Below are 57,030 nucleotides of genomic sequence, written 5' to 3'. Positions count from 1 at the left end.
GGGCCGTCGTGGTGGTCTTGGTCGTGGTGGTCGTGGTGCCGTTCGCCGTCGGCTGCGGGGCCGGTTCGGCGGCGGGCCTGCGTACGGGCCAACGGGGTCGGCCCCGGCGGCCGCGGTCGGTGCGGTCGCCGTCGGTCCGGCCACCGCCCGCGCGCCCCCGCCGCGCGTGCCCCGCCCCGCTCGGGCGGACCTTGTCCACCACCGCCATCCCGATGCGGAACACCGCCGCCGGGACGACCAGGCACAGCAGGATCCAGAAGAGCGTGACGCCCCACGGGCGGCCCACCCCCCACGGCTGGGTGGCGAGCACCTTCTGCCCGTACCTCACGGAGACCTGGTAGTCGCCGTGCGCGCCCGCCGACAGCTCGAAGCCCAGCCTGACCTCGGCCTTGCCGCCGGGCGCGATGGTGCCCTTCCACTGCCGGTCCTCCCACTGCGGCGCGAACACGCCGTGCGAGGTGCCCACTTGGAAGACCGGGTCCTTGACCGGGGCCGAGCCGAGGTTGCCGACGGTGACGACGAGCGCGCGCGAGGGCGGCGCCCCGAACCAGGTGAGGATCCCGCTGCTCCCGTCGAGCCGCGGCGCGGTCAGGACTCTCAGGCGCCCGGTGCCCGACTGCTCGGGCAGCGGCGCCACCGGATGGCCGGTGATCTTCAACTCGGCGTCCACCACGGCCTGTTCACCCGTCACCGTGGCGACGTGCACCACACAGGGGCAGGGCTTGGGCGGTGCGGCCACCGGCAGCGGCTTGCTGAAGGCGCCCTTGGCGTCGGTGGTCACCGCGCGCCCGTCGGCGTTGGCGCAGGAGTTGGTGCCGCCGATCACGCCCTGGCCGGGGGTGGACCGGCCGCAGACCAGCAGCATCAGGAGCGTGCCGGGCCGCCAGCCGGTGCCACTGGCGGTGATCTCGGTCCCTTTGGCCGCCTCCGGCCTGGAGAGCGTCACGACGGGCTTCGCGTCGTCAGCGGCCGCGGGCGGCGCCCACGCGAGCGGGAGCATCAGCAGTACGGCCGCGACCAGCGCCGCCACCTTCGTGCGCGGCTTCACGATGCTGCTCCCGTCGTCGCCAACTCACTTACGGGTTCGGTGACTTCAGGGCCGCCAGGGTCGGACCGGCGCCGCCGCCTCCGTATCCACAGCGCCGCGCCCACACCCGCCACCGCGCATCCCGCGCCCGCCACCGGGCCCCACGGCACGAACACCGCCGAGGCCGTCGCCTCGCTCCGGGCGGCCCCGGCCGCCGTCACCGTCAGGCGCACCTCGACGCGGTCGAGGGCGGGCGGGTGCCGCCACGGCTCGGTCAGCTCGACGCGCTGCCCGGGCAGCAGCTCCACCGGCAGCGCCCGGGCCGGGCGCCGCAGCGGCTGCCCGAAGAGCCCGTCGGCGTACACCGCAAGGCTCGGGGCGAGCGTCGTGTTGCCCCGGTTGACCAGGGCGTAACGGATGAGGGAGCGGCCCTTGTCGACGGTCACGTCCTCGACGGTGAGCGCGGGCAGGACCGGGCCCGCGACCCGCACCTGGACCCGTACCCCCGTCTCCCGGCCGCCGCCGGACGCGACGAGCGCCGCCGGGTGGTCGCCGGGCGCGGCGCCCGCCGGGACGGTGACCGCGAACGGCACGTCGGCCCGGGTGCGCGGCGGGATCCGCACCTCGGCCGAGGCGAGCGCGAGCCACGGGTCGGCGCCGGGGCGCACCGCGAAGGCGCCGGTGGAGGTGTTGTAGGCGGTGGCTCCGCGCAGCCGCAGGGTCAGCGGGCGCGCGGTGGGGTTGGTGAGCGAGAGCCGGTCCTCCAGTACGGAGCCGGGCGCGCCCTCCAGGTAGAAGTACGGTCGGCCGTCGCCGCTGGGCCGCGAGCCGCCGCCGGACGCGGGCGCGGCGGTCCACTCCCCGTCGGCGGCGCGCGCGGCGGGGACGGACAGGGCGGTCAGGGCCAGGGCCGCGGCGAACACGGCCAGGCGGATCGGTCGTGGCGGCATCGGCGGCTCCCCGTCGGGCGGTGCGGCTTGCGGCTTGCGGCTGGACGACTTACGGCTCGGAGCGCGCCCCGCGCCCCCGCGCCCCGGTCAGCCGTGCGCCCGGGCGCCGCGCCGGGTCAGCCACAGCACCCCGGCGGCTCCCGTGAGCAGGACCGTGCCGCCGAGCGTGCCGAGGGCCACGGCCGAGTCGAGCGCGCCCGTCTTCGGCAGCGACTCGGGCGCGGAGGTGCCGGTGACGTCCAGCGCGAGGGAGGGGCCGGGGCTGTTGCCCGGGGTACAGGTCGTGGTGGTGCCCAGCGCCTTGATGGTGAGGATCGAGGCGGTGAAGGTGACCTTGCCGGACGCCTTCGGTGTGTACGTACCGCTCAAGTCACTGATCTTGATGGGGGTGTTGGCGGGGATCTCGGCCGAGTTGGCCGGTCCGGACACCGCCACCGTGCCCTTGTCGGGGCCGCCGAGCTTGATGACCGCGCTCGGGTTCATCGCCCCGGCGCCCAGCGCCACCGGGCTGGAGGAGACGCCCTTCTGGAACGACATGGTCAGCTTGTAGGCGCTGCCGCTCTTGACGGCCTTGATGTCGATGGGCGACACCGCGGCCTTCGGGCCGATCGGCGTCTCGCACTTGTAGTTGACGTCCACGACGTCGGCGTGGGCGGCCGGGGCGGCCATCAGCACCACCGGGCCCGCCAGGGCAGCCGCAAGGGCGAGTGCTGTCCGCTTCTGGTACGACACGTACGACACCTCGAATTTCCCTCGTTCCCGAGGCCGTTCACGTTACTGACGGCACATCAGATTGGGCGTCAAGGTACGCCGGGGACCTTGGAGAGGGAAGACACACAACGCAAGCGATGAAGGACGCGAGTGACACGAGTGCCCTGCGCGGCCGTCCGATGGGTGCGGGGGCGCCCTACGCGGGCGCGGCGAGCTCCGCCCAGACCGTCTTGCCGGGCACTCCGGGCGCACGGACGACCCCCCAGTCCAGACAGAGCCGCTGGACGATGAACATGCCGTGGCCGCCGGGGCGCCCGGCGCGGTGCGGGGTGCGGGGCGCGGGCTGGCCGGAGCCGCGGTCGGTGACCTCCAGGCGGAGCACCTTGGGGGTGCAGGCGACGCGCAGCTGCTCGGGGCCTTCGGCGTGCAGACAGGCGTTGGTGACCAGCTCGGAGACCACGAGCAGGACGTCCTCGGCGGCCGCGCGCCGGTCGGCGGTGGCGGCCGGGAGCCAGCCCCACTCGTGCAGTGCCTGGCGGGTGAAGTCGCGCGCCAGCGGGACGATGCCGCTGGCTCCGTACAGGGCGAGGACGCGCGAGGCCGCGGCCGGAGCTCCGTCCGGCTCGGGGCCGCGGTCGCCCGGCTGATGCTGCCGGGTGGTGCTCATCAGCGCTTCACCTCACCGATTCACCGAACGCCTGGTTCGCCAACGTCTTGAGTCTGGTCTCCTGCCCCGCCGGAGCGGGGTCAGTCGTCCAGTGCGGCTTCGAGCGAATCATGCACGGTGAAGACCGCTTCCGCTCCGGTGATCTCGAAGACGCGGGCCACCACGGGGAGCATCCCCGCCAGATGGACCCCGCCGCCGGCGGCCTCGGCCTTCAGCCGGGCGCCAAGCAGCACGTTCAGTCCGGTGGAATCACAGAACTCCAGTCGGGAGCAGTCGACGACCAGCCGGCTGCGGCCCGCCTCGACCGCGTTCTCCAGCGGTTCGCTGAGCAGGTCGGCCGTGTGGTGGTCCAGCTCGCCCACGGGCGTGAAGATCTCGCTGCGGCCGTGCGAGCGGACGCCGACCTTGAGCCGGCCCCGATTCGCGCTGCCGACCGTGCCGCGGTCCATGCCCGTCCCTCTTCGCCGTGATGTCGCCGTGCCGCACCGTGACCGCTGCGGCAGTGGTTCGCGTCGCCCGTTCCGGTGCGGAAACCGTGCTCCCCGTCACAAGTGATGCACCTCTCCGCATACGTCACCGAACACGGCTCCGTACACGCGGACTCCCCGAGAACACTACGCCTTCCCTACGCGCCCCGGAAGTCGAACACCGTCCCGAAACGGGCATATACGGACAATGCGACCTTGCGGCGGTACGACGAAAGCGGGTAGGGGTAGTAGGGACAGCTTTTCACCACGACCGGCCATGGAGGCGCCGCACACCGATTCGCCACGTATGGGCATCGGCAGCCATATGCCGAGAACGATGGAGGAGACCCCATGTCACCCCGGCTCGACGAATCCATGGATGCGTCGGCAACGCACGTACCGCACACCCCGATCGAGGGACTCGACGATCTCCCGGAGATCCCTCCCTACGAAGACATCGCGCCGCTGGACGCGCGGGCCCTGTCGAAGACGCTCTTCGCCCGGCTCGACTCCCTCGAAGAGGGCACCCACGCGTACTCCTACGTACGCAACACGCTCGTCGAACTGAACCTGGCGCTGGTCAAGTTCGCCGCCTCCCGCTTCCGCTCGCGCAGCGAGCCGATGGAGGACATCATCCAGGTCGGCACCATCGGCCTGATCAAGGCGATCGACCGGTTCGAGCACGACCGGGGCGTGGAGTTCCCGACCTTCGCCATGCCGACCATCGTCGGCGAGATCAAGCGCTTCTTCCGCGACACCTCCTGGTCGGTCCGGGTGCCCCGGCGCCTCCAGGAGCTCCGCCTCGACCTGGCCAAGGCGGGCGACGAACTCGCCCAGCAACTCGACCGCGCACCGACGGTGGGCGAGCTCGCCGAGCGCCTGGGCATCACCAAGGACGAGGTCGTCGAAGGGATGGCGGCGAGCAACGCGTACACCGCGAGCTCGCTGGACGCCCAGCCCGAGGAGGACGACACCGAGGGCGCGCTCTCGGACCGGATCGGCTACGAGGACCACGACCTCGAAGGCGTCGAGTACATCGAGTCGCTCAAGCCGCTGATCGCCGAACTCCCGCCCCGGGACCGGAAGATCCTGTCGCTGCGGTTCGTCGCCAACATGACGCAGTCCGAGATCGGCGAGGAGCTCGGCATCTCCCAGATGCACGTCTCCCGGCTGCTCGCGCGCACCCTGTCGCGGCTGCGCAAGGGGCTGACGCTCGAAGAGTGAGACACGCGGTGAGGCACGCCTGTGCGAGGGCCCGTTCCTTATGGGGACGGGCCCGCCGCGTTGTTGACGAACAGTGCGGTCTGGGTCACATTGAGCGCGGGGCAAACCGGGGGGTCTGGGGGGTAATCATGCCGTACGAGACCACGTCGTGCTCGACGCTCGAAGCGACCATGCGGGACCGGCTCGGGCGGGAGTGCCTTTACCTGCCGTCCTGCCGGCTCGCGCTGTACGTGGCGCTGCGCCACTGGTGCGCGCCCGGCGGCCGGGTCCTGATGTCACCCGTCAACGACGACGTCATCTTCTTCGTGGTGCTGGCTGCCGGGCTGCGGCCCGTGCAGGCGCCGCTCGACCCGCACGACGGCTCGATCGACCTCGCCGCCGTGCCCGAGGAGACCTGGTCCGGCCTGTCGGCGGTGCTCACCACCAATCTGTACGGGAACCCGGACCCGGCGCCCGAACTGCGCGCCAGGTGTGACCGTTTGGGCATCCCGCTCATCGAGGACGCGGCGCACGCCATCGGGAGCGAGGTGGCGGGGCAGGCGGTCGGCACGTTCGGCGACGCGGCCGTCTTCTCCCTCTCCAAGCACACCGCCGCCAAGGCGGGCGGCTTCCTCGCCGTCGCCGACCCGGGACTGCGCGAGGCCCTGGCCAAGGCCCGCGACGAACTCCTCGACCCGCCCCGGCGCACGGCCGAACTCGCCTACTGGGTCCGGCCGTACGCGGAGGCGACGGTGCGCGGACTGCGGCTCGCGCCCGCCGCCTGGGCGGTGCTGCGGATGCTCGGCCTCCAGGAGCGCGAGGACATCCGGATGGCGCTCAGACCCGACGAGCTGAGCCGGGCCGTCGCCGCCGCGCCCTCCCTGAGTGACTTCCACTCCTGGGTACGGGTGGACATGCACGACTACCGCACCGGCGCGGGCGGCCTCAGACGCGCCCGGATCGAGCGCAAGCTGGGCCGCCTGGACGCGGTGCTCGCCCGGCACCGGGCCGGGGCCGAGCGGCTGCTCGCCAGCGAGTGGGCGCGGCCGGGGCCCGGTCCCGTACAGCCGCTGTTCCGGGTGCCGCTGCTGGTCGAGGACCGGGACGCGGCCCGGGCGGCGCTCGCCGAGGCGCGGGTGAGCGTCGGCTACCTCTACGACCCGCCGCTCGACGACTACGCGGGCACCGGCTTCACCGACCCCTCGCCCGCCCCCGAGGCCGGGCGCTGGTTCGCGCGGCACGCCCTGCCCGTCGACCCGCTGAAGGCCGAGCTGTCGCTGCGGGTCCTCCAGGAGTCGGGGGCCCGGCCCGCGAGTGGCGGGCCCGCCGGTGTCTGACACCACGTCCGACGCGCGCAGGGCCGTCGACGGGGGCGAGGGGCCGGTCGCGGCCGGTTCCACGGGGGCGCCCGGCGGGCCCCAGGACGCCCCGCCGACGGCCGGTGACGGCGGCGGTGACTCGATGTTCCGCAACGCCTACGCCCTGATGCTCTCCACGGCCGTCTCCGCCTCACTCGGCCTGGGCTTCTGGCTGGTCGCGGCCCGCTACTACAGCGAGGAGGCGGTCGGCCAGGGCTCCGCCGCCATCGCCGCGATGCGGCTGCTCGCCTCGATCACCGCCACCACCATGATCGGCGCCGTGGTGCGCTACGTGCCGCGCGCGGGCCGGGCGACCGGGCCGCTGGTGGTGCGGGCGTACGTGGTGAGCACCGTGGTGGTGGCCGTGGCGAGCACCGGCTTCCTGTTCACGCTGCCGCTGTGGGGCGCCTCGTACGAACCGCTCGGCGGGCTCGCCTCCGGGGCGGTCTTCGTGCTCGCCTCGGTCGCCTGGGCGGTGCTGACCCTCCAGGACGGGGTGCTCACCGGGCTGCGCAAGGCGGTCTGGGTGCCGGTCGGCAACGCGGTGTTCTCCCTTGGCAAGCTGCTGCTTCTGGCCGGCTTCGCCGCCTTCACCCTGGGCGTCTTCCTCTCCTGGGCGGCGGCGATGGTCCTGTCGATCCTGCCGCTCGGCTGGCTGATCTTCCGCAGGCTGATCCCGGCCCAGGCGGCCGCCGACCGCGACCGGCCGGTGCCCCAGATGCGCGAGATCGGGCGCTTCCTGGCGGGCGACTCGGTCGGCGCGCTCTTCTCGCTGGCGATGATCAATCTGCTGCCGGTGATGGTCGCGGTCCGCTTCGACGCCGCGCAGAACGGATTCTTCTATATCGCGTACACGGTCGGCGGGACCATGGAGTTCATGGCCATCAACATGGCCTCCTCGCTCACCGCGCACGCCTCGCACAGCCCGGACCGGCTCGCCGACGGCGTACGGGGGGCGCTGCGCCGCATGGCGCTGCTGCTCGTCCCGGTCGTCCTGCTGCTGATCGTCTTCGCCCGGCAGATCCTCGCCCCGTTCGGCGCGGACTACGCCGAGCACGGCACGCTGGTCCTCCGGCTGCTCGCCGCCGCCGCGCTGCCCCGGGTCGCCGTCGAGCTCTACATCGGGGTGCTGCGCGTCCAGGGCCGCACCGGCGTCCTCGCCCTGCTCCAGGGCGCCATGTGCACCCTGGTCCTGGGCAGCGCGGCGGTGCTGCTCGGCACCGCTGGCATCGAGGGCGCGGGCTGGGCGGTGCTGGTGTCGATGTGCGGCATGGCGCTCGTCTCGGCGCCGGGGCTGCGCGCGGCCCTCGCCGGACGCGCCACCGTCCGTACGCCCCGCAGGCCCCGCAAGCGCGGCCCCGAGGAGTACGGCACGAGCTGGGCCCGCGACGCGGCGCTCGCCCGGGCCGAGGAGGCCAAGGGGTACGGGACGCGCTGGACCACCCAGACCGCGTACCTCAGCGGCGGCCTGGAGACCGGGACCCCGGCGCTCGGCATCCCGGTGTACGTGCCCGGTGGCGCGGCCGGGAGCGGGCCGGGCGGGGCGACCGCGACCACGCTGCACCTGCGGACCGTACGGCCGGGCGAGCCGGAGCCCGACGACGAGTCGCTGCTCACCGTCGTGCTGTGGCTGCTGCTCGGGCTGGCGGCGGGCCTGTTCTGGGTGCCGTTGTCGCGGGCCGAGGACGCCAGGAACGCGGCGTCGGACCACGTCGACGGCACCGGCCTCATCTCGGCGCTGCCGCCCGTCTCGCTCACCGCCGGGGTGCTCCTGATCGTGGTGTGCAGCGCGGCCGTCTCGCTCTACCGGGCCCGGCCCGCCCTGCTCGCCGCCGGGCTCGGGGTGACGGTGGCCGCCCTGCACACCGCGCCGCTGATCCTCGGGGTGAAGCCGGACCCGCTGGCGGGGCCGTGGCACGGCGCGCTGACGCGGATGCTGGCGGAGGTGGGCGGGCTGGGCTCGCCCGCCGGGGCCGAGCGCTCTCTGCCGATCGCCCTCCAGGTGCTCTGCCTGGCCCTGGTCGCGCTGACGCTGATCGCGCTGGGCACGCACTGGCGGCTGACGTCGGTGGTGGTGTGGGTGCTGGCGGTGGCCGGGTGGGCGTGGCAGTCCGCGTTCGCCCAGGCGGCGATGCCGGTTTTCGCGGGGCTGTGCTTGGCGGCGGGTGCAGCGCTGCTGCGACGGGCTGCCTGACTTCGACTGCGGACCGTCTGTGGCTGGTCGCGCAGTTCCCCGCGCCCCTTTTTGGCCCGGTGTTCGTCTGCGGGCCGGTGGGGGTTGCTCGCGCAGTTCCCCGCGCCCCTAGAAGCGGGGATGCCGCGCAGCGGCATTTTCAGGGGCGCGGGGAACTGCGCGACCGGCCACAGACGGTCCGCAGACGAACCCCGGGCCCAGAACGTCGTGGGCGTTCCGCCGCCCCCCGCGTCGCAGCCGGTAGCGGCAGGCCGGGGAACGCGGACGCCAGCGTCGCGAAGGCGGCCAGTGATACCAGGAACGCGGTCGCCGAGAAGCCCCTCACCAGGAACAGGCAGGTCGACACCAGCGCCCCCAGCGAGAGGCTGAGCGGTGCCGCGAGCGCCAGCGCCTCCAGGCGGGCGCCGGGGCGCAGCATGTCCGGCTGCGGGTAGAGCAGCGCGAAGCCGGGGCCGAAGCAGACGAACAGGAGCACCGGGATCCAGCGCGCCGGCGTGCCGTCCGGCAGCAGGGTCGCGGCCAGCGCCACCCAGCCGGAGAGCGCCAGGGCGACACGGATGCGGTTCTGGGCGAGGGTCACGGCGGGTTCACTCCGATCAGCGGAGGGGAGTAGTGGGCGGCTGGTAGCGCAGGACCGTTCCGTACGCGTTGCGGTCGATCACCCGGAACCGCGGCGACGCCGACAGCTTCGCCGTCAGCTCCGCGAACCCGCCGGCGGGCAGCAGCCCCTCGCCCGCGGTGTAGACGTCCTGCGTGTGCGTGAGCAGCACGAACGCCGGTCTGCCGTCCTTGGGCAACCCCGGCTCCAGGAAACCGGCCGGGTCCTTGAGCATCCTGATGTTGTCCGGCAGCGCCTGCTCCACGAAGAACCAGTGCTCCAGCTGGTCGTAGCGGTGCAGCGCCATCGGGAAGGAACCGGTGGCGGCGAGGATCAGCGAGTCGCGCGGGGCCCGGTCGATCACCTTGGTCACCAGCGCGGTCTCGGCGGGCGGGGTGTAGTACATCCGCTCCTTGCCGTAGTACGCGGGCAGGAACCCGGCGACGAGGGCGAGCAGCACCGCGGGCAGCGCCACCGCCGAGATCCGCCGCCGCACCACGGGTGCGACGCCGAAGTACCCCGGCTCCCTGGCCCCGCCCGGCGCGGGCACCAGCGCGGCCGCGGCGAAGAACGCGGCGCCCGGCAGCCCGAACAGATAGACCCGGAAGAGCATTTCGCCGCCGTAGTCGTTGATCGCGAACATCGGTACGGGCGCGATCGAGACGAGCAGCAGCGGCAGCGCGCTCCTGAGCAGCTTGCGCCGGGTCAGCACGGCGAAGGCGGCGAGCGCGGCCACCACCAGGACCATCACGATGTCCGCCCGGCCCTGGAGGACGGGCCCGGGCCCGGTGAGCTCGCCCGCGTACCCCGCCCGCGAGTTGTTGAGGAGGTTGCCCGCGGACTCCTTGAGCGAGTCCAGGGTCTCCACGAACAGCGGGCGGCCCATCGTGAGGTCCCAGACGAGCATGATCAGGCCGGTGACGACGAGCAGACCGGGGTTGCGGTAGCGGCGGGTGAGGTTGAGCGCGAACAGGGAGACGCAGAGCATCACCGGCGTGAGCTGGTGGGTGAAGTTGATGGCGGCGATCAGCGGGGCGAGGATCACCACGCAGACCGCGCGCTGGCGGGCCGTCGTCGGCGGCGGCACGGAGGCGGCCGCCGGATCCAGGTGGGCGCGCGAGCGCAGGTTCCCGGCCGAGCCCGGGCGCACGAAGTGGCGCAGCACCACGGCGAGCACGGACAGGTGCAGGATCAGCGCCAGGCCCTGCGGCGAGAAGTAGTCCTGGCCCACCCAGTTGGCGACCTCGAAGATCCAGACGCCGGTCCACACCAGCCGCCAGTCCTCGGCGAAGGTGCGGTAGACCAGCACCAGGACGGGGATGAGGACCATCCCGTAGAAGAGGGCCGCCCAGTTCAGGTACGACTGGGTGGTCTCCACGCCGAACGCGCGCACCAGCGCCGAGTTGAGGGTGAAGAAGCCGGGCCACTGGTCGTAGGCGGCCATGTTGCCCGAGAGCGGGGTGCCCGGCCGCAGCTCCTGGTTGGCCAGCAGGTGGGTGACGACGGCGTCGTGCTTGGAGGCCCACGGGTAGCGCACCGAGTCGTAGAGGATCGCGGTGGGCGCCTTGAGGGCGAAGAGCAGGGCGACGCTGTAGAGGCCGGGCCACCAGGGCGCGGTGCCGGCCCGGCGCAGGCTCACGACGAACCCGGCGGTGAGCACCACGAGGGAGAGGAAGAAGGCGGCGGGCAGCTGGTCGAGCAGGCCCCAGTCGCCCATGTGCCGGTAGTCGATGCGCGGCAGCGCGTACAGCCACAGGGCGGTCGCGAGGACCAGCGGGAGCCAGGTGAACAGTGTCTGAGGCTCGATCAGATCCGGTAGACCGCGCTTCGGGACGCGCGCGGCCTCTCCCTCCTCGCCGGCGCCGCTCTCCGGTGGCAGCCCGCTGCTTCCGGTCGCCGGCGCGGGCACGCGTTGCTGCACAGTGCGACTCCCCCCACGGATGTGGTGCGCGGCCGTCACGCCGCCGTCCCCTGGCTGTCCCTTCAGCGAAGTATAGGAACCCGCTTCGCCTTTGTGATGCTGTCGTACGGTCCCCGCCCGGGCGTTCGCGCCGGGCCGCTCACCCCGCGAAGACCGGGCCGCGCACGGCCGCCCGCGCCCTGCGGTAGAGCCGCCAGCCCACGGTCGCCGCCGAGTCCCGGTAGGGCGCGATACGGGCCCCGGCGCCGCCCATCCAGGCCTCGACGTCGGCCGCGGTGTGGCCGCGGCGGACGATCAGACGGGCGATGCGGTACGCGTCGTCGGCGTCCGAGCTCAGCGCGTGCCGCACCGCGACCGCGCTCCCGTACCCGGCGGCGCGGGCGGCCCGGCGCACGGCGCCGCTGTTGTAGCCGTGCGGATACGCGAGGTGGGCCACCTCGTGGCCGAGCGCGTCCTCCAACACGGCCTTGGAGTCGGCCAGTTCGCGCCGCAGGGCCTTCGGGGTGAGCGTGTCGAGCTGGGGGTGCGAGACCGTGTGGCCGCCGATCTCCATCCCGTACTGCTCCAGGAGCTTCGCCTGGTCCAGGGTCATCATCGGCGCCGGGGGCAGCAGCGAGCGGCCGCCGGGGGCGAGGGCGCCGGTGGTGAGGTACGCGGTCGCGGGCAGCCCTCGTGCGGCGAGTGCTTCGGCGGTGGGCCCCGGCAGATCCGCGAACCCGTCGTCGAAGGTCAGCGCGACGGGCCTGGGCGGCAGCGGCGCCCGCCCCGCGAAGTGGTCGGCGAGGGCGCCGACGGTGACCGGGGTGCGCCCACTGGCCGCGATCGCGTCGAGGTGCGCGGCGAACTGCCGTGGCGTAACGGTGAATTCGGCGATCCAGGCGGGCGGGTCGTCCATGACGGCGTGGTAGAGGAGGACGGGGACGGCGTCCCGGCCGCCCGAAGGTGTGGTCATCCCGCCGCCTCCCAGGGCCGCCGCAGCCCGCGCACCCGGTGCCGGGCCCGCAGATAGCCGAGCGGGCCGTACAGCATGCCCCGGCGCTCCAGGCGGGACAGGCCGCGCGGCCACGGGTAGTCCTGGGCGCCGTGCTCGCCCGGCACCGACTGCGCGCCCGCGTCCCGGTGGGCGCTGATGGCGCGGGCGTGGGCGAGGCCGCGCGGCAGCCGGGCGAGCAGCGCGGGCAGCAGGGCGGGGCGGCGCACCAGGAGCGCGGTGAGGTAGGCGGTGAGCCCGGCGCCGTACCCGTACGCCTGGTTCTCCAGGTCCTGCCAGGTCTCGCGGTGGTGGTGCCAGACCAGCGCCTCGGGCGTGTAGCCGAGCCGGTGCCCGGCGACCACCACGCGCGCGAACGCGTACAGGTCGTCGCCGCCCCGGGCCGGGGTCCCGGTGCCGGTCGCCGGGTCGAAGCCGCCGACGGCGCGCAGCGCGTCGGCCCGGAAGGCCATGTTGGCGCCGGAGCCGAACCGGCCCGCGGTGAACGGGAACAGCGGCTCGTCGGCGGGCGGCCGGGCCGGGTCGAAGCAGCGCGGCGCGAAGCCCTTGGTGAACCCGCCGTGGCTCTCCAGGAGGATCTGCGCGGGCGTGCGCAGCCGGGCGGGCAGGATCAGCCCGGTCGTACAGCCGAGTCCCGGGTCGGCGGCGAAGGGCGCGGCGAGCGCGCTCAGCCAGCGCGGGTCGGCGACCACGTCGTCGTCGGTGAACGCCAGAATCGTTCCCTCGGCCACGGCGACGCCCCGGTTGTGGGCGGCGGCGAGGCCCGGCACGGGCTCGCGGACGTACCGCACGCCGTGCGCCGCGTAGCTCCCCTCGACGAGCTCGCGGGTCTGGGCGGTCACCGGGTTGTTGTCGACGACCACGATCTCGTAGTCGGGGTGGTCCTGGCGGAGCAGCGAGTCCAGCGCCCGCGCGAGCTGTCCGGCCCGCTCGCGGGTGGCGACGACGACGCTGGCGCGCGGCGGCCGCACCGGTGACGCGGACCGCTCGTCCGGCGGCACATGACCCGCGAGCTGCTTGCGGGCGGCGGCGGCCAGCACCTCGGCGGCGTCGTCACCGGGTCCGACCCGGCCGATCACCGTGCCGACCGGGCGGCCCCTGAGTCGGACGAGGACGTACACCTCGCCCTCCCCCACGGGCGGCGCGCCGGGCGCGGGGGTCAGCGAGAGCACCCCGCCGTCGAGCCCGTCGAGGTCCAGCTCCCCGACGCCGATGCCGCCCTGGACGCCCTGCTCCCGGACGAGCCCCTCGGCTTCCGGCATGGGTGACGCCTGTGCTCTGTGTGCGTGTGCCGTACGACGTGACATGCGACTCCCCCGTGATCTTCCGGGTGGTGCGGTGCTGCGGGTGGTGCGGCGGGCGGGTCTAGCGCCCGCCTCGCAGACGGCCCGCCTGTTTCAGCGCGCGCCGGCCGAACGCGGCGAGCGCGGGCCGCTCCCGTACGAACCCGTGCGCGCGGCGGGACGGCTCGCGGCCCAGCCAGTGCAGTGCGGCCCCGGCCCCCGGCCGCACCGACGCGCCCTCGTACACCGGGATCTCCCCGGTCTTCAGGGCGTCCTTGTACTCGGCGGCCCCCCGCCCCAGGTCAAGGACCCCGATCCCGGCGGCGGCCGCCGCCTCGGCCATCCGCAGATGCAGGACGAGCCCGGGCGAGTACTTGGCGAACTCCGGGTCGTACGAAGGGAACCAGCACGACAGGACCGTGCGCGAGCGCAGCCCGAAGTGGGCGGCGACCGGGCGGTCCGCCGCGTAGAGGACGGACAGGACGCCGGAGCAGCCGGGCGCGCCGGTGTGCGCGAGGTAGCGCACCAGGGTGCTGATCCAGTCCTGTGCGAACCGGTCGCGGCGGCCGGTGCGGCGGTACTGCGCGGACTTCCACGCCATGAGCTGCCGCAGCGCCGCCGGATCCCGCTCGTCGAAGACGAACCGCACCTCGCCCGCCTGCCGCCCGAGCTTGCGCTCCTTGGCTGTGGTGGTGCGGAAGAACTTGGGCGAGCGCTCGCGCAGCCCGCTCTCGTACGCCTCGTACCCCGCGCCGACGTCGACGACGAAGGAGGGGTAAGAGTCGGCCGCGCCCGGGACGAACAGCTCCTGCCCGGCCTCCAGGTTGTCGAACTCCCAGACGGAGAGGGAGCAGGCCCGCAGCAACTCCCTTGCGTCCAGGTCGAGTTCGGGCCGGGCGACGATCCCCTGGCAGTCGGACACGCCGAACCCGATGGCCCGCCCGCGCCCGAACCGGCCCTTCTCGAAGGGGAGGAAGGCGGCGACCTCACCCCCCTCCTGGACCACCGCGACCCGCACCGAGGGCCGCACATGGGCGACGGCGAGGGTGAACTCGGGCTCCATGAAAGGGTTCGCGGGCGCGCCCGACTTCGCCCGTATCTCACGCCAGACGTCCAGCTCACCGGCGTTCAGCTCACCGGGTCTGACCACCCGGATCCGGCCATCGCGCGCACTGCTCAACTCGACCCCCCGGTCTCCCCCTGAGCACGTGCCAAGGACGGTACCGGTGGAAATGTCGGGAGGGTAGCCGGTCGGCCGGTCTTGTGACCGTACGGTGAAGGTCGCCCTAGTCGGCGAGTGCGGCGGTGACGGCGGCCTCGGCGTGGAGGCGGGTGGTGGGGAACACCGGTACGGGGCTGTGTTCCTGACGGATCAACAGCTCGATCTCGGTGCAGCCGAGGATGACTCCTTCGGCGCCGCCTTCTTCGACGAGCCGGGCGATGACGTCCTGGTAGGCGACCCGGGACTCGTCCCGCACCACGCCCAGGCACAACTCCTCGTAGATGACGCGGTGGACGAGGGCGCGGTCGTCGGCGTCCGGGATGATGACGTCGAGCCCGTGCGCACGCAGCCGGTCCCGGTAGAAGTCCTGCTCCATGGTGAAGGCGGTGCCGAGGAGGCCGACGCGCCGGATGCCCCGGGCCCGTACGGCCTCGGCGGTCGCGTCGCCCAGGTGCAGCAGCGGAACGGAGACGGCGGCGGCGACCTGGTCGGCCACCTTGTGCATGGTGTTGGTGCAGATGAGCACGAGGTCGGCTCCGGCCGCCTCCAGCCCCTTGGCGGCCGCCGCCAGGACGTCACCGGCGCGCTCCCACTCCCCGGCGCGCTGGAACTCCTCGATCTCGGCGAAGTCGACGGAGTGCAGGACGCAGCGGGCGGAGTGCAGTCCGCCGAGCCGCTCGCGTACGAGCTCGTTGAGGAGCCGGTAGTACTCCGCGCTGGACTCCCAGCTCATTCCGCCGATCAGGCCGATGGTCTTCATCCGGCCACTCTAGGCTGGGGATGATCACTTGACTCGACGAAGGGTGGGGACGCGGATGTTGACCGAGGTCGCGGGGATCAAGGTGCCCGAGGGGCATGCGGCGGAGGCGGCGCGGCTGGTCTGCGCGGAGTACGCGGACGAGGCGCTGTACCACCACTCGGTGCGGGCGTACTTCTTCGGCGCGGCGTGGGCCGAGGAGCGGGGCCTCGACTACGACCGCGAGCTGTTCTTCGTCTCCGCGCTCCTGCACGACCTTTCCCTCATGCCGCCCTTCGACAGCCACACCCTGCCCTTCGAGGAGGCGGGCGGCCATCTGGCCCGCGTCTTCACGGCGGGCCTCGGCTGGCCCACCGCGCGCCGCGACCGGGCGGCCGAGCTGATCGTCCTGCACATGCGGGACGACGTGTCACCGGAGGTGGACGTGGAGAGCCGGCTGCTGCAGGTGGGGACGAGTGCGGATGTGTCGGGGACGGGGTTGGAGGCGTTCTCCCCTGCCTTCCAGGCGGAGCTGGTGGGCGCGTACCCGCGGCTGGGCTTCGCGTCCAAGTTCGTGGACTTGTTCCGCGACCAGGCCCGGCGGAAGCCGGGGTGTGCGGCGGGGGAGCTGGTTGCCGGGGGCTGGGAGCCCCGGGCCCTGGGGAACGGCCTGGACCGGACGTAGCCGTCGCCCCGCCTCCCTCTCCCCCGCGGCTGTGGGCATGCGTGCCGCTAGGGGCGGCACGGGTGGGCACAGCGGCGACCCGCGTGCGCGGGTGAGCACTCCCTCCCCCCCCCGACCCGGCGCTGCGGGAACGGGGCTGGGGCCGGGCGGGTTGCAGTTGGCCGCTGTGCCCACCCTCCCCCAAGCTCTTAAGGAGCAGGGGGGACCCCCAGCCCTGCGCGGCACGATTGCCCACAGCTGCTAGGTAGTGGACCCCAGGAGGCCCCATGTCCCACCCCGTCATCGCCGTAACCGGCGCCAGTGGAGCCATCGGTGGGCGCGTCGCCCGGCGGCTGGCGGAGAAGGGGGGCGCGACCCGGCTGATTGGGCGCAGGCCCGAGCGGTTGCCCGACCTGCCCGGGGCCGTCAAGGCTCCGGCCGCCGCCTTCGGGGACGGGGGCGCCATGCGGGACGCGCTCGCCGGGGCCGGGGCCATGTTGATGGTGTCGGCGCATGAGAGCCCCGGCCGCGTACAGGAGCACACCACCGCCGTGGACGCCGCCGTCGCCGCCGGCGTGCGCCGCATCGTGTACGTGTCGTTCCTCGGCGCCGCCCCCGACGCCGCGTTCACCTTCGCGCGCGACCACTGGCACACCGAGCAGTACATCCGGGGCACGGGCCTGGCGTACACGTTCCTGCGGGACAGCCTCTATCTGTCCGGGCTCGCCGCGATGGCGGGCCAGGACGGGGTGATCCGGGGCCCCGCCGGGGACGGCCGGGTCTCGGGCGTGGCGCACGACGACATCGCGGACGTGGCGACCGCCGTACTCCTGGAGGAAGAGGAGCACTACGGCGTCACTTACGACGTCACCGGGCCCGCGGCCCTCACGCTCGCCGACGTGGCCGCGGAGCTGAGCCGCGTCGCGGGCCGTGAGATCACCTATCTGCCGGAGACCCGGGAGGAGGCCTTCGCCTCACGGGCCGGGTACGGCGCCGAGGAGTGGGAGGTCACCGGCTGGGTGAGCTCGTACGAGGCGATCGCCGCCGGGGAGATGGCGACGGTCGCGGACACCGTGCCCCGGCTGGCGGGGCACGGCGCGCAGTCGTTCGCCGAGTACCTGGACGCCCACCCCAGGGCCTACCGGCACTTGATGCCCTGACGCCAGACGTCGCTGATCAGCGGCACACCGGGCCGGTAGGCGAGGTGGACGTGGCTCGGGGCGTCGAGCAGCGCGAGGTCGGCGCGGGCGCCGGGCGCGATCCGCCCGACGTCGGTGCGCCGCAGCGCGGCGGCGCCGCCGGCGGTGGCGGCCCAGACGGCCTCGTCGGGGGTCATCTTCATGTCCCGTACGGCGAGCGCGACGCAGAACGGCATCGAGGACGTGAACGAGGACCCCGGGTTGCAGTCCGTGGACAGCGCGACCGTCACGCCCGCGTCGAGCAGCCGCCGGGCGTCGGGCCACTGCGCGCGCGTGGAGAACTCGGCGCCGGGGAGCAGCGTGGCGACGGTGGAGCCGCTCGCGAGCGCGTCGACGTCGGCGTCGGTGAGGTGGGTGCAGTGGTCGGCGCTGGCCGCGTCGAGCTCGACGGCGAGCTGGACGCCGGGGCCGTACGAGAGCTGGTTGGCGTGGACGCGCGGGGTGAGGCCCTTCGCCTTGCCCGCGAGGAGGATCGCCCGGGCCTGGTCCCCGTCGAACGCCCCCTTCTCGCAGAAGACGTCGACCCAACGGGCGTACGGGGCGCAGGCGTCGAGCATCTCGCCGGTGACGAGCGCGACGTAGCCGGCGGGGTCCTCTGCGTACTCCGGGGCCACGATGTGCGCCCCGAGATACGTCACCTCGTCCGTGTGCTCGGCCGCGATGCGCAGGGCGCGGGCCTCGTCCTCGACGGTGAGGCCGTACCCGGACTTGGTCTCGAAGGTCGTCGTCCCCTGGCGCAGGGCCTCGCCGATGTACCGGGCGACGTTCGCGCCCAGCTCGGCGTCGGTGGCGGCGCGGGTGGCGGCGACGGTGGTCCGGATCCCGCCCGCCTTGTACGCCTGCCCCGACATCCGGGCGTTGAACTCCTGGGTGCGGTCGCCGGCGAAGACGAGGTGGGAGTGGGAGTCGACGAAGCCGGGGATCGCGGCGCGGGCCTTCGCGTCGTGGGTGGTGTCGGCGGCGGGGGCGTCTTTGCTCCGCCCCACCCAGGCGATGGTGTCGTTCTCGATCACGACTGCGGCGTCTTCGATGAGGCCGAGGGGGGTGGGGCCGAGGGTGGGGTCGTTGGTGACGAGGGTGGAGATGTTGGTGACGAGGGTGGTCACGGGTGCTGGCTCCTGTCGGTGGTCGGCCTTTTCTGATTCCCCACCCCGCCCCTTCCCGGCTGTGACATTTGCGGCTCCGCCGCGTGGCCTGGGCGGGCGGGGGCTGCGCCCCTGGGTCCGGTGTTCGTCTGCGGGCCGGTGGGGGTTGGTCGCGCAGTTCCCCGCGCCCCTAAAGGCGCCCCTGCGGGGCGATCCCGGCGGCCCCACCCCCCCCCCAGGGGCGCGGGGAACTGCGCGACCAGCCACGCACGGTCCGCAGACGAACGAGGCCGGGGTCCGGGGGGGCATAGCCCCCCGGGGGCTAATCCCGTAGGGACGCGATCGCCTCCCGCAGGGTCGCCCCCACGTCCGGGACCGTCGCATGCACCCCGTTCCGCACCACCTCACGCCCGGCCACCACCACATGCCGTACATCCGCCGCCGACGCCGCGAACACCGCCGTCTCTGCGGCGAGGCGGGGCGGCGGACCCGCCGTGCGGACCGACGCGAGGTCCAGCGTCGCCAGGTCGGCGAGGGCGCCCGGCGCGATACGGCCCGCGTCGGCCCAGCCCAGCGACGCGTGGCCGTCGGCGGACGCCGCACGCAGCAGCGAAGCCGCCGTCCAGTGCCCCCGCGTCCGCGTACGGAGCCGCTCGTTCAGCTCCATCGCCCGCGCCTCCTCCAGGAGGTCGATCACCGCGTGGCTGTCGCTGCCAAGCGAGAGCGGGGATCCGGCGCGCTGGAGGGCCACCGCCGGGCCGATGCCGTCCGCCAGGTCCCGCTCCGTCGTCGGGCACATGCACGTGCCCGTCCCCGACCCGCCGAGCAGCGCGATGTCCTCGTCGGTGAGGTGCGTGTTGTGGACGCCCGTCGTACGCGCGCCCAGCACCCCGTGGTCCGCGAGCAGCCGCGTCGGCGTGCGGCCGTGCGCGGCCAGGCACGCCTCGTTCTCGGCGATCTGCTCGGAGAGGTGGACGTGGAGCGGCGCCTCCCGCTCCTCGGCCCACGCCGCGACCGTACGCAACTGGTCCGCCGGAACGGCCCGTACGGAGTGGATCGCCGCTCCGATCCGTACCCCTTCGCGCGGCTTCAGCAGCGCCGCCCGCTCGGCCCACGCCTGCGCCGTGCCGTCGGAGAACCGCAGCTGGTGCGTGTTCGGCGGCTCGCCGAAGCCGGAGGACAGATACGCCGTGTCGAGCAGCGTGATCCGGATCCCGGCGTCCTGAGCCGCCGCGATCAGCGCCTCGCCCATCGCGTTCGGGTCGGCGTACCGCGTGCCGCCCGGCGCGTGGTGGAGGTAGTGGAACTCGCCCACCGCCGTGACCCCGGCCAGCGCCATCTCCGCGTACACGGCCCGCGCCAGCGCGTAGTACGACTCGGGCGTGAGCCGCGCAGCGACCGCGTACATCGTCTCGCGCCAGGTCCAGAACGTGCCCGAGCCGACCTGGACCGTGCCGCGCAGGGCCCGGTGGAAAGCGTGCGAGTGGGCGTTGGCCAGGCCCGGCAGCGTGAGGCCGCGCAGGGCGACGGCGCCGGGGGGCGGCGCCCCGACTCCCTTGCGTACGGCGGAGATCCGCCCGTCCGCCACCTCCACCAGCACGCCCGGCTCGACCACCGGGTCGAGCCAGGCGTGCTCCAGCCAGTACGACGTCACCTGCACGCCAGGCCCTCCAGAACGTCGGCGAGTGCGAGCACCCCGGCCACGCAGTCGTCCTCGCCGGCGAACTCGGCCGGGGAGTGGGAGACGCCGGTGGGGTTGCGTACGAACAGCATGGCGGTCGGGACCGTCCCGGAGAGGATCCCGGCGTCGTGTCCGGCGCCGGTGCCGAGGACGGGGGTGTGCCCGCCGAGGATCTTCGCCAGCTCGTCGCGCAGGGCGTGCCCGAACTCGACGACGGGCGTGAACGACTCCCGTACGACGGTGAGGTCCACGCCGTCCCGCTCGGCGCGGTCCTTCGCGGCCCGCTCGATCGCCGTGACGACGGTGTCGAGGGTCGCCTGGTCGGCGGCGCGCGAGTCCAGCCAGCCGCGCACCAGCGACGGGATGGCGTTGACGCCGTTCGGCTCGCAGGAGATCTTGCCGAAGGTGGCGACCGCGCCCGCGAGTTCGGCCTCGCGGCGGGCGGCGAGGACCGTCTCGGCGTACGTGAGCATCGGGTCGCGCCGGTCCACCAGGCGGGTGGTGCCCGCGTGGTTGGCCTCCCCGGCGAAGTCGAACCGCCAGCGGCCGTGCGGCCAGATGGCCGAGGCGATGCCGACGGCGTCGCCGCTGAGGTCGAGGGCGCGGCCCTGTTCCACGTGCAGCTCGACGAACGCGCCGATGCGGGCGAGGCGTTCGGGGTCGGGGCCGATGGCGTCCGGGTCGTACCCGGCCGCCTCCATGGCCTTCGGGAGGCTGATCCCGTCGCCGTCGCGCAGCCGGTGCGCGGCCTCGACGGTCAGCTGCCCGGCGGCGAGGCGCGACCCGACGCAGGCGAGGCCGAAGCGGGCGCCCTCCTCGTCGCCGAAGTTGACGATGGCGAGCGGGCGGGTGAGGACGGCGCCGCGGCGGCGGAGTTCGTCGAGGGCGGCGAAGGACGACACGACGCCGAGGGGGCCGTCGAAGGCGCCGCCGTCGGGTACGGAGTCCAGGTGCGAACCGGTGACGACGGCGTCCCCGGCGCGCGGGTCGCCGTCCCAGGCCCACTGGTTCCCGTTCCGGTCCAGCTCGTAGGTCAGTCCTCGGGCCTCTGCCTGCGCCCGGAACCACTCCCGGCACTCGGAGTCGGCGCCGGTCCAGGCGAACCGTCGATACCCCTTGGACTCGGCGTCCCGCCCGATGGGGGCGAGCTGCCGCCACATCTCGTGGAACGAGGGAGGACCCCCCACCCCGCCCCTTCCCGAAAGCCCTGGCCGGGCGGCAACAACGGGGGCTTCGCCCCCGGCCCCCGTTCGGCTGCGGACCGTCTGTGGCTGGTCGCGCAGTTCCCCGCGCCCCTGGGGGGCGCCGCTATGGAGGTGCCGTGCCCCTTCAGGGGCGCGGGGAACTGCGCGACCAGCCCCCACCGGCGTGGACCCGACCGACGACCCGGGGCCGGACCCCGTACCGCCCGGGCCCGACGGGGTGCCCGTCACGCGTCACCTTCCCGCATGGGAACCCGCACACCGCGCTCACCCGCGACCGACTCCGCAATGTCGTAACCCGCATCCACGTGCCGGATCACACCCATCCCCGGGTCGTTCGTCAGGACGCGCCGGATCTTCTCGCCCGCCAGCGCCGTCCCGTCCGCCACCGTCACCTGGCCCGCGTGGATGGAGCGGCCCATGCCGACGCCGCCGCCGTGGTGCAGGGAGACCCAGGACGCGCCGGAGGCGACGTTGACCATGGCGTTCAGGAGCGGCCAGTCCGCGATCGCGTCCGAGCCGTCGAGCATCGCCTCGGTCTCGCGGTACGGGGACGCCACCGAGCCGCAGTCGAGGTGGTCGCGGCCGATGGCCAGCGGCGCGGCCAGCTCGCCCGACGCCACCATGTCGTTGAAGCGCTCGCCCGCCTTGTCGCGCTCGCCGTAGCCGAGCCAGCAGATGCGCGCGGGCAGGCCCTGGAAGTGGACGCGCTCGCCCGCCATCTTGATCCAGCGGTGCAGGGACTCGTTCTCCGGGAACAGGTCCAGGATCGCCTTGTCCGTCTTGGCGATGTCGGAGGCCTCGCCGGACAGCGCGGCCCACCGGAAGGGGCCCTTGCCCTCGCAGAAGAGCGGGCGGATGTACGCGGGGACGAAGCCGGGGAACGCGAACGCCCGGTCGTACCCGGCCAGCTGGGCCTCGCCGCGGATCGAGTTGCCGTAGTCGAAGACCTCGGCGCCCGCGTCCATGAAGCCGACCATCGCCTCGACGTGCTTGGCCATGGACTCACGGGCGCGGGTGGTGAAGCCCGCCGGGTCCTTCGCCGCGTACGAGGCCATGTCGTCGAAGTCGACGCCGACCGGCAGGTACGCCAGCGGGTCGTGCGCCGACGTCTGGTCGGTCACGATGTCGATGGGGGCGCCCTCGGCCAGCATCTGCGGCAGCAACTCCGCCGCGTTGCCGAGCAGGCCGATGGAGAGCGGGCGACGGGCGTCGCGCGCCTCGACCGCCAGCTCAAGGGCGTGCCGCAGGTTGTCGGCCTTCACGTCCAGGTAGCGGTGCTCGATGCGGCGCTCGATGGCGCGCGGGTCCACGTCGATGCAGATCGCGACGCCGTCGTTCATCGTCACGGCCAGCGGCTGCGCGCCGCCCATGCCGCCGAGCCCGGCGGTCAGCGTGATCGTCCCGGCCAGGGTGCCGTTGAACTTCTTCGCCGCCACGGCCGAGAAGGTCTCGTAGGTGCCCTGGAGGATGCCCTGGGTGCCGATGTAGATCCACGAACCGGCCGTCATCTGGCCGTACATGGTGAGGCCGAGGGCCTCCAGGCGGCGGAACTCCTCCCAGTTCGCCCAGTCGCCCACCAGGTTGGAGTTGGCGATCAGGACGCGGGGGGCCCACTCGTGGGTCTGCATCACGCCGACCGGGCGGCCGGACTGGACGAGCATCGTCTCGTCCTGCTTGAGGGTCCTGAGCGTGCGCACCATCGCGTCGAACGAGCGCCAGTCGCGCGCGGCCTTGCCGGTGCCGCCGTAGACGACGAGCTTGTCGGGGTGCTCGGCGACCTCGGGGTCGAGGTTGTTCTGGAGCATCCGGAGGGCGGCTTCCTGCTGCCATCCCAGGGCGCTCAGTTCCGTACCGCGCGGTGCCCGTACGGGGCGGGGTCCTGACATGGCGAGGCCTCCTCACGACGTGACTCAGATATTCACATCCTGGCTGTCTGAATAGAACTAGTCAATAGACCGGGTGGGGGGAGGCGGCGGACGAGGTGCGGAATCGGGCCGTATTCCTGCGCCGCCGCACCGCCGGTGCTTGGCTTGATCCCATGACCGACACACCGGCGGCGGCGCGCCGCGAGCAGGCCGTGCGGGCGGCCGTGGAGCAGGGGCTCGTCGGTCCGGACGCCCCGCTCGCCGCCCTCCTCGACGTCACCGGCATCCGGCTCGGCGCGGCCGCGCTGACCTCGGCCTTCGCGGCCGTGACCGACGCGCCCGTGCTGCACGCCTTCGCCGTCAAGGCGTGCCCGCTGGTGCCCGTGCTGCGGCTGCTGGCGACCGAGGGGCTCGGCGCGGAGGTCGCCAGCCCCGGCGAGCTGGCGCTGGCCCGCGCCGCCGGGATCGGGCCCGGCAGCACCGTCCTGGACTCCCCCGCCAAGACCCCCGCCGAGCTGCGCGAGGCCCTCGCCCTGGGCATCGCCGTCAACGCCGACAACCCTCAGGAGCTGGCCCGGCTCGACGCGCTGGTCGCCTCCGCCGCGACCGCCTCGCCGCTGGGCCTGCGGGTCAACCCGCAGCTGGGCGCGGGGTCCATCGGCGCGCTCTCGACGGCGACGCGGACCTCGAAGTTCGGGGTGGGGCTGCGGGACGAGGGGGTGCGGGAGTGGGTCGTGGAGGCGTACGCGGCCCGCCCCTGGCTCACCCGGCTGCACACCCACGCGGGCTCCCAGGGCGTGCCGCTCGCGCTGATGGCGGAGGGCGTGCGGGCCGCGTACGAGCTGGCCGAGGAGGTCAACGCGCGGGTGGGCCGCCGCCAGATCGACACGGTCGACCTCGGCGGCGGGCTGCCGGTGAACTTCGCCTCGGACGAGGAGAGCCCGACGTACGAGGAGTACGCGCGGCTGCTGCGCGCCCGGGTCCCCGGCCTCTTCGACGGCTCGTACGCGCTGGTGACCGAGTTCGGCCGCTCGCTGCTCGCCAAGCACGGGACGGTGCTGGCGCGGGTGGAGTACGCGAAGACGTCCGGCGGGCGGCCCATCGCGGTCACCCACGCGGGCGTCCAGATCGCCGCCCGTACGGTGTACGCGCCCGCCTCCTGGCCGCTGCGGATCGCCGCGTACGGCCCGAAGGGCCGCCCCAAGTCCGGCCCGCACGTCCTCCAGGACGTGGCCGGTCCGGCCTGCTTCGCGGGCGACCTGCTGGCGGAGGCGCGGCTGCTGCCGCGGCTGGAGCAGGGGGATTACGCGGCGGTGCTGGACACCGGGGCGTACTGCTTCGCCCACCACTACGCGTACAACAGCCTCGCCAGGCCGGGTGTCTACGGCTTCACCTCGTCGGCGTCCGGCGTCCGCTTCGCGGTGGTCCGTGAGCCGCAGACACTGACGGAGATCGTGGCGGAGTCGGGAGGCGCGGCCCCGGACGCGCTGCTCTAGCGAGCGGGCCGGTGGGGGCGGTTGTCTGTCCGCGGGCCGGTGGGGGCCGGCCGCGCAGTTCCCCGCGCCCCTAAAGGACTGTGGCTGAGCTGACTTCTCCGGCTGCGGCGGACTGCCTAAGGGGCGCGGGGAACTGCGCGACCAGCCACCCACCGGCCCGCAGACAAACACCGGGCCAAAAAGGGGCGCGGCCTACTCCACGAACAAGCCGCGCCCCGCGGCCCCCGCGTCGAACGACTCCAGCCACGCCTGCGCGTCCGGCAGGCTGTCGCACATCGCCTCCAGCAGGACGCGGCCGAGCAGCATCGGCGCGCAGGCCGTGTCGAAGGCGAGGCCGGTGCCGACGGCCGCCGGGATCAGCAGGTCACTGTGGCGCGCCACCGGCGCGAACGCGGAGTCGGCGACCGTGACGACGGCGAGGCCCTTGGCGCGCGCGTACGCCAGCGCGTCCACCACCTCCCGAGGATGCCGCGGCAGCGCGAAGCACAGCAGCGCCGACGCCCCCGCCCGGTGCGCCGCGTCGATGCGGTCCACCAGCATCGAGCCGCCCTCGTCGAGCAGCCGTACGTCGGGGTGGACCTTGGCCGCGAAGTAGGCGAAGCCGCGCGCCTGGGAGGAGGCCGCGCGCAGGCCGAGCACCGGGAGCGGCCGGGAGGCGGCGAGCAGCCGTCCGGCCTCCTCGACCGGCGCCGGGTCCGCGAGCAGGCCCGCCAGATGGCGCAGGTTCTCGATCTCGGCCCGGACCGCCTGCTGGTACTCGTTGTACTCGTCCTCGCCCTCCTCGGGCGCGGCGGCGGGCACCACCTCGCGCAGATGGCGGCGGAGCGCCGGGTACCCGTCGAAGCCGAGCGCGACCGCGAAGCGCGTCACCGACGGCTGGCTCACCCCGGCCAGCTCGGCCAGCTCCACGCTGGACAGGAACGGCACGTCGGCGGCCCTGCGCACCATGGAGTGGGCGATCCGCCGCTGGGTCGGCGTCAGCCGGCGCCCCTCGAAGAGCTGCTGCAGCCGCGCGGCAGGCCCGTCGCTCATGCCGTCCCCCTTCGTCACGCCCGTCATGCCCGTCACGTCCGTCACGCCCGGAACTCCAAGATATTCAGTCGCCCAGCACTCTGCATGACCATATGCAGACGGGCAAGTACGGGGGCTATCCCCACTGTGCCCGCGCCGCCCGCTCCGTACCGTGGGGAAGCATGGAAGCCCGCGACGCCGACCTGAGAAAAGAACTCGACGCCACCCTGCACGCCCGCAGGGAGCTCGGCGAGGAGTACGAGCCCGCGCTCGTCGACTCGTTCCTGGAGAAGGTGGAGCAGCGCCTGGACCCGGCGATCGACCGCCGGGTGCGGCGCCAGCTCGCCGAGCAGCAGATGGTGGTGGCCCGCGGCGGCCGCCCGTCCGGCCAGAGCCCCGACATGGGCTTCGCCGAGCGCTTCGGGTTCGGCATGATCTCGCTGGTCCTCGCCATCCCGCTGTCCGCGATCGGCGCCGTGAACGCGGGGCTGAGCGGCCTCTTCGTCACCTGGCTGGGCATCTTCGGCGTGAACGCCGTGCACGCCGCCCGCCCGTGGCCGTGGCCGCGCCGCCACCGCGGTGACGGCGACACCGACTAGCGCCTGAGGAAGGTGAGCGCGGGGACCGCCGCACCCCCGGTCGCCCGGGGGGCGGGACGACGGCGGTCCCCGCGCGGGACACGGTCCCGGGTCAGGGCCGGTCGCCGCGTCCTGGGCGTCGGGAGGTCCGGGAGCCGCTCCGGAGGTCCTTGACGCCGCTGGTGGTGCCGGCCGGGTCTCCCCCGCCGACATCCACCACTGTGCCGCAGTCGTGTTAAGCGGGTGCTGCGCGGACATGTCGCGCTCGTACCATTTCCGCGACCAACGCGACGGACCGTCAACTGACGCGGGGAGTACGGCGGTCAGGCGTACGGACGTCAGGGATGGGCCGGGTGCGCCGGGTGCGCGGTGGACGGCTCGGTCGCGGTCAGCCGCCGCCGACGGCGGTGCTTGAGCAGTGCCCAGGGCGCGCGGGCCCCGCTGACCTCGGTGCCGGGCTCCGCGGCCGCCTCGGCCGCCGCCTTGGCGACCGGCAGGATGTCCTCGTCGCGGTCCGCGTCGAGCCGGTCGGCGTCCGGCCACAGCCCGAGCGAGGCGCAGAGCGTGGGAAGGACGGCCATCGCGGCCGTCGCGTACCCCTCGGCCGACGGGTGGTAGTTGTCCGGCCCGAACAGCTCGCGCGGGTTCGCCTCGAACTCGGGGCCGAGCAGATGGCCCAGCGAGACCGTCCGCCCGCCCTGCTCGACCACCACGATCGTCTGCGCGGCCGCGAGCTGGCGCGAGACCCGCCGGGCCAGCCAGCGCAGCGGCTGGTAGACCGGCTCGACCGAGCCGAGGTCGGGGCAGGTGCCGACGACCACCTCGGCGCCCGCCGTGCGCAGCCGCCGCACCGCACCCGCCAGATGGCGCACCGAGGTGGTGGGCGGCATCCGGTGGGTGACGTCGTTCGCGCCGATCATGATCACGCAGACGTCGGGGATCCGGGCCGGGTCCGCCAGCATCAGCGAGACCTGGCGGTCCAGGTCGTCCGACTGGGCGCCCGGCTGCGCCACGTTCCGCAGCGTGACCATCTGCTCGGCCACCGCCGCGAGCCCCGAGGCGAGCAGCGCGCCCGGGGTCTGCCCGGCCCGCCGCACGCCCTGCCCGGCGGCCGTGGAGTCGCCCAGGATGCCCATCCGCAGCGGGGGCGTGCCGTTGGCGAAGGCCACCCCGTACAGTCCGTCGGCGCTCGGCGGGTGCGGTGCGGTGGCGCCGCCCACCGACCGCTTGGCCAGCGCCGCCTCCGCGAGCAGCACGCCGACGGCGGCCGTGGCGAGCAGCCCGATCCCGCCCCCGCCGAACGCCGCGCCCGCCGCGATCCGGCGGGCCACCCTCGCCCTCGAACCGGCCGACACTCCGGCCGACACGGTCGACACACTCCCAGCCACCGCCACCTCCTTGGAGCCGTACATCAGCTACCTGCCCGGTGACAGGTGTCGCTCAATCCCGCCACGAGGTGAACGGGCGCTCGCTCTGCGCATACGCTGGCGGCACCATCACGGAGACCCCGGAGACAACGGTGCAATTCCACGACTCGATGATCAGCCTCGTCGGCAATACCCCGCTGGTGAAGCTCAACAGTGTGACCGCGGGCATCCAGGCGACCGTCCTGGCCAAGGTCGAGTACTTCAACCCGGGCGGCTCGGTCAAGGACCGGATCGCCGTGCGCATGATCGAAGCGGCGGAGCAGAGCGGCGCGCTCAAGCCGGGCGGCACGATCGTGGAGCCCACCTCGGGCAACACGGGTGTCGGTCTCGCCATCGTGGCCCAGCAGAAGGGCTACAAGTGCATCTTCGTCTGCCCGGACAAGGTGTCGCTCGACAAGATCAACGTCCTGCGCGCGTACGGGGCCGAGGTCGTCGTCTGCCCGACGGCGGTCGACCCGGAGCACCCGGACTCGTACTACAACGTCTCGGACCGCCTGGTGCGCGAGACGCCCGGCGCCTGGAAGCCGGACCAGTACAGCAACCCGAACAACCCCCGCTCGCACTACGAGACCACCGGTCCCGAGCTGTGGGAGCAGACCGACGGGAAGATCACGCACTTCGTGGCGGGCGTCGGCACCGGCGGCACGATCTCCGGCACCGGCAAGTACCTCAAGGAGGTCTCCGGCGGCTCCGTGCGGGTCGTCGGCGCGGACCCCGAGGGCTCGGTCTACAGCGGCGGCTCCGGCCGTCCGTACCTGGTCGAGGGCGTGGGCGAGGACTTCTGGCCGACGGCGTACGACCGTGAGGTCACGGACGAGATCGTCGCGGTCTCGGACAAGGACTCGTTCCAGATGACCCGCCGCCTCGCCAAGGAGGAGGGCCTGCTCGTGGGCGGCTCCTGCGGCATGGCGGTCGTGGCGGCGCTGCGGGTGGCCGAGGGCCTGGGCCCGGACGACGTGGTCGTCGTCCTCCTGCCCGACTCCGGCCGCGGCTACCTCTCCAAGATCTTCTCGGACGAGTGGATGGCCGGGCACGGCTTCCTGGAGGAGGCGGGCCCGTCCGCCCGCATCGGCGACGTCCTCGCCGACAAGGAGGGCGCGATGCCCTCGCTCGTCCACATGCACCCCGAGGAGACGGTCGGGGAGGCGATCGAGGTGCTGCGCGAGTACGGCGTCTCGCAGATGCCGATCGTCAAGCCCGGCGCGGGCCACCCCGACGTGATGGCCGCGGAGGTCATCGGCTCGGTGGTGGAGAAGGAGCTCCTGGCGGCCCTGTTCGCCCAGCGCGCCTCGCTCTCCGACCCGCTGGAGAAGCACATGAGCCCGCCCCTGCCGCAGGTCGGCTCGGGCGAGCCGGTCTCGGAGCTGATGTCGGTCCTGGGCGAGGCGGACGCGGCGATCGTCCTGGTCGAGGGCAAGCCGACGGGCGTGGTGAGCCGCCAGGACCTGCTGGCGTTCCTGGCGAAGTAGTTTCACCGGGCCGGGGGGCCAGCCCGGCCTTTGTCTGCAGACCGGTGGCGGGCTGGTCGCGCAGTTCCCCGCGCCCCTAAAAATGCCGCTGCGCGGCATCTGAGGGGCGGCCCAGAGGGCCGCTTCCAGGGGCGCGGGGAACTGCGCGAGCAACCACAGACGGTCCGCGGACGAACGCAGCGGGGTGCAGCGGCCTCAGGCCCCGCAACGGGGTCCGGGGGCGCAGCCCCCGGGAGAGCCGCCTTCCCCCCACCCACCCCCGGAGGGTTTAGGGAAGGGGCGGGGTGGGGGCTGAGCGCCCGCTTAGAAAAGAGGCCCGCATCACACGCGCCCCCCGATGACCAACTCCGTACGTACGGGTAACTTCCCAGAGAGTCCCCGAGGTCTCGAAGAAGCCCGCCCCGCCGCCCCCATGGAGCCCGTGATGCCCGAAGCCGTGATCGTTTCGACTGCTCGTTCCCCCATCGGCCGCGCCTTCAAGGGCTCGCTGAAGGATCTGCGGCCGGACGACCTCACCGCCACCATCATCCAGGCCGCGCTCGCCAAGATCCCCGAGCTCGACCCGCGCGACATCGACGACCTGATGCTCGGCTGCGGCCTCCCCGGCGGCGAGCAGGGCCACAACCTGGGCCGCATCGTGGCCGTGCAGATGGGCATGGACCACCTGCCGGGCTGCACGATCACCCGCTACTGCTCCTCCTCGCTCCAGACCTCCCGCATGGCGCTGCACGCCATCAAGGCGGGCGAGGGCGACGTCTTCATCTCGGCCGGCGTCGAGATGGTGTCCCGCAGCGTGAAGGGGTCGAGCGACGGCCTCCCGGACACCCACAACCCGTTCTTCGCCGAGGCCGAGGCCCGTACCGCCGAGGTCGCCCAGAGCGAGGGCGCCTCCTGGCACGACCCGCGCGAGGACGGCCTGGTCCCCGACGCGTACATCGCGATGGGCCAGACCGCCGAGAACCTGGCGCGCGCGAAGGGCGTCACGCGCGCGGACATGGACGAGTTCGGCGTACGGTCGCAGAACCTCGCCGAGGAAGCCATCAAGAACGGCTTCTGGGAGCGCGAGATCACCCCGGTGACGACCCCGGACGGCACGGTCGTCTCGAAGGACGACGGCCCGCGCGCCGGCGTCACCGTGGAGGGCGTCCAGGGCCTCAAGCCCGTCTTCCGCCCCGACGGCCTGGTCACCGCCGGCAACTGCTGCCCGCTGAACGACGGCGCCGCCGCGCTGGTCATCATGAGCGACACCAAGGCGCGCGAGCTGGGTCTGACCCCCCTCGCCCGGATCGTCTCGACCGGTGTCACCGGCCTCTCCCCCGAGATCATGGGCCTCGGCCCGGTGGAGGCGTCGAAGCAGGCCCTCAAGCGCGCGGGCCTGACCGTCGGCGACATCGACCTGTTCGAGATCAACGAGGCGTTCGCCGCCCAGGTGATCCCGAGCTACCGCGACCTGGAGATCCCGCTCGACAAGCTGAACGTCAACGGCGGCGCCATCGCCGTCGGCCACCCCTTCGGCATGACCGGCGCCCGCATCACCGGCACGCTGATCAACTCCCTCCAGTTCCACGACAAGCAGTTCGGCCTGGAGACGATGTGCGTGGGCGGCGGCCAGGGCATGGCCATGGTCATCGAGCGCCTTAGCTGACGAAGCCCTACGCTGCGACGGGGGCGCTTCGCGGTGCCCAGGCGGGGTGACGCCTTTCAGCACCGCCTCAACCCCGCCGCGTCCGGTTCGTGACCGAATCTCCCCCAGGATGTGACGTACGTCCCGGGGGAGAGGCATTCCCGCAGGTCACACAGGTCACGGGGTTAAACCCCAGGCACAAAGACCTGTCCAATTCGTGACGTAATGCACTGACACGGGGAGCGGGTACCCGACAAGCTGATGTAGGAAGTCGGGGAATCGTTTGAATCCGGGAGTAAGTCAGTGAGCGCCATGTCTCTTGCCCTGCTGCTGACCACGGCCGCTGCCACGGCCGTGGGCGCCGCTGCCCTGCACGCCGCCCACGGGCTGCGCAAGCAGGTCGTGGCGCTGCGCGCCGACCTCGCGGCCACGAACGCCGGCCGGTCCGCCACCGTGCCCCACCAGGCGCGCGGCGCGGAAACCCCGCTCGCCGAGATACGCGCGGCCGTCGCCGAGGCGCTCGCCGAGGAGCGCGAGCGCGAGCTCGCCGAGGCGCGGGCGTTCTGGGCGGCGCAGGAGGCGCGGGACGCGGCGGACGCCCCGTCGCTCCTGGGCGGCTTCACGGGCCTCGGGGACGACGCCTCCCTGTTCCTCCCCCGGCAGGCCGACTTCGCCGGTCTGGAGGGCGTGGAGCTGGGCGCCGAGCCGTACGAGGAGTTCCCCGAGGACTCCCCGGAGCTGGCCGCCGCCCGCCGCCGCCACCCCTCGCACCCGGACTTCGTCCCGGTCCAGACGTCGGTCGTGGCCGACCACGAGTCCACGGTCGCGCGCCTGGAGGAGCTGGCCGAGGCCCGCACGGCCCTCGCGGACGTACGCCCCGGCCCGCTCGGCACCCTCGACGTCTACGTCTTCGCCGACGGCACCACGCTGTGCATGACCCCCGGCCACCGCGAAACCTCCGAACGCCTCGCCGAGGCCCTGCGCGAGGGCGACACTCCCGTACTGCTGGGCGGCTCGGGCATCTCGGGCGCGTACGCCCTGACGTTCTCGTGCGGCGAGGAGAGCGTGTACATCCTGGCGGACCGGGTCATCGCTTCGCTGTAGACCCTGCCGGCCCCTTCGGGATCAGCGGTTGAGGTCGAAGACCGGCACCCCACGCCCTTCGTACGCCTTCGGAGCAACCGTGGCGACCACCGCATCGGCGCCCCACTCCGGCAGATGCCGTGCAGCGTGAAGCGCGGCCGCGATGCCGAGTGGGACGCCGTCGCGATGCAACTGGGCGACAGCGAGCATGGCCGGGCAGTCGAGGTCGACGGTGTGGACGACGTCGAGCTGGCCGATGTGCTCGGCGAGCCCCAGATGCTCCCGGTCGGCCTCAAGGATCGACAGAACCGGGGCCCACAAGCGCGTCTCGGGTTCGAAATGCGCCCGGTGAACCAGAGCGGACACCTGCCGGTTGCCGGACAGGGCCAGCAGCGTGGGGGCGTCGAGAACGAGATGGTGCTGGATCACGCCGCAGCGTCCTGCTGCGACTGCGCGAAAGCCTCACGGAGCCGACGGCCCATCGCCGCGCTCTCCTCGTCCGTCACCTCGACCCCGAAGTGCTCGGCCAGATACAGGCGCGTCCGCTCCGCCCGTTCCCGACGCTCCTCCTCGGTCAGCGTGGTCTCCGCGAACTCCTGCACCAGCGAGCGGATCGACGTACCGCGGGACTCGGCGATGACCGCCAGCCGGTCACGCACCTCGGCAGGAACCCGGATCATGGCATCAGACATGGTGCGAAGTATACGTCCGCGTAAACGCCCACAGCAGGGGAATCGGCACACCCGAGCACGCCGGTCAGGGCCTGATCGCGTGGAGTCCTGGGGAAGCGAAGCACCAGAGGCCGACCACGGCCCCAGCGGGCCCCGCCAGGCCGGGCCTACCCGAACGCCCTCCCCATCGCCCCCTCCACCAGCCCCACCGCCTCCGCCAGGCCCCCGGCCGGGGCCGCACCCGTCCGTAGCGCCTCGGCCAAATCGCGGCCCGCCACCGCCACTTGGTCGGCGACCGCGAACGCACCCGCGTCCGGCATCTCGCGCGGAGCGGTGTCGGGGGTCTCGGCGCGTTGGGCGCGGGTCGACAATTCCCTGGCCAGGGTGAGGGCTTCGGTCGCGGCGCCGCGGCGCAGGCGGCTCTCGGGGGCCGCGCGGAGGCGGTCGGCGAAGCGGTCCACGGCGGCGAGGAGCGGGGTGACATCTAGCACGCCGCGACCCTACGCGCCGCCCCGGGACTGTTGCCAATACGCGAACGCTCAGGCACGGTGACGTGAAGGACCCTCCCCGAGTTCTCGGCCGAGTCCGAGCAGGGGACCCCCAGGCAATGCGTCCGGAGGCGCCGATGTCCCAACTGTTCTCCGAAGAAACCCATCGCAACCTGCTCTCCCGCATCCCCCATTGCACCGGTCGTGAAGTCTCCGACTGGCTCCGCGCCGTCGACGAAGGCCCTTCCCTCGTACGGTTCGAGGAGAAGGTCAGCTGGCTCCGGAGCGAGCACGATCTCGCCTACGGCCACGCCAAGGCGATCATCCATGAGTACGACCTGAGGCGGGCCGCGCGCCGCCTGCTCTAGGAAGGGAACCCCGTACGACCCTGTGCTCCGCCCCGCCGATCCGACCCCCCGGCGGGGCGGAGTAACGCGAAGGGGCCCGCCCGGCTGCTGCCGGGCGGGCCCCTCGTCACTGCGCTACGGGCGTCAGTCGTCGCCCTGGAGGATCGCCACCAGACGCAGCATCTCCAGGTAGATCCAGACCAGCGACATGGTCAGACCGAAGGCCGCCAGCCACGACTCCTCGCGCGGGGCGCCGTACGTGATGCCGTCCTCGATCTGCTTGAAGTCAAGCGTCAGGAAGAAGCAGCCGATCAGGATGGCGAGCACGCCGACCGCGAAGCCGAGCGGGCCGAAGCTGCGCAGACCGCCGCCGTCGGCGCCGCCGAAGGCGACCACCAGCAGGTTCACCATCGTCACCAGGACGAAGGCGATGGCGATGGTCATGCCGATGCGCGCGTACCGCGCGGTCACGCGGATCCAGCGCTGCTTGTACGCGAACAGGGTCGCGCCGGAGACCGCCAGGGTGCCCAGGACCGCCTGGAAGGGCGCGCCCGACCAGCGCTCGTTGAACATCTCGCTGATCACGCCGAGGAAGACGCCCTCGAACGCCGCGTAACCGATGATCAGCGCGGGGACGGGCTTCGACTTGAACGACTGGATCATCGCGAGGACGAACGCCACCAGTGCCGAGCCGACCGCGAGGCCGTAGCTGCTCGACGAGACCGGCAGCAGCGTCCAGGCGAGCACGGCGGCGACGGCCACCGTGCCCAGCGTGATCGCGGTGCGCGAGACGACGTCGTCCATCGTCATCACGTTGCCGCGGGCCGGGGCCTGGGGGGCGCCGTACTGCGTGTCCTGCTGGGCGTAAGGGTTCGTCGCGTACGGATTCGTCGCGTACGGGTTCGTCGGTGCCTGCGCGTACGGGTTGCCCCCGGCCTGCGGCGCGGTGTTGAAGCCCGCGTAGCCGTTGTCGCGGCTGAACCCCCGTCGCGAGAAGACCGGGTTGCTGCTCCTCATCTCACTCCTCCATGGCCGCCGTGCGCGGCCTTGACGTCAAGGGTAATGGGAAAGCAAAACAATCACCCTAGTGCTCTGGGAGGATCTTTCCTCGCCGGGCGGGACGTACACCAGGGGGTCCGCCGTCACAAGAGTGCCACGGGAGGCGGCCGGAGGGGCGCCGTCCGGGCGCGGGGCGGGAGGGTGCCGCCGGGACGGGAGCGGGGACGCGGGGCGGGAGGGCCCGGGAAGCGCCCGGAACTGTTTACCCACGCGTCACTCATTCGCCGGTAATCCGGCCGTGCCGGTCGTTCCCCAGCCGTTCCGAGGTCGCTCCGAGGCCGTTCCGCAGTCGTTTTGCGCACCGAATTATCGGTTCTTCCGCCCCTCCCCCGAGGGAGCGAGAGTGCCCGGAGCCGGACTTGAACCGGCACGGCCCTAGGGCCAGCGAGGTTTAAGCTCGCCGTGTCTGCTTTCCACCATCCGGGCTGGTCGCGCGGTTCCTACGTTCGCCCGAAGAGCCTATCCGGGACGGCTCCCTCACACGGCGGAACGGCGGCTGATGTTGTCTTATTTTATTGGCGCTTGAGGGTGCGTCAGCCCGGACCGAAACGGCTGCGGCACATGCCGGAGGCGGTTGGCAGGCATACCGGTCAGCCGGACTGTGCGTAGCGGAATGACGCGAATTCGACTCCCGCTCCCGGACCGCCCGCGCGGCCCGGGACAGCCAGGGGCGGCCAGGGGCGCCTCGGGGGTCGTGTCATACCGGAGGAGGAGGCGAGCGGCGCTCGTATAAGACTCAAGAGGGCCGGGGAACGGGCACAGGGACTGACGATCCGGGGGGTCGGCGGCATCGAGGATGGAGGAGTCCCCAGTTCCGGCTTCCGACAGGAGTCCTCCGTTGACCACCATCCCCACCGCACACCGCGCCACCGCGGTGGCCGCCCGCGCCACCGAGCTGTCGAAGGTCTACGGCGCGGGCGAGACCCAGGTGGTCGCGCTCGACCGGGTGACGGTCGACTTCCGCCAGGGCGAGTTCACCGCGATCATGGGCCCGTCGGGCTCCGGCAAGTCCACGCTGATGCACTGCGTGGCCGGGCTCGACTCGTTCAGCTCCGGGTCGGTCCGCATCGGCGAGACCGAGCTCGGCTCGCTCAAGGACAAGCAGCTCACCCAGTTGCGCCGGGACAAGATCGGCTTCATCTTCCAGGCGTTCAACCTGCTGCCGACGCTGACCGCGGCCGAGAACATCACGCTGCCGATGGACATCGCCGGCCGCAAGCCGAACAAGCAGTGGCTGGATCAGGTCATCGACATGGTGGGGCTCTCCGGTCGCCTCTCGCACCGGCCCACCCAGCTCTCCGGCGGCCAGCAGCAGCGCGTGGCCGTGGCCCGCGCCCTGGCCTCCCAGCCCGAGATCATCTTCGGTGACGAGCCGACCGGAAACCTGGACTCGCGCTCGGGCGCCGAGGTCCTGGGCTTCCTGCGCAACTCGGTGCGCGAGCTCGGCCAGACCGTGGTCATGGTCACCCACGACCCGGTCGCCGCGTCCTACGCGGACCGCGTGATCTTCCTGGCCGACGGCCGCGTCGTCGACGAGATGCTCCACCCGACCGCCGACGGCGTGCTCGACCGCATGAAGGAGTTCGACGCCAAGGGGCGTACGAGCTGATCCGCGGGCCCACGGGCCCAGCCCCGGCCCACCGGCCCCAGCCACCCCGCCGACCCCTTCCCGGCCGAACCCCTCCAGGACTGAGAAAGCCCCATGTTCAAGACCGCCCTGCGCAACGTGCTCGCGCACAAGGCCAGGCTGCTGATGACCGTGCTCGCCGTGATGCTCGGCGTGGCCTTCGTCTCCGGCACCCTCGTCTTCACCGACACCCTCAAGAGCGCCTTCAAGAACCAGTCGGCCAAGAGCTACGACAACGTGGCCGTGGCCGCCGAGTCGTACGGCAGCCGGGACGACGACAAGCAGGACCCGGGCATCGGGAAGCAGACCCTGCGCAAGATCGAGGCCCTGGACGGGGTCACCTCGGTCAACGGGCGCGTCGACGGGTTCGCCGGGGTGGCCGACAAGAACGGCAAGCTGATCGGCCAGGGCTGGGCCAACAAGGGCGGGAACTTCTCCCCCGGCAAGGACGGCAAGGACCCGGCCTACACCTTCACCCAGGGCGCCGGGCCGGTCCGGGACGGGCAGATCGCGCTCGACGAGGACACCGCCGACAAGGGCGGGTACAAGGTCGGCGACCGGATCCGCGTCGCCACCAACGGGCCGGTGAAGACGTACACCCTCGCCGGTGTGTTCACCACCGAGGACGGCTCGGTCAACGCGGGCGGCAGCCTCGTCCTGTTCGACACCAAGGTCGCCCAGCAGCTCTACCTCAAGACCGGGTTCTTCCAGAAGGTCAACGTCTCCGCGAAGCCCGGCACCGACGCCCAGAAGCTCCTCGACCAGGTCCTGCCGCTGCTGCCCGAGCACGCCACGGCCCGCACCGGCCAGGCGCTCGCCGCGCAGGAGGCGGACGACATCGAGAAGGGGCTGAGCGCGCTCAGCCAGACGCTGCTCGCCTTCGCCGCCATCGCGCTCTTCGTCGGCATCTTCCTGATCTCCAACACCTTCACCATGCTGGTCGCCCAGCGCACCAAGGAACTGGCCCTGATGCGGGCCGTCGGCGCCTCCCGCTCCCAGGTGCGGCGCTCGGTGCTCACCGAGGCGCTGGTCGTCGGCACGGTCGCCTCGGCGGTCGGCTTCGGGCTCGGCCTCGGGCTCGCGGTGGGGCTGCGCTCCGCGATGGACTCGTTCGGCGTGAAGCTGCCGGCCGGTTCGCTGATCGTCTCGTCCACCCCGGTCATCGCCGCGCTCGCCGTCGGTGTGATCGTCACCCTGATCGCCGCCCTGCTGCCCGCCTGGCGCGCCGCGAAGATCCCGCCGGTCGCCGCGATGAACAGCGTGCACGCCGCCGCGACCACCAAGTCGCTGGTCGTGCGGAACACCATCGGCGCGATCATCGCCCTGGGCGGCTTCGCCGCGATCCTGGCCGGCGCGGGCGCCGGGCGGGACGGCAAGACCATGATCGGCCTCGGCGCCTTCCTCGCCCTGGTCGGCATCATCGTCCTGATCCCGCTCCTTTCGCGGCCGGTCATCGGCGTGATGCGCCCGCTGCTGACCCGGGCGTTCGGTGTCTCCGGCAAGCTGGCCAGCCAGAACGCGGTCCGCAACCCGCGCCGCACCGGCGCCACCGCCTCCGCGCTCGCCATCGGCCTGACCCTGGTCACCGCCCTCTCGGTGCTCGGCATCACGGTCGGCAAGGCGGTCGACAAGACGACCACGGACAACATCAAGGCCGACTACATGGTCGCGATGGCCAGCGGGGACCGGCTCGACAAGTCGGTCGTGCCGGAGCTGCGCAAGGCCCCGGGCGTCACCGCGGCCTCGCCCAAGCAGGCCTCGTACCTGAAGGTCGACGGCGACTTCCGCTCGGTCGCCGGTGTCACGCCGGGCGACGTCGAGAAGGTGCTGAACGTCGAGACGGTCTCCGGCTCGCTCGCCACCCTCGGCCAGGGGCAGCTCGCGGTCGACGACGAGACGGCGAAGAAGCACGGCTGGAAGCCGGGCTCGCGGCTGCCGGTCGAGTTCGACGACAAGAAGAAGGCGTCCCTCACGGTCGGCGCGGTCTTCAAGAAGCAGGAGTTCCTGGCGCCGATGCTCGCGGCGACCTCGGTCCTCGACCCGCACGAGACCCGGCCGCACATCGAGTCGGTCTTCGTGAAGATGTCCGGCGGGGCCACCAAGGCCAATGAGCAGGCGCTGGTCAACGCGCTCGGCGACAACCCGGCGATCAGCTTCATGGACCAGCAGGACATCCGCGACACCTTCGGCGGCATGATCAACACGCTGCTCAACATCATGTACGGGCTGCTCGCGATGGCGCTGCTGATCGCGGTCCTCGGTGTCATCAACACGCTGGCCATGTCGGTCTTCGAGCGCCAGCAGGAGATCGGGATGCTGCGGGCGATCGGTCTGGACCGCTCCCGGGTCAAGCGCATGATCCGCCTGGAGGCCGTCGTCATCTCGGTCTTCGGCGCGGTGATCGGCACCGGCCTCGGCACCTTCCTGGCCTGGGCGATCGGCGAGACCATCAAGGGCTCGATCCCGGCGTACGCGCTGGTGATCCCGTGGGACCGGATCGCGCTGTTCCTCGCGCTCGCGGGCCTGGTGGGCGTGCTGGCCGCGATGTGGCCGGCCCGCAGCGCCGCGCGGCTGAACATGCTGACGGCGATCAAGACGGAGTAGTCCGCGCCTTCGGACGTACGAGAAGGGCCGGATCCCCTGGTGGGGGTCCGGCCCTTCTTGTACGTGTACGCGTCAGCTGCCGGCGCAGTACGACATCAGCGTGTCGTGGTTGGCCTTGAACTGGTCGTAGACCGCGTCGTCGTTGATCTTCAGGATCGTCTCGTCGTTGGAGCGCAGCGCCTGCCACGAGTAGTTGTGGCTGCCGGTCCAGACGATCTTCTCGTTGGCCACGCCTTCGTACGTACCGTTCACCAGCAGGTACTTGGAGTGGATGCCGATGTTGGTGGTGTGCCCGGCGGGCGGGGTCTCCCAGCACTCGACGCGCGCGGTGAGCTGCCCGTACAGGATCGACTCGACGGTCTTGCCCATCGACGGGACGTCGGGGTCCTTGCCGCCGCCCTGCGGGTTGGCGTCGGCGGCCAGGTAGACCTTGCAGCCCGCGTCCACCATCGAGGCGAGCTTGGTGGCGATCTGGTCGCGGTAGAAGAGGTTGGCCGCCATCCGCACCTCGGAGTGCTGGGTGGCGGAGCAGGTGACCTTGTCGAGGATCAGCTTGACCGTGTCGGTGGCCGGGTCCGTCGAATAGGTGGTGCCGGACGTCTCCTTGCGGGGGAAGAAGTACGTCTTGTAGTTCGGGTTGGTCGAACTGATCGGCGTCGAGTAGTAGTTGTTGTCGCTGGAGCCCGAGGAGCCGTTCGCCACCTGGTCGTTGAAGTACGCCTGGTAGTTGGCGTAGAGACCGGCGTCGACCAGGGTGACGGCGTTGTTGAAGAGGTCGGTGCGCTGGGTGCCCGACATGTTGGCCGAGGTCTGCACGACGACGTTGTCCGCGCCTCCCGTGTGGGAGAAGAGGAAGAACTTGTTGTGGTTGATCGAGCCGTCGTCGCCGGAGTTGAGCTTGCGGTTGGCGATGCAGGCGCGGCCCTGCGGGCAGGACAGGATCCAGGACGCCTTGGTGCGGTCGGTGCCGAGCGCGGCGGCCAGGTTCTCGTACTCGCCGCCCTTGGTCAGCTCACTGCCGTCGGGCTTGAAGTTGTGCGACTTGTAGTCGACGACGAGCTTCACGGCGACGCCGCGGTCCTTCGCGGCGATCAGCGCGGTGCGCAGGACGTCGTCGGTGAAGGTGTACATCGACATCTGGACGGTGCTGCCCGCGGGGGCGTCGTTCACCAGCGAGACGACGTAGTCGCGGATCTTGTCCTGATCGGCGGTGGGGCCGGAGGGGTCGTTGAAGATCGCGCCGGTGGTGGCGGTGACCGTGTCCGCCGAGGCGGCGGTAGGTGCGGCGACGACGGACATCAGGGCGACTGCCATACCCAGCAGCCAGGTTCTGCGGTGGCGGTGCACGCGTACTCCATATGTGGCATATGCATGACAATTCGGACGGCAGGGTCGCCGCCCGGCTGCCGAACGTATCATTCCGTCTGCGGGTCGCCTTGGGCTGGTCGCGCCCGCGCGGCGGAGCCGCAAATCGATACAGCCCCGCGCCCCTAAAAGAGCGGCCCCTACGGGGCGCTCCCCCACGTCCGTCCCCGCAGCGGCATCCCCGACCCCCCGCCCTCCGGTGTCCTCACCGCCAGGATCTGGTTGACCCCGATTCGGTTGCGCTCGAAGGACAGGGCGGAGGCGGCCATGTAGAGGCGCCAGACGCGGGCCCGGCCGGGGCTGGTCAGGTGCGCCGCCCGGTCCCAGCCCGCCTCCAGATTGCGTACCCACTGACGCAGTGTCAGGGCGTAGTGCTCGCGGATGACCTCCACGTCGCGCGCCTCGAAACCGGCGTCCTCCAGGGTCGACAGGGTCCGCCCCAGCGGGGCCAGCTCCCCGTCGGGGAAGACGTACGCGTCGATGAACTCGTCCACGTGGTACGCCGCCTCGTCCCCCTCGGGGCGCCGGGCGATCTGGTGGTTGAGCAGCCGGCCGCCGTCCTTCAGCAGGGCGTACAGGTCGTCCGCGTACTCCCGGTAGCGCACGGAGCCGACGTGCTCGGCCATCCCGATCGAGGAGATGGCGTCGTACGGACCGTCCCGTACGTCCCGGTAGTCCTGCACCCGGATCTCGATCCGGTCGGCCAGGCCCTCCTCGGCGATGCGCTTGCGGGCGTAGGCGGCCTGTTCGGCGCTGAGCGTGATGCCGACGACGTGCGCGCCATGGTGGCGGGCCGCGTGCAGGGCCATCGAGCCCCAGCCGCAGCCGACGTCGAGCAGCCGGTCGCCCGCCTTCAGGCCCAGCTTGCGGCAGATCAGCTCCAGCTTGTCGCGCTGGGCCTCCTCCAGGGTGGCGTCGGGGCGCTCCCAGTAGGCGCACGAGTAGACCATCGAGGGGCCGAGCACCAGCTCGTAGAAGGCGTTGCCCACGTCGTAGTGGTGGCTGACGGCCCGCTGGTCGCGGCGTCTGGTGTGCAGCCGGCCGGTGCGGCGGCGCAGCTCCTCGGCGGGCGGGGCGGGCGGCGGCAGGGGGCCCGCGAGCCGCAGCAGCTCCCGGGCGGCGGCCCGCAGCCTCGGGTCGCGTACGGGATGGACCGCGTCCTTGGGGTCGCCGCCGCGCTCCCAGATCAGCCCGGCCATCAGGTCCAGGGCCAGATAGAGGTCGCCCTCGATGTCGAGCTCGCCGGCCACCCAGGCGCGCGCCAGGCCCAGTTCGCCCGGCTTCCACAGCAGTCGGCGCAGGGCGCGGCGGTGGCGCAGCACGACCACCGGGGCGCCCGGCGGGCCGGCCTCGCTGCCGTCCCAGGCGCGGATGCGGACCGGAAGGGCCTCGCCCAGGAGCTCGCCGGCGAGAGCGGTCAGCCGCGTCGCGGCGTCGGCCATGGCGCACACCTCCGTGAAGTCGACCCCCACATGCCCAGCACCCCGGACAACATTGCCCCGGGCACCGGCCTTCCCGCTACAGCGCCACGGGCGTACATCGGCGGCGCGAAGGTGACGGCGTCGACGGGGCGCGGACGCCGAAGGGGCCGTCCGCACCACGGATGGCGGACGGCCCCTTCGGGACGTACTAAAGGGCGACCGAGGTCAGGAGGCCTTGGCCTTCTCCTCGACCTTGTCCTTCGCGGCCGGGGCCGGAGCGGGCTTGGCGGCCTCGTAGAACTCCTCGCGCGGCGACTCCATGGCGCCGAGCGAGACGACCTCGCGCTTCAGGAACATCGCGAGGGTCCAGTCGGCGAAGACGCGGATCTTGCGGTTCCAGGTGGGCACGGCCAGACCGTGGTAGCCACGGTGCATGTACCAGGCGAGACGGCCCTTGAGCTTGATCTTCATCTTGCCCATGACGATCATCGCGACGCCCTTGTGGAGGCCGAGGCCCGCCACCGCGCCCTTGTTCGCGTGCGCGTACTCCTTCTGCGGGAAGCCCCGCATGCCGGAGACCACGTTGTCGCCGAGGACCTTGGCCTGGCGCAGCGCGTGCTGGGCGTTCGGCGGGCACCAGGCGTTCTCCACGCCGGCCTTGCGGGCGGCGAGGTCCGGGACCTGGGCGTTGTCGCCCGCGGCCCAGATGTAGTCGGTGCCCTGGACCTGGAGGGTCGGGGCGGTGTCGACGTGGCCGCGCGGGCCGAGCGGCAGGCCGAAGCGGGCCAGCGCCGGGTTGGGCTTGACGCCCGCGGTCCACACGATGGTGTTGGAGTCGACCTCAAGGCCGTTCTTCAGCACGACGTGGCCGTCGACGCAGGAGTCCATGGAGGTCGAGAGGTAGATCTCGACACCGCGGCCCTCAAGGTGCTCCTTGCCCCACTTGCCGAGCTGCGGCCCGACCTCGGGGAGGATCTTGTCTGCGGCGTCGACCAGGATGAAGCGCATGTCCTCGCGCTTCACGTTGGTGTAGTACTTGGCCGCGTCGCGGGCCATGTCCTCGACCTCGCCGATCGTCTCGGCGCCGGCGAAGCCGCCACCCACGAAGACGAAGGTCAGCGCCTTGCGGCGGACGTCCTCGTCGGTCGTGGAGTCGGCCTTGTCCAGCTGCTCCAGGACGTGGTTGCGCAGCCCGATGGCCTCCTCGACGCCCTTCATGCCGATGCCCTGCTCGGCGAGGCCGGGTATCGGGAAGGTGCGGGAGACCGCGCCGAGGGCGACGACCAGGTAGTCGAAGGGCAGCTCGTAGGCCTCGCCGACGAGCGGCGCGACCGTGGCGACCTTGCGGTCCTGGTCGATGCTGGTGACACGGCCGGTGAGCACCTCGGCTCCGCGCACGACGCGTCGCAGCGGGACGACGACGTGGCGCGGGGAGATGCTGCCTGCGGCGGCTTCGGGGAGGAAGGGCTGGTACGTCATGTACGACCGCGGGTCGACGACCGTGACGGTCGCCTCGGCGTAGCGCATCTTCTTGAGAATGCGCCGTGCCGCGTACAGGCCTACGTACCCACCGCCTACGACGAGGATTCGGGGACGCTCCGTGGTGCTCATGCCATCGAGTATCCACCCCCCTCCGTACCCCCGCTCGTGCGCCCCTTCACAAGGTCCGACGGGGCCTCTGCTACACTTCGCGGCCCACGTGACCCAGGTCATGGTGTTCGGAGGGAACCAAGGTAGAGGGGAGAACGTTGTTCACCCCTCCTGAACTGGCCCTCACACGGTTCCGCGGGCTAGACCACCGGGCTGCGACACACACCCGTAACACACCGCCCGCCCCTTGGATCGCGCGCGGTTGAGCCCCTGAACCTGCAGAAGAGAGGCCCACGGCCCCGAATCGAGGCCAACCGGCGGGTTTTCCTTGTGAAGAACTTCACGAACTTTCTTGCGGAGGGTGATCCGGAGGGCCCCTCGAAGGCCCTCCGGGACCCCTTTCACGCGATCGACCAGGCGATTCCGTCGAGGATGTCGTGCTCGCTGACCACGACCTCGTGGGCGCCCGTGCGCTCCATGACGGACAGCAGGACCAGCGCGCCCGCCGCGATCACGTCGATGCGGCCGGGGTGCAGGACCGGGATCGCCGTGCGGTCCTCGTGGGTCGAGGCGAGCAGGCGCTCGGTGACCGCGCGGACCTGCTCGTAGGAGATACGGGAGTGGTGGATCGCCGCCGAGTCGTACGCGGCCAGGTCGAGCGCGATCGCGGCGACCGTGGTCACCGAACCGGCCAGGCCCACCAGCGTGCGGGGTTCGCGCAGCGGCACCGTCCGCTCGGCGAGGTCGAGGGCGGCCTCGACGTCCGCCCTTATCGCCGCGATCTGCTCGGGCGTGGCCGGGTCGCCGGGGTGGTGGCGCTCGGTCATCCGGACGCAGCCGACGTCCACGGAGCGGGCCGCGCGCACGTGCCGGGAGCCGACCACGAACTCCGTGGAGCCGCCGCCGATGTCGACCACCAGGTAGTCGCCGTCGGAGTGCAGCTCCTTGGTGGCGCCGGTGAAGGAGAACTCGGCCTCCTGGTCGCCGGTGATCACCTCGGGCTCGACGCCCAGGATGTCCAGGACGCCCCGGACGAACTCGTCGCGGTTCTCGGCGTCGCGGGAGGCGGAGGTGGCGACGAAGCGCAGGCGCTCGGCGCCGAACTCCTTGATGACCGCCGCGTACTCGCGGCAGGCCGCGAAGGTGCGCTCCAGGGCCTCGGGGGCGAGGCGCCCCGTGCGGTCCACGCCCTGACCCAGGCGCACGATCGTCATCCGGCGGTCCAGGTCGACCAGTTCGCCCGTCTCGGGGTCGCAGTCGGCGACCAGGAGGCGGATCGAGTTCGTACCGCAGTCGATGGCGGCGACCCGGGTCACTTGGCGTCCTCCCCCTCTACGCAAGGGGTGACGCAGGGGCCCTTCGCCCACCACTCGGGCAGCATCGCGATCGCCTCGTCGCCCAGCGGGTTCACCCCGGGGCCTGCCGCCAGCGAGTGGCCGACCAGCACGTGCAGGCACTTCACGCGGTCCGGCATGCCGCCCGCGCTCGGGAAGCCCTCCAGGACCTCGATGGCGTCGCGGCGGGCGATGTAGTCCTCGTGCGCGGCGCGGTAGGCCGCGGCCAGCTCGGGGTCCGTCGCCAGACGCTCCGTCATCTCCTTCATGACCCCGTTGGCCTCCAGCGTGCCGATCGCCGACGCCGCCCGCGGGCAGCTCAGGTAGTACGTCGTCGGGAACGGCGTGCCGTCGGGCAGCCGGGGGGCCGTCTCGACCACGTCCGGGTTGCCGCACGGGCAGCGGTGCGCGATCGCGCGCAGTCCGCGCGGCGGACGGCCCAGCTGCTCCTGGAAGGCGGCGATGTCCGCGGCGGTCGGCTCGGTGCGGGGCGTCTGGGGCGGGGGCGTTTCCATCGCGGTGTCTGTCTCAGTCTCTGTCTGTCTGGATCTGTCTCTGGCGGTGACGTCGTCAGTTGCCGGGGCGGTCGGTCTTGTCCACGCCGTCCCAGAGGTTCTGGTGCCAGGGGCGGCCGGTGGCGGCCTTGCCGTCGCGGTGGCCCTTGCCGGCCGACGGGTCGGTCACGGTGTAGCCGGTCTCGCCCGGAAACTGCATGTGCAGGTGCTCACGGGCCAGCCGCTTGACGTACGCGTCGTCCTGGAGCCGCGCCTTCTCGTCGCGCAGCCGCTCGACCTGCGTAGCCGCGTCGTGCTCCTTGCGGCGCTGCTCGGCGATGTCGCCGCGCTGCGACACGTACTGGCGCATCGGGTACGCGAGGGCCACCACCAGCGAGCACATCACCAGGGCGAGCAGGGCGGCCCGCCCGGTGAGCCGGGAGCGGCGGGCCTGGCGCTTGGTCTGGGAGCGGTAGACCCGGGCCGCGGTCTGCTCGCCGAGCACCTTGAGCCGGGCGGCGGTGGAGAACCGGTCCCGGTTGCCCTTGGCCATTCGCCCCGCTCCCCTCACGTACGTACAACGTCCCCGGACACGGTACGGGACCGGGGCCGGGGACGTATGTACGACAGGGCGGTCTGCCCATGTCAGGACTGCTCAGCTGGTCAGCTGGCCTGGGATCAGCCCTTGAAGCGCGGGAACGCGCTGCGGCCCGCGTACACCGCCGCGTCGTCGAGGATCTCCTCGATGCGCAGCAGCTGGTTGTACTTGGCGACGCGGTCCGAGCGGGCCGGGGCGCCGGTCTTGATCTGGCCGCAGTTCACCGCGACGGCGAGGTCGGCGATGGTGACGTCCTCGGTCTCGCCGGAGCGGTGGGACATCATGCACTTGAAGCCGTTGCGCTGGGCCATCTCGACGGCGTCCAGGGTCTCGGTCAGCGAACCGATCTGGTTGACCTTGACGAGCAGGGCGTTGGCGGAGCCCTCCTCGATGCCGCGGGCCAGGCGCTCCGGGTTGGTGACGAAGAGGTCGTCGCCGACGATCTGGACCTTGCTGCCCAGCTTGTCGGTGATGACCTTCCAGCCGGCCCAGTCGTCCTCGTACAGCGGGTCCTCGATGGAGACCAGCGGGTACGCGGAGACGAGCTCCTCGTAGTACTCGGTCATCTCGGCGGCCGAGCGGGACTGGCCCTCGAACTCGTACTTGCCGTCCTTGTAGAACTCGGACGCGGCGACGTCGAGCGCGAGCGCGATGTCCTTGCCCGGGGCGTAGCCGGCCTCCTTGATGGCCTCAAGGATGAGGTCGAGGGCGGCGCGGTTGGACTCCAGGTTCGGGGCGAAGCCGCCCTCGTCGCCCAGGCCGGTGGACAGGCCCTTGCGCTTCAGGACGGCCTTGAGGGTGTGGTAGACCTCGGCACCCCAGCGCAGCGCCTCGGAGAAGGACTCCGCGCCGATCGGGGCGATCATGAACTCCTGGATGTCGACGTTGGAGTCGGCGTGCGACCCACCGTTGAGGATGTTCATCATCGGAACGGGCAGCAGGTGCGCGTTCGGGCCGCCCAGGTAGCGGAACAGCGGCAGGTCGCTGGCCTCGGAGGCGGCGTGGGCGACGGCGAGCGAGACGCCGAGGATGGCGTTGGCGCCGAGCGAGCCCTTGTTGTCCGTGGCGTCCAGGTCGAACATCGCCTGGTCGATCAGGCGCTGCTCGGTGGCGTCGTAGCCGACGAGCTCCGGGCCGATCTGCTCGATCACGGCGAGGACGGCCTTCTCGACGCCCTTGCCCTGGTAACGGCTGGGGTCGCCGTCGCGGAGCTCAATGGCCTCGAAGGCACCGGTGGAGGCACCCGAGGGGACGGCGGCACGGCCGGTGCTGCCGTCGTCGAGGCCGACCTCGACCTCGACCGTGGGGTTGCCTCGGGAGTCCAGGATTTCCCGGGCTACGACGACGTCGATGGACGGCACGAGCATCTCCTTCTGGGATGTGACGCGAATACGCCGGGCCGCGTGGTCCGGCACCCCTGAGCCTAACCGCCTCCGGGGCATCGGCCAGCCGACCGACCGGCTCGTGGGACGAAACGGGGGGCAAAATGTTCCCGAACAAAACAATCCCCCGTGCCGGGGGCGGGACGGGACGGGTTCAGCTTTCAGCTGAGTGGATCACCTGCGGCCCGGTGGGGGCTGGTCGCGCAGTTCCCCGCGCCCCTGATGCATAAGGGGCGCGGGGAACTGCGCGCTCAGCCAGCCACGGTCCGCAGACGAAAACCGGGCCGAAAAAGGTCGCGCCTAGCTCAGGTGGAGCTGCTGGTCCACGTAGATCAGGTTCGCGTCCTTCACCACGTCCTTGTTCAGCTCGAACAGCTTCTGCCAGCCGCCCTTCACGCCGTGCGCCGCCGCGATGGAGCCGAGCGTGTCGCCGGCCTTCACCTTGTACTCGCCGGTGCCGGTCTTGACCGGGGCCGGGCGGGACTCGCCGCGCGAGGCCGGCGCGGACTCGCGCTTCGGGGCCGGGGCGGCCTTGGGGGCGGCCTTGGGCGCGGCCTTCTTCGGGGTCGTGGAGGAGCCGGACGTGTCCACGTTCGGGGACGCGCCACCGGCCGTCAGGTTGCCCGCACCGGCGCAGGACCAGGCACCCGGCCCCTGCATCGCGAGCAGCTTCTCGGCGGTGGCGATCTGCTGGCCCTTGGTGGCCAGGTCGGCACGGGAGGCGTACTGCGTGCCGCCCGCCGCGGCCCAGGAGGACTGCGAGAACTGCAGGCCGCCGTAGTAGCCGTTGCCGGTGTTGATGGACCAGTTGCCGCCGGACTCGCACTGGGCGACCGCGTCCCAGGTGGAGACCGAGGCGGCGGAGGCGGAGCCCGCGGCCATCAGCGGGGCGGCGACGGCCGCACCGGTGACACCGGCGAGCGTGGCGACGCGGACGGCCTTGGACGGGCGACGGTGCTTGCCCTTGCCGGAAAGCAGCATGGAGTTCTCCTCACCGACGCCTGCGAGGTGAGCTGTCGGGTTCGGGCGAGTGAGTGGCCCGGCCGCGCCCCGAAAGGCGCGTCTTCACCCCAAGCCGGTCCCGCAAGCCGTCTCGTACGTCTCGCCGCATTGGCGTACGTCCCTCAACGGCCGGGCCCGGCGCTTACCTTGGGTCCCCCGCTCCTGCCTACGGCGCATCGAGCGTCGACTGTTCCCCGCGACCGGCGGCAGGATTCGGCGTTCCCGGTCGAAGGGGCCCGTGGTGACGAGCGCTCCGACCGTAAACACACCAACCCCTGATGTTCAAAGGGGCACATCGGGGAGAAATCGCCCCCGACGCCCCTTCCACAACACCCGTTTCCGCAGGTCGGGGGCTTATCGCCCGTACCGGACCGACGGGACGCGCCAGTTGACGGAAAGAGACCCATGTCTCACTTACGCAGAAGTGGACATAGGCCCCTGAACTACCCCTTGGCCGGGGCCGGGTTGTCCGTCTTTGTCGGGTTCTTTGTCGGGTCCAGATCAAGGCTCTGGCCGGGCAGGATGAGGTTCGGATCGGTGCCGATCGTCTTCTCGTTCGCCTTGTAGAGCGCGGACCAGCCGCCCTCGACCTTGTGCGAGCGCGAGATGTCCCACAGGTTGTCGCCGGGGCGGACGGTGTAGTCGCCGCCCTCGGTGAGCGCGTCACCCGCCTCACGTGAGTCGGCGTCACCTCGCGAGGCGTGCCGCCCCGATTCATGGGAGTTGTCCGTATTGCCCGGCTCGGTGGTCGCGGGGGTGCCGCTCTCGGCCGGGTCGGGCGTGCCGCGGTGCTTGCCGCCGGAGGCGGCGTCCGGGGAGCCGGTGGCCGGGCTGGAGGGCGTCGTGGACCCGGGCTTGCCGCTCGCGCCCGTGGACGGCGCGGACGGCGTCGTGGACGGCTTGGGAGCGGTGGAGGCCGAGCCGGACGGCTTCGCGGGCGCCGGAGCCGTCTTGGCGGGCGCGGACGGAGTCGCGGCGTCCGGGGTCGCCGCCCCCTCCTCCGAGGGGACGTACGGCGAGGGCGTGGCGCCCGGGTCGACGGACGGCGCACCGGCGCCCGAGGTGAGCCCGGAGACCGCCGAGCAGCTTGTGAAGGCCTTGGGGCCCTTCGCCGCGAGCACCTTCTCGCCGACGGCTATCTGCTGCGCGCGGCTGGCCAGGTCGGGCCGCTCGGCGTACGCCGTACCGCCGTAGGCCTGCCAGGTCTCCTGCGAGAGCTGGAGCCCGCCGTACAGGCCGTTGCCGAAGTCGGCGCTCCACGCGCCGCCGCTCTCGCACTCCGCGACGCGGTCCCACGTGGTCGCGGAGGCGGCGTTCGCACCGCTCGCCGCGAAGAGCGGAAGGGCGAGGGCCGAGCCGGTCACCCCCGCCGCGACGACGAGTGCGGGAGCCTGGCGGGGTCGGCGGTGCCGTCCGTTCCCGGAGCGCATGCTGTGGCCTTCCGTGTGACTACGTCTGTGACTGACGAGCCGGACGTTGAGCCCGGTTCCCGAGTCGAGGGGTGAACGTAGCCGTACTCGAACGCTTGTCACAAGTCGATGCACCCGCGATAACGCCAAAGTCACAGTTATGACGGATCGTCAGTTCTGGTGGGGTGTGAACTCGACCGGAAGCGTGCGCAGTCCGCGCATGATGAGCCCGCCGCGCCAGCGCAAATCGGCAGGATCCGCCCCGAGCCGCAGGTCAGGAAGGCGGCGCAACAGGGTGGCCAGCGCGGTCTTCGCCTCCAGGCGGGCGAGCGGTGCGCCCAGGCAGTAATGGATGCCGTGGCCGTAGCCGAGGTGCTGGTTGTCACGGCGGCCGAGGTCGAGCGCGTCGGGGTCGCGGAACCGCTCGGGGTCGCGGTCGGCGGAGGCGAGGACGACGAGCACCGGGTCGCCGGCGGCGATGTCCTGACCCCCGATCGTCAGCGGCCGGGTGGCGAACCGCCAGGTCGCGAGCTCCACGGGCCCGTCGTAGCGCAGCAGTTCCTCGACGCCGGTGTCCAGCAGGTCCAACTCCCCGGCCGCGAGCGAGGCCTGGAGCCGCTCGCGCTGGTCCGGGTTGCGCAGCAGCGCGTACACGCCGTTGCCGATGAGGTTCACGGTCGTCTCGAAACCGGCGAACAGGAGGATGAAGGCCATCGCGGCGGCCTCGTTCTCGGTGAGGTGCTCGCCGTGGTCGCTGGCGCGGATGAGGCCCGAGATGAGGTCGTCGCCGGGGTTCTCCCTCTTCCGGTGGATGAGTTCGAGCAGGTACCCGCGCATCTTCTTGACCGAGCGGGCCACGCCGCCGCGCGGGCCGCCGCCGTGCCGGATCATCATCCCGGCCCAGTCGCGGAAGTCGTCCTGGTCCTCGCGCGGCACGCCGAGCAGGTCGCAGATGGCGTAGATGGGCAGCGGGAAGGCGAACTCGTGGATGAGGTCGGCCGTCCCCTCCGCCGCGAACCGGTCGATGAGCTCGTCGGTCAACTCCTGTACCCGGGGCGCGAATTCGGCGACCGTACGGGGAGTGAACGCCTTCGACACCAGCCGCCGCAGCCGGGTGTGGTCCGGCGGGTCGATGTTGAGCAGATGCGTCATCAGATCGGCCTTGCGCTCGCCCGGAATGCCGGTCTTGCCCTTGGCGTGCGCGGGCTCGTCGTGGTGCGCGGGGTTCTTGGAGAGCCGCTGGTCGGCGAGCGCCTGCTTGGCGTCCGCGTACCGCGTCACGAGCCAAGCCTCGACCCCGCTGGGCAACTTGGTCCAGTGCACGGGCGAATGCTCCCGCAGCCACCCGTAGACGGGGTACGGGTCGGTGGCGAACTCCCAGGTGAACATCTCGGGGGTGGACGGGTTCCCGGGCGCGGGGTCCTGGCCGGGCGGGGTCGAGGGGCTCACCGCCGTCAGGCCCCTTCCGCCGTGCGGATCGCGTCCCGGTACGCGCGGGCCGCCGCGCGCAGCGCCGCCTCCGGGTCCGTGCCGTCGGCCTCCGCCGCGGCCGCGAGGGCGAGCAGGCGGTAGCCGATGCCCTCGCCGGACGGCAGGGGGACGTCCAGGGAGGCGATACGGGCGCGGGAGGCGAGCTTGGCCGCCAGGGCCAGGGCGGGCTGGCCGAGCGGGATGCCCTCGGTCACCGAGTCGCGCTGCTTCTCGGCCGCCTTCTGCCGCAGCCAGTGCTCCTTGACCTCCTCCGGCGTCTCGGCGCGCTCGTCGCCGAAGACGTGCGGGTGGCGGTGGATCAGCTTCTCGACGATCGTCCCGGCGACGTCGTCCACCGAGAACGGCTCTTCCGGGTCCTCTTCGGCGATCCGGGCGTGGAAGACCACCTGGAGGAGCACGTCGCCGAGCTCCTCGCGCAGTTCGTCGCGGTCGCCCTCCTCCACCGCCTCGACCAGCTCGTACGCCTCCTCAAGGGCGTACTTCGCCAGGCCCTTGTGGGTCTGCTGGGACGACCACGGGCACGCGCGCCGGATCCGGTCCATGACCTGGACGAGGTCGAGCAGCCGGGCTCCCGGCAGGTCGTACGAGCCCGGCAGCAGCTCCAGGTCGGGCATGGCGACCCTGCCCGAGCCCGCGAGCCGGGCGAGGCCGTCGGTGAGCCGCCGGTCGCCCTCGCCGGAGGGGAGGACGACCACCGTACGGCCCCCGGCGCACGCCTCGACCAGCTCCCGCGCCTCGGGCTCCGCGAGCTCGACCTCGACGCCCGCCTCGCGCAGATACGGCAGCTGCGGGTGCCCGGGGTCGGCGCAGAGCACCCGGTCGGCGGCGCGCAGCGTCTGCCACGCGGGCCAGGACAGCAGTCCGGGCGCCACCCGGTGGCTGGCGGTGAGCAGGACGACGCGGCCGGGTTCTTCGAGAGTCACCTCTCGAACCTACCCGACCGGTCACCCGGTGACCGGGGCCTCCTCCTGGGGTCCGTTCTTGGTGACCTGGGCGATCCACGGCGTCTTGGTGTCGGCGAGCTGGATCGCCTTGTCGTCCCACGTCCCGTACCGCGGATTGACGTCGATCTTGAGCTTCTTCGACGCCTCGGTGAGCGTCTTGGTGACGGCGGCCTGGCCCTGCGGGGTGGACAGGTCGGCGCCGGTCGCGGCGGCCAGCGCGGTCAGCTGGACCTGCTCGCGCACCGCGTCGTCGATCTGGTCGGGGGCGACGCCGCGCTGCTGGAGGAGCATGTCCGCGAACGCCTTCTCGCCGCCGGCCTGCTGGGCCATCGCGGCCCGGGCGTCCTGGAGCTGCTTGCGGGTGACGCTCACCCCGGCGTCGGCGGCGGCCCGGTCGAGCACCCGGTCGAAGATCAGGCCGTGCAGCTTGGCTCGGCTGAGCTGGCCGGTGTTCTTGATCAGCTGGGCGGCCTGCGGCGAGGCCTGCTGCGCCGTACGGACGTCCTTGACCTGGGCCTGGAGCGCGGAGACCGGGATCCGGTCACCCCCGACGACGGCCGCGGCGCCCGGGTGGGCCTCGCTGCCGCAGGCGGTCAGGAGTGGGCCCGCGCCGAGGAGCGCGACGGAGAGGGCGAGTGCGGTGCGACGGCGGCGGTGCAAAGGAGCCTCCCGGCGGATCGTGCGACAGTGCAGCGACCTGATGACCTTGCGGTGATCGATGTTAGGCAGTTGGCGTGGCGCGGGCCACTGATTCGCCCAACGATTCGGTCGTGGCGGGAGTCTCGGGGCGCAGCATGATCGTCCGGGAGAGGACGAAGGTGACCGGAATGGCCGCCGCGGCGGCGATCAGCGGAGCCCAGGTGCTGCTGAGGCCGAGCAGGTCCACCAGGACGTACATCCCGGTCGTGGTGATCACGAAGTTGGCCGCGTTGGTGAGCGGGAAGAGCAGGAACTTCCGCCAGGTGGGCCGGGTGCGGTAGGTGAAGTACGAGGTGAGGAAGAAGGAGCCCACCATGGCCAGCAGGAAGGCCGTGATGTGGGCGACGACGTACGGCACCCAGGGCAGGAAGAGCAGGTAGAGGCCGTAGTACGTGCCCGTGTTCACCACGCCCACCAGGGCGAACCGGACTATCTGGGCGGCGGTTCCGGACTTCATCGGCGGGCGAACTCCCGGTCCGTGCCGCTCTGCCGCTCCTGCTGGCGCGGCACGCCGCCGCCTTCCTGGCCGGAAACGTTCGTCGCCTGCACCAGGAAGTGCGGACGGCGCTTGACCTCGTAATAGATGCGGCCGACGTATTCACCGACCACGCCCAGCATCACCATCTGCACTCCGGCCAGCGCGGTGACCACCACGAGCAGGGTGACATATCCGGGGGTGTCCACGCCGTTCACCATCGCGACACCGACGATCCACGCGGAATACGCCGTGGCGATCCCGAGCAGCAGCATGCCCAGATAGACGGCGGCCCGCAGCGGCTTGTTGTTGAACGAGATCATCCCGTCCAGGCCGTAGTTGAGCAGTTTTCCGAACGTCCACGCGGAACGTCCCTGTTCCCGTACCGCATTCTCGTAACTGAACGTGGTGGTGCGGAATCCGACCCAGGCGAAGAGCCCCTTGGAGAAGCGGTTGTACTCGGTGAGTTCGAGTACCGCGTCGACCGTCCTGCGCGAGAGCATGCGGAAGTCTCCCACGCCGTCGACCAGTTCCACATCGACCAGGCGGTTGATCAGGCGGTAGTACAGGCGCGCGGTGAGCGTGCGCGTGACGCGGTCGCCCTTGCGGGTGCGCTGGGCGATCACCTGGTCGTGGCCCTGGGCGTGCAGGTCCATCATGCGGCCGATCAGCTCCGGCGGGTGCTGGAGGTCGGCGTCCATGATCACCACGGCGTCCCCGGCGGCGTGCCGCAGCCCGGCGAGCATCGCCGCCTCCTTGCCGAAGTTGCGGCTGAAGGAGACGTAACGGGCGCGCGGATCGCGGGCGGCGATCTCCTGGAGCAGCGGGAACGTGCGGTCCTTGCTGCCGTCGTCGACATAGAGGAGTTCGAATTCCGCGTCGAGCCGGGAGATTTCCTTGGTCACCTGATCATGGAAGCGACCGATGATCTCCTCTTCGTTGAAGCAGGGCACGACAATCGAGATGAGCACGGTTCTCCCCCGTCGATACGGAGTACGGCTGTGGCAGTCAACGAAGAACAGCCGGGCCAGACGTCCGGGGCGGATTCACCGAATGACGACCGGGCGTCGATTGCGTGAACTGAACCCCCGGGCCGCTGATTTACGTGCAGCGGTCCGGCATATTCGACGGCAGCGAACAGCAGAGGATCCCCATGCCGACTCTCGAAGCCGTCCAGCTTCCCCCCGCCGCCCCGGCCGTGGCCGCCGGGACCGGCCGCCCCGTCGCGCGGGCGTCCGCCCTGGCCGCGCTGATCACGGTGGTCGCGGTGTGCGCCGCCGACGCCGTCGCCCGGACCTTCCCCTTCGGGCGGCACACCCGCGGCGTCAACGACCTGGGCAACCAGTTCGTCCCGTTCCACGCCCATCTGTGGGACCTGCTGCACGGCCGCGCCCACGGCGGCGCCCTGGTCAACTGGCAGTCCGGGTACGGGACTTCGTTCCTGCCCGACATCGGTACGTATCTGGGCAGCCCGTTCGCCCTGCTGGTCGGGGTCTTCCCGCGCGAGGAGATCGACCTCGCGGTGTACGTGATCACGGTCCTGAAGATGGCCGCGGCGGCGGTCGCCATGACCGTCCTGCTGCTCACCCTGCGCCCCTCCCCCGGGCGGCGCTGGGCGGCCGGTGTCCTTGGGGCGGCGTACGCGCTGTGCGGCTGGTCGGTGATCGAGGCCACGTACAACACGATGTGGCTGGACGGGCTGATCGCGTTCCCGATGCTCTGCCTGGTCGGCGAGTGGGCCCGGGCCCGCAGGCACGCGCTGGTCGGCCCGGTCGTGGTGGCTCTTGCCTGGACGGCGAATTTCTACACCGCCTACATGGCCACGATCGGGGCGGGCCTGGTCCTGCTGCTGCGGCTGTTCCTGGAGGAGACGGAGGTACGGGCCCGGGTGTGGGCGCTGGCCCGCGCGGCCTGGACGTCGGCGCTCGGCATCGGGCTTTCGGCGCCCATCCTCTTCACCGTGTTCCTGGGCACCAAGCACGCGTATCCGGGCTGGAGCAAGGAGTTCCAGCCGGTCCCGTGGAGCGACTTCCTGGCCCGCTGGCTCCCGGCGACGTACAGCTTCTCCAGCCCGGCGCTGTTCCTGGGCACCGGCGCGCTGCTGCTCGCGGGGGCGCTGGCGTTCAACCGGGCGGTGCCGGGCCGCGAACGGTACGCGTGGACAGGGCTCGCGCTGCTGGTGGCGCTCTCCTTCCAGTGGAAGCCGACGCATCTGGCCTGGCACGCCTTCCAGACCCCGAACGGCAGCCCGTACCGCCAGACGTTCGTCCTGAGCGGGATCCTGGTGATCGCCGCCTGGATCTGCGTGGCGGACGGGCTGCCGGACCGGCGGGCGCTGCTCGGCGGCGGCGGGGTGCTCGCGGTGATCGCCGGCGGGGCCGCCTTCAGCGAGCTGGTCTCGCCCTGGTCGTACCCCTTGTTCTTCGGCGGGCTCGCGGCCGCGCTCGGCGCGCTGCTCGTCGCCGGGCGGGCCCGGGGCCGCCGGGCCGTGGCGCTGACCGCCGTACTGCTCCTGGCCGGGGCGCAGACCGCGCAGGCGGCGGTGACGGTGGCCTACGGCGACCGGGAGCGGCTGCACCGGCTCGACAGCTACCCGGCGTGGGGCTCGGCGCACGACGCGCGCGAGGCGGCGGTGGCGGGGGCCGACGGCTGGCCCGCGTACCGCACCGACCCGGGCAGGCGCCAGATCACCGGCAACGACCCGCTGCTGCTCGGCGGCGAGGGCGCCTCGTACTACAGCAGTCTCACTCCGGACGTGCTCACCAGGACGATGACCGCGCTCGGCGGCGGCTGGACCTCGCGGGGCCGGTCCGTGCAGAGCCTGGACAACCCGGTGACGGACGCGGTGTTCGCGGTCGGGGCGCGGGTGCGCGCGGACAAGGGGAAGGCGCCGACGGTCACCCGCGCCCCGGTGCCGCCGCTGGTGACGGTGCGGGGCGGCGACGGGACCCCGACGTACGGGAAGTCGCCGTTCCGGAACCAGGAGTCGCTGCTCGGGGCGCGGGTGTACACGCTGCCGCGCACGCTCGCCGAGGGGTGTGCGGCCGGGCAGGAGGCGTTCCTGTGGGCGCCCGAGTACACGGGCTGGGCGCGGCTCGGCTCGGGCAAGTGGGTCGAGTTCCGGGGCGGCGCCCCGAAGCGGCGGGCGGCCCTGGCCCCGCTGGGCGTCTCGACGGGCCCCTCGTCCGGGGTGACGCTGCGCCCCGCGTACAAGAAGGCGCGGCTGGGCTGTCTGGACCGGGGTGCGCTGACGGCGGCGGTCGACCACCTGCGTACCACCGGGGCGACGGACGTGAAGGTCACGGACAGCGGCGTACGGGCCGTTCTGCCCGCCGGGGCGAGCGGCACGGCGGTGTTCGCGATGCCGAGGATCGCGGGCTGGAGGTGCGCGGTGAACGGCGGCGGGGCCAAGCCCGCGGACGCGTATCTGGGCCTGGTGGCGGTGCGGTTGACGGGGAGCGCTTCCCCGTCCACGGTCTCCTGCGACTTCCGCCCGCCGGGCCTGAAGGCGGGGTCGGCGGCGGGGGCGGCCGCGCTGGCGGGGCTGATCGGGACAGGGGCGCTGCTGACGGTACGCAAACGGCGGGCCGGGGCGCCGAAGCACCCCTGACCCGCCGCGTGGTACCCGGTGGTTACTTCGCCACGACGGCGACCGGGGCGTCCCAGGCGTTCCGGTCGACCGTGAGGGTCACGCCGCCGTACGTCTCCTTCTTGTTGATGGCGTACTGGTGGCCCCTGCGGTGGCCCGACCACTTGGTCCCGAAGGGGTAGCCCGTGGTGGTCGACGCCGTGTCGTCGTACGCCGCGTACCAGAGCGCGTCCGGCATGTCGGTGCCCGGCGAGACGGCGGCGACGGCGGCCGCGCTGGAGGAGGCGAAGCCGTAGAAGCCGGTGCGGTAGCCCTTGGCGTGCAGGGCCTTGTTCCACGCGCGCGTGTAGGTCAGCACGGTGTTCTTGCAGGAGGTGTTCGCGATGTCGAACCCCTCCATGTCGAGGTAGACCGGGCTGCCCGGGCGCATCCCGAGCCCCGACGCCTTGGCGCCGGCGTCCGCGCCGTCCGTCGCCCCCAGGGAGGCGGCGGTGGCGGCGGTCATCTTCTCCGGGTTGCTCCCGGACTTGCAGGGCGGCTGGGCGCCCACGTACAGGGGGATCAGCTTCCAGCCGACCGCGCTGACCGACTTCACCCAGGAAGCGGTGAGCTGGGGCTGGGCGCAGCCGCGGTTCTTCCCGCCGATGTACACGGCGGCGCCCCCGTACGGGGAGGCCGTCTTCCACGCCTTCATCTGCGCGAGCGTGGGCGCGGTGCAGGTGTCGA

At 72.4% G+C, this 57,030-nt stretch carries 50 protein-coding genes, 1 tRNA gene and 1 riboswitch (2 of these 52 cut by a window edge); of the genes, 14 read left to right on the top strand and 37 right to left on the bottom strand.

Annotation, left to right across the window (positions count from 1 at the left end):
• From QIY60_RS16830 to QIY60_RS16810, 5 genes are all read right to left on the bottom strand, one after another.
• Positions 1–1,000, bottom strand: partial view of a hypothetical protein gene (locus tag QIY60_RS16830; protein ID WP_283145974.1) — the 5' portion only. Its footprint begins 74 nt before the window's first position; 1,000 of the gene's 1,074 nt are visible here — the first part of the coding sequence; its start codon is at positions 998–1,000; its stop codon lies beyond the left edge, outside the window.
• A 44-nt stretch (positions 1,001–1,044) separates the two neighbouring features.
• A complete protein-coding gene (locus QIY60_RS16825; RefSeq protein WP_283143188.1) occupies positions 1,045–1,977 on the bottom strand; it encodes a hypothetical protein in 933 nt (310 codons plus the stop codon).
• An 87-nt stretch (positions 1,978–2,064) separates the two neighbouring features.
• Positions 2,065–2,709, bottom strand: a complete 645-nt coding sequence (locus tag QIY60_RS16820; RefSeq protein ID WP_283143187.1) for a peptidase — start codon at positions 2,707–2,709, stop codon at positions 2,065–2,067.
• Positions 2,710–2,884: 175 nt separating this feature from the next.
• Positions 2,885–3,355, bottom strand: coding sequence for an ATP-binding protein (locus QIY60_RS16815; RefSeq protein WP_283143186.1), 471 nt, complete (start codon positions 3,353–3,355; stop codon positions 2,885–2,887).
• An 80-nt stretch (positions 3,356–3,435) separates the two neighbouring features.
• Positions 3,436–3,804, bottom strand: a complete 369-nt coding sequence (locus QIY60_RS16810; RefSeq protein WP_283143185.1) for an STAS domain-containing protein — start codon at positions 3,802–3,804, stop codon at positions 3,436–3,438.
• Positions 3,805–4,197: 393 nt separating this feature from the next.
• Between QIY60_RS16810 and QIY60_RS16805 the strand changes: the two genes are divergently transcribed.
• The 3 genes from QIY60_RS16805 to QIY60_RS16795 all read left to right on the top strand — a co-directional run bounded on the left by QIY60_RS16805 (position 4,198) and on the right by QIY60_RS16795 (position 8,577).
• Positions 4,198–5,046, top strand: a complete 849-nt coding sequence (locus QIY60_RS16805) for an RNA polymerase sigma factor SigF (RefSeq protein ID WP_283145973.1) — start codon at positions 4,198–4,200, stop codon at positions 5,044–5,046.
• Between the two features lie 170 nt (positions 5,047–5,216).
• A complete protein-coding gene (locus QIY60_RS16800) occupies positions 5,217–6,362 on the top strand; it encodes a DegT/DnrJ/EryC1/StrS family aminotransferase (RefSeq protein ID WP_283145972.1) in 1,146 nt (381 codons plus the stop codon).
• Positions 6,355–8,577: a lipopolysaccharide biosynthesis protein gene (locus tag QIY60_RS16795; RefSeq protein ID WP_283143184.1), complete on the top strand. Its 2,223-nt coding sequence runs from the start codon at positions 6,355–6,357 to the stop codon at positions 8,575–8,577. The genes QIY60_RS16800 and QIY60_RS16795 overlap by 8 nt, the downstream gene beginning before the upstream one ends.
• Before the next feature lie 139 nt (positions 8,578–8,716).
• On the opposite strand, the gene QIY60_RS16790 is transcribed toward QIY60_RS16795, so the two are convergent.
• The 6 genes from QIY60_RS16790 to QIY60_RS16765 form a co-directional block, all read right to left on the bottom strand.
• Positions 8,717–9,157, bottom strand: a complete 441-nt coding sequence (locus QIY60_RS16790) for a hypothetical protein (protein ID WP_283143183.1) — start codon at positions 9,155–9,157, stop codon at positions 8,717–8,719.
• 16 nt (positions 9,158–9,173) lie between these two features.
• Positions 9,174–11,096 (bottom strand): hypothetical protein, encoded by a 1,923-nt coding sequence (locus QIY60_RS16785; protein WP_283143182.1) that lies wholly within the window; start codon positions 11,094–11,096, stop codon positions 9,174–9,176.
• A 139-nt stretch (positions 11,097–11,235) separates the two neighbouring features.
• Positions 11,236–12,048: a polysaccharide deacetylase family protein gene (locus tag QIY60_RS16780; RefSeq protein ID WP_283143181.1), complete on the bottom strand. Its 813-nt coding sequence runs from the start codon at positions 12,046–12,048 to the stop codon at positions 11,236–11,238.
• Entirely contained in the window at positions 12,045–13,349 is a 1,305-nt protein-coding gene (locus tag QIY60_RS16775) for a glycosyltransferase family 2 protein (RefSeq protein WP_283143180.1), read from the bottom strand. Before QIY60_RS16775 ends, QIY60_RS16780 begins: the two co-directional genes overlap by 4 nt.
• A 103-nt stretch (positions 13,350–13,452) precedes the next feature.
• Complete coding sequence (locus tag QIY60_RS16770; RefSeq protein WP_283143179.1) at positions 13,453–14,550, bottom strand: GNAT family N-acetyltransferase; 1,098 nt, start codon at positions 14,548–14,550, stop codon at positions 13,453–13,455.
• Positions 14,551–14,656: 106 nt separating this feature from the next.
• A complete protein-coding gene (locus QIY60_RS16765; RefSeq protein ID WP_283143178.1) occupies positions 14,657–15,352 on the bottom strand; it encodes an aspartate/glutamate racemase family protein in 696 nt (231 codons plus the stop codon).
• A 55-nt stretch (positions 15,353–15,407) separates the two neighbouring features.
• Here QIY60_RS16765 and QIY60_RS16760 point away from each other — a divergent pair, with 55 nt between their 5' ends.
• Positions 15,408–16,013, top strand: a complete 606-nt coding sequence (locus QIY60_RS16760; protein ID WP_283143177.1) for an HD domain-containing protein — start codon at positions 15,408–15,410, stop codon at positions 16,011–16,013.
• A gap of 266 nt (positions 16,014–16,279) precedes the next feature.
• Positions 16,280–17,152: an NAD(P)H-binding protein gene (locus tag QIY60_RS16755; protein WP_283143176.1), complete on the top strand. Its 873-nt coding sequence runs from the start codon at positions 16,280–16,282 to the stop codon at positions 17,150–17,152.
• On the opposite strand, the gene hutI is transcribed toward QIY60_RS16755, so the two are convergent.
• The 4 genes from hutI to hutU form a co-directional block, all read right to left on the bottom strand.
• Complete coding sequence (hutI, locus tag QIY60_RS16750) at positions 17,131–18,297, bottom strand: imidazolonepropionase (protein ID WP_283143175.1); 1,167 nt, start codon at positions 18,295–18,297, stop codon at positions 17,131–17,133. The genes QIY60_RS16755 and hutI overlap by 22 nt on opposite strands.
• Positions 18,298–18,598: 301 nt before the next feature.
• Positions 18,599–19,936, bottom strand: a complete 1,338-nt coding sequence (locus tag QIY60_RS16745) for a formimidoylglutamate deiminase (protein WP_283143174.1) — start codon at positions 19,934–19,936, stop codon at positions 18,599–18,601.
• Positions 19,927–21,117, bottom strand: a complete 1,191-nt coding sequence (locus QIY60_RS16740; RefSeq protein WP_283145971.1) for an allantoate amidohydrolase — start codon at positions 21,115–21,117, stop codon at positions 19,927–19,929. The genes QIY60_RS16745 and QIY60_RS16740 overlap by 10 nt, the downstream gene beginning before the upstream one ends.
• A 269-nt stretch (positions 21,118–21,386) precedes the next feature.
• Positions 21,387–23,048: a urocanate hydratase gene (gene hutU, locus QIY60_RS16735; protein WP_283143173.1), complete on the bottom strand. Its 1,662-nt coding sequence runs from the start codon at positions 23,046–23,048 to the stop codon at positions 21,387–21,389.
• 152 nt (positions 23,049–23,200) lie between these two features.
• On the opposite strand from hutU, the gene QIY60_RS16730 reads away from it, so the two are divergent.
• Complete coding sequence (locus QIY60_RS16730; RefSeq protein ID WP_283143172.1) at positions 23,201–24,523, top strand: diaminopimelate decarboxylase; 1,323 nt, start codon at positions 23,201–23,203, stop codon at positions 24,521–24,523.
• A 192-nt stretch (positions 24,524–24,715) separates the two neighbouring features.
• Here QIY60_RS16730 and QIY60_RS16725 read toward each other — a convergent pair whose 3' ends face one another.
• Positions 24,716–25,555, bottom strand: a complete 840-nt coding sequence (locus QIY60_RS16725; RefSeq protein WP_283145970.1) for a MurR/RpiR family transcriptional regulator — start codon at positions 25,553–25,555, stop codon at positions 24,716–24,718.
• Positions 25,556–25,716: 161 nt separating this feature from the next.
• Here QIY60_RS16725 and QIY60_RS16720 point away from each other — a divergent pair, with 161 nt between their 5' ends.
• Entirely contained in the window at positions 25,717–26,133 is a 417-nt protein-coding gene (locus QIY60_RS16720; protein WP_283143171.1) for a hypothetical protein, read from the top strand.
• Between the two features lie 317 nt (positions 26,134–26,450).
• On the opposite strand, the gene QIY60_RS16715 is transcribed toward QIY60_RS16720, so the two are convergent.
• Positions 26,451–27,443 (bottom strand): SGNH/GDSL hydrolase family protein, encoded by a 993-nt coding sequence (locus QIY60_RS16715; protein ID WP_283145969.1) that lies wholly within the window; start codon positions 27,441–27,443, stop codon positions 26,451–26,453.
• Between the two features lie 188 nt (positions 27,444–27,631).
• Between QIY60_RS16715 and QIY60_RS16710 the strand changes: the two genes are divergently transcribed.
• The 3 genes from QIY60_RS16710 (at position 27,632) to QIY60_RS16700 (ending at position 31,736) form a co-directional block, all read left to right on the top strand.
• Positions 27,632–29,008: a cystathionine beta-synthase gene (locus QIY60_RS16710; RefSeq protein ID WP_283143170.1), complete on the top strand. Its 1,377-nt coding sequence runs from the start codon at positions 27,632–27,634 to the stop codon at positions 29,006–29,008.
• Between the two features lie 424 nt (positions 29,009–29,432).
• Positions 29,433–30,653: an acetyl-CoA C-acetyltransferase gene (locus QIY60_RS16705; protein ID WP_101388636.1), complete on the top strand. Its 1,221-nt coding sequence runs from the start codon at positions 29,433–29,435 to the stop codon at positions 30,651–30,653.
• 291 nt (positions 30,654–30,944) lie between these two features.
• The gene (locus QIY60_RS16700; RefSeq protein ID WP_283145968.1) at positions 30,945–31,736 is read left to right on the top strand and encodes a hypothetical protein; all 792 of its coding nucleotides are present in this window, start codon (positions 30,945–30,947) and stop codon (positions 31,734–31,736) included.
• 21 nt (positions 31,737–31,757) lie between these two features.
• Here the strand turns inward: QIY60_RS16700 and QIY60_RS16695 are convergent, their stop codons facing one another.
• From QIY60_RS16695 to QIY60_RS16685, 3 genes are all read right to left on the bottom strand, one after another.
• Positions 31,758–32,144, bottom strand: coding sequence for a hypothetical protein (locus QIY60_RS16695; protein ID WP_283143169.1), 387 nt, complete (start codon positions 32,142–32,144; stop codon positions 31,758–31,760).
• Positions 32,141–32,407 carry a hypothetical protein gene (locus QIY60_RS16690; protein ID WP_283143168.1) on the bottom strand — a complete coding sequence of 89 codons (267 nt, stop codon included), beginning with the start codon at positions 32,405–32,407 and terminating at the stop codon, positions 32,141–32,143. Before QIY60_RS16690 ends, QIY60_RS16695 begins: the two co-directional genes overlap by 4 nt.
• Before the next feature lie 146 nt (positions 32,408–32,553).
• Positions 32,554–32,877 carry a hypothetical protein gene (locus QIY60_RS16685; RefSeq protein ID WP_283143167.1) on the bottom strand — a complete coding sequence of 108 codons (324 nt, stop codon included), beginning with the start codon at positions 32,875–32,877 and terminating at the stop codon, positions 32,554–32,556.
• Positions 32,878–33,011: 134 nt separating this feature from the next.
• Between QIY60_RS16685 and QIY60_RS16680 the strand changes: the two genes are divergently transcribed.
• Entirely contained in the window at positions 33,012–33,242 is a 231-nt protein-coding gene (locus tag QIY60_RS16680) for a DUF4287 domain-containing protein (RefSeq protein ID WP_283143166.1), read from the top strand.
• Between the two features lie 123 nt (positions 33,243–33,365).
• Here the strand turns inward: QIY60_RS16680 and QIY60_RS16675 are convergent, their stop codons facing one another.
• Positions 33,366–34,238 carry a Bax inhibitor-1/YccA family protein gene (locus QIY60_RS16675; RefSeq protein ID WP_283143165.1) on the bottom strand — a complete coding sequence of 291 codons (873 nt, stop codon included), beginning with the start codon at positions 34,236–34,238 and terminating at the stop codon, positions 33,366–33,368.
• Between the two features lie 386 nt (positions 34,239–34,624).
• Positions 34,625–34,706: transfer RNA gene (locus QIY60_RS16670), tRNA-Leu, on the bottom strand.
• 412 nt (positions 34,707–35,118) lie between these two features.
• On the opposite strand from QIY60_RS16670, the gene QIY60_RS16665 reads away from it, so the two are divergent.
• A complete protein-coding gene (locus tag QIY60_RS16665) occupies positions 35,119–35,889 on the top strand; it encodes an ABC transporter ATP-binding protein (RefSeq protein ID WP_283143164.1) in 771 nt (256 codons plus the stop codon).
• Positions 35,890–35,982: 93 nt separating this feature from the next.
• Positions 35,983–38,511, top strand: a complete 2,529-nt coding sequence (locus QIY60_RS16660) for an ABC transporter permease (protein WP_283143163.1) — start codon at positions 35,983–35,985, stop codon at positions 38,509–38,511.
• A 72-nt stretch (positions 38,512–38,583) separates the two neighbouring features.
• On the opposite strand, the gene QIY60_RS16655 is transcribed toward QIY60_RS16660, so the two are convergent.
• The 14 genes from QIY60_RS16655 to QIY60_RS16590 all read right to left on the bottom strand — a co-directional run bounded on the left by QIY60_RS16655 (position 38,584) and on the right by QIY60_RS16590 (position 53,686).
• Positions 38,584–39,825, bottom strand: coding sequence for a phospholipase D-like domain-containing protein (locus QIY60_RS16655; protein ID WP_283143162.1), 1,242 nt, complete (start codon positions 39,823–39,825; stop codon positions 38,584–38,586).
• Between the two features lie 191 nt (positions 39,826–40,016).
• Complete coding sequence (locus QIY60_RS16650) at positions 40,017–41,318, bottom strand: cyclopropane-fatty-acyl-phospholipid synthase family protein (RefSeq protein WP_283143161.1); 1,302 nt, start codon at positions 41,316–41,318, stop codon at positions 40,017–40,019.
• Between the two features lie 204 nt (positions 41,319–41,522).
• Positions 41,523–42,908, bottom strand: a complete 1,386-nt coding sequence (locus tag QIY60_RS16645) for an NAD(P)/FAD-dependent oxidoreductase (RefSeq protein WP_101388644.1) — start codon at positions 42,906–42,908, stop codon at positions 41,523–41,525.
• A 380-nt stretch (positions 42,909–43,288) separates the two neighbouring features.
• On the bottom strand, positions 43,289–44,203 hold the full coding sequence (locus QIY60_RS16640; protein WP_283143160.1) for a Ppx/GppA phosphatase family protein: 915 nt from the start codon (positions 44,201–44,203) through the stop codon (positions 43,289–43,291).
• Entirely contained in the window at positions 44,200–44,736 is a 537-nt protein-coding gene (locus QIY60_RS16635; protein WP_283143159.1) for a DUF501 domain-containing protein, read from the bottom strand. Before QIY60_RS16635 ends, QIY60_RS16640 begins: the two co-directional genes overlap by 4 nt.
• Positions 44,737–44,791: 55 nt before the next feature.
• On the bottom strand, positions 44,792–45,268 hold the full coding sequence (locus QIY60_RS16630) for a septum formation initiator family protein (RefSeq protein WP_283143158.1): 477 nt from the start codon (positions 45,266–45,268) through the stop codon (positions 44,792–44,794).
• Positions 45,269–45,393: 125 nt separating this feature from the next.
• Positions 45,394–46,680, bottom strand: a complete 1,287-nt coding sequence (gene eno, locus QIY60_RS16625; protein ID WP_190088318.1) for a phosphopyruvate hydratase — start codon at positions 46,678–46,680, stop codon at positions 45,394–45,396.
• 315 nt (positions 46,681–46,995) lie between these two features.
• The gene (locus QIY60_RS16620) at positions 46,996–47,676 is read right to left on the bottom strand and encodes a transglycosylase family protein (protein ID WP_283143157.1); all 681 of its coding nucleotides are present in this window, start codon (positions 47,674–47,676) and stop codon (positions 46,996–46,998) included.
• Positions 47,677–47,678: 2 nt separating this feature from the next.
• A riboswitch (cyclic di-AMP (ydaO/yuaA leader) is annotated at positions 47,679–47,881 on the bottom strand.
• A gap of 259 nt (positions 47,882–48,140) precedes the next feature.
• Positions 48,141–49,127: a transglycosylase family protein gene (locus QIY60_RS16615; RefSeq protein WP_283143156.1), complete on the bottom strand. Its 987-nt coding sequence runs from the start codon at positions 49,125–49,127 to the stop codon at positions 48,141–48,143.
• 150 nt (positions 49,128–49,277) lie between these two features.
• Positions 49,278–50,495 carry a cytochrome P450 gene (locus QIY60_RS16610; RefSeq protein ID WP_283145967.1) on the bottom strand — a complete coding sequence of 406 codons (1,218 nt, stop codon included), beginning with the start codon at positions 50,493–50,495 and terminating at the stop codon, positions 49,278–49,280.
• A 65-nt stretch (positions 50,496–50,560) separates the two neighbouring features.
• Entirely contained in the window at positions 50,561–51,520 is a 960-nt protein-coding gene (locus tag QIY60_RS16605) for a nucleoside triphosphate pyrophosphohydrolase (RefSeq protein WP_283143155.1), read from the bottom strand.
• A gap of 21 nt (positions 51,521–51,541) precedes the next feature.
• A complete protein-coding gene (locus QIY60_RS16600; RefSeq protein WP_283143154.1) occupies positions 51,542–52,201 on the bottom strand; it encodes a SurA N-terminal domain-containing protein in 660 nt (219 codons plus the stop codon).
• Between the two features lie 61 nt (positions 52,202–52,262).
• A complete protein-coding gene (locus tag QIY60_RS16595) occupies positions 52,263–52,697 on the bottom strand; it encodes a GtrA family protein (protein ID WP_283143153.1) in 435 nt (144 codons plus the stop codon).
• Entirely contained in the window at positions 52,694–53,686 is a 993-nt protein-coding gene (locus tag QIY60_RS16590; protein WP_283143152.1) for a glycosyltransferase family 2 protein, read from the bottom strand. The genes QIY60_RS16595 and QIY60_RS16590 overlap by 4 nt, the downstream gene beginning before the upstream one ends.
• 182 nt (positions 53,687–53,868) lie before the next feature.
• Between QIY60_RS16590 and QIY60_RS16585 the strand changes: the two genes are divergently transcribed.
• Positions 53,869–56,325, top strand: coding sequence for a YfhO family protein (locus QIY60_RS16585; protein WP_283143151.1), 2,457 nt, complete (start codon positions 53,869–53,871; stop codon positions 56,323–56,325).
• Positions 56,326–56,347: 22 nt separating this feature from the next.
• Here QIY60_RS16585 and QIY60_RS16580 read toward each other — a convergent pair whose 3' ends face one another.
• Positions 56,348–57,030, bottom strand: partial view of a glycoside hydrolase domain-containing protein gene (locus QIY60_RS16580; protein ID WP_283143150.1) — the 3' portion only. Its footprint extends 169 nt past the window's final position; only the last 683 of its 852 coding nucleotides appear in the window; the start codon falls outside the window, past its right edge — the gene reads right to left on this strand; its stop codon occupies positions 56,348–56,350.

This window comes from Streptomyces sp. BPTC-684, from assembly GCF_030028635.1.
Taxonomy (GTDB): domain Bacteria; phylum Actinomycetota; class Actinomycetes; order Streptomycetales; family Streptomycetaceae; genus Streptomyces; species Streptomyces noboritoensis.
Note: the sequence above shows the minus strand (reverse complement) of the source record. Positions and strands in the feature narration are given on the sequence as shown.

What these genes read in the sequence shown, in the direction of transcription:
- QIY60_RS16825 (WP_283143188.1), bottom strand. Translation starts at nt 1,977, where the DNA reads ATGCCGCCACGACCGATCCGCCTGGCCGTGTTCGCCGCGGCCCTGGCC.
- QIY60_RS16815 (WP_283143186.1), bottom strand. Translation starts at nt 3,355, where the DNA reads ATGAGCACCACCCGGCAGCATCAGCCGGGCGACCGCGGCCCCGAGCCG.
- QIY60_RS16810 (WP_283143185.1), bottom strand. Translation starts at nt 3,804, where the DNA reads ATGGACCGCGGCACGGTCGGCAGCGCGAATCGGGGCCGGCTCAAGGTC.
- QIY60_RS16805 (WP_283145973.1), top strand. Translation starts at nt 4,198, where the DNA reads ATGGATGCGTCGGCAACGCACGTACCGCACACCCCGATCGAGGGACTC.
- QIY60_RS16800 (WP_283145972.1), top strand. Translation starts at nt 5,217, where the DNA reads ATGCGGGACCGGCTCGGGCGGGAGTGCCTTTACCTGCCGTCCTGCCGG.
- QIY60_RS16780 (WP_283143181.1), bottom strand. Translation starts at nt 12,048, where the DNA reads ATGACCACACCTTCGGGCGGCCGGGACGCCGTCCCCGTCCTCCTCTAC.
- QIY60_RS16775 (WP_283143180.1), bottom strand. Translation starts at nt 13,349, where the DNA reads ATGCCGGAAGCCGAGGGGCTCGTCCGGGAGCAGGGCGTCCAGGGCGGC.
- QIY60_RS16765 (WP_283143178.1), bottom strand. Translation starts at nt 15,352, where the DNA reads ATGAAGACCATCGGCCTGATCGGCGGAATGAGCTGGGAGTCCAGCGCG.
- QIY60_RS16760 (WP_283143177.1), top strand. Translation starts at nt 15,408, where the DNA reads ATGTTGACCGAGGTCGCGGGGATCAAGGTGCCCGAGGGGCATGCGGCG.
- QIY60_RS16755 (WP_283143176.1), top strand. Translation starts at nt 16,280, where the DNA reads ATGTCCCACCCCGTCATCGCCGTAACCGGCGCCAGTGGAGCCATCGGT.
- QIY60_RS16740 (WP_283145971.1), bottom strand. Translation starts at nt 21,117, where the DNA reads ATGTGGCGGCAGCTCGCCCCCATCGGGCGGGACGCCGAGTCCAAGGGG.
- hutU (WP_283143173.1), bottom strand. Translation starts at nt 23,048, where the DNA reads ATGTCAGGACCCCGCCCCGTACGGGCACCGCGCGGTACGGAACTGAGC.
- QIY60_RS16730 (WP_283143172.1), top strand. Translation starts at nt 23,201, where the DNA reads ATGACCGACACACCGGCGGCGGCGCGCCGCGAGCAGGCCGTGCGGGCG.
- QIY60_RS16725 (WP_283145970.1), bottom strand. Translation starts at nt 25,555, where the DNA reads ATGAGCGACGGGCCTGCCGCGCGGCTGCAGCAGCTCTTCGAGGGGCGC.
- QIY60_RS16720 (WP_283143171.1), top strand. Translation starts at nt 25,717, where the DNA reads ATGGAAGCCCGCGACGCCGACCTGAGAAAAGAACTCGACGCCACCCTG.
- QIY60_RS16705 (WP_101388636.1), top strand. Translation starts at nt 29,433, where the DNA reads ATGCCCGAAGCCGTGATCGTTTCGACTGCTCGTTCCCCCATCGGCCGC.
- QIY60_RS16700 (WP_283145968.1), top strand. Translation starts at nt 30,945, where the DNA reads ATGTCTCTTGCCCTGCTGCTGACCACGGCCGCTGCCACGGCCGTGGGC.
- QIY60_RS16690 (WP_283143168.1), bottom strand. Translation starts at nt 32,407, where the DNA reads ATGTCTGATGCCATGATCCGGGTTCCTGCCGAGGTGCGTGACCGGCTG.
- QIY60_RS16680 (WP_283143166.1), top strand. Translation starts at nt 33,012, where the DNA reads ATGTCCCAACTGTTCTCCGAAGAAACCCATCGCAACCTGCTCTCCCGC.
- QIY60_RS16675 (WP_283143165.1), bottom strand. Translation starts at nt 34,238, where the DNA reads ATGAGGAGCAGCAACCCGGTCTTCTCGCGACGGGGGTTCAGCCGCGAC.
- QIY60_RS16660 (WP_283143163.1), top strand. Translation starts at nt 35,983, where the DNA reads ATGTTCAAGACCGCCCTGCGCAACGTGCTCGCGCACAAGGCCAGGCTG.
- QIY60_RS16655 (WP_283143162.1), bottom strand. Translation starts at nt 39,825, where the DNA reads ATGGCAGTCGCCCTGATGTCCGTCGTCGCCGCACCTACCGCCGCCTCG.
- QIY60_RS16650 (WP_283143161.1), bottom strand. Translation starts at nt 41,318, where the DNA reads ATGGCCGACGCCGCGACGCGGCTGACCGCTCTCGCCGGCGAGCTCCTG.
- QIY60_RS16645 (WP_101388644.1), bottom strand. Translation starts at nt 42,908, where the DNA reads ATGAGCACCACGGAGCGTCCCCGAATCCTCGTCGTAGGCGGTGGGTAC.
- QIY60_RS16635 (WP_283143159.1), bottom strand. Translation starts at nt 44,736, where the DNA reads ATGGAAACGCCCCCGCCCCAGACGCCCCGCACCGAGCCGACCGCCGCG.
- QIY60_RS16630 (WP_283143158.1), bottom strand. Translation starts at nt 45,268, where the DNA reads ATGGCCAAGGGCAACCGGGACCGGTTCTCCACCGCCGCCCGGCTCAAG.
- eno (WP_190088318.1), bottom strand. Translation starts at nt 46,680, where the DNA reads ATGCTCGTGCCGTCCATCGACGTCGTCGTAGCCCGGGAAATCCTGGAC.
- QIY60_RS16620 (WP_283143157.1), bottom strand. Translation starts at nt 47,676, where the DNA reads ATGCTGCTTTCCGGCAAGGGCAAGCACCGTCGCCCGTCCAAGGCCGTC.
- QIY60_RS16615 (WP_283143156.1), bottom strand. Translation starts at nt 49,127, where the DNA reads ATGCGCTCCGGGAACGGACGGCACCGCCGACCCCGCCAGGCTCCCGCA.
- QIY60_RS16610 (WP_283145967.1), bottom strand. Translation starts at nt 50,495, where the DNA reads ATGTTCACCTGGGAGTTCGCCACCGACCCGTACCCCGTCTACGGGTGG.
- QIY60_RS16595 (WP_283143153.1), bottom strand. Translation starts at nt 52,697, where the DNA reads ATGAAGTCCGGAACCGCCGCCCAGATAGTCCGGTTCGCCCTGGTGGGC.
- QIY60_RS16585 (WP_283143151.1), top strand. Translation starts at nt 53,869, where the DNA reads ATGCCGACTCTCGAAGCCGTCCAGCTTCCCCCCGCCGCCCCGGCCGTG.